This is a genomic window from Enterobacter sp. E20 (assembly GCF_000801755.2).
Classification (GTDB): Bacteria; Pseudomonadota; Gammaproteobacteria; order Enterobacterales; family Enterobacteriaceae; genus Enterobacter; species Enterobacter asburiae_B.
Genome location: NZ_CP012999.1, coordinates 2,505,890 through 2,563,560 on the forward strand (window position 1 = coordinate 2,505,890; position 57,671 = coordinate 2,563,560).

Here is a 57,671-nt window from a genome sequence, read left to right on the forward strand (position 1 = left end):
AGAAAACTGACCCAGCACGTTGATGGTTTCAAAGCTGCCCCAGGTGATGCCGGTGAACGGCACGCCGAGCGAAAGCGTGTCGTAGAGATAGGAAAAGTTGTAGAGAATGATCAGCACCACGATCAGCGGCAGCGACCGAAACAGCCAGATATAGGCCCACGCCAGGCTGCTCAGCAGCCAGGATGAAGAGAGTCTCGCCAGCGCCAGCATGCCGCCAAGCACTACGCTCAGCGCGGTGCCGATCAGGGTCAGCAGCAGGGTCTGCCCGACACCTTCGAGGATCACCGGGTCAAAGAACCAGCGGGCAAACACCGCCCACTCCCAGCGCGGGTTAAAGGCCACGGACTGAATCACGACCGCCAGGACAAACAGCGCCACCGCGGCGCCGACGGCCCGCAGCGGATAACGCGCCGGGACCACCTTAATGGTTTCAACGTTGCTCATCGTCGTTCCTCATGCGGTTTTACTGAACGCTTCGCGTACCAGCGTTTTGGTGAAGCGCAGCCGACCGTCAAACGGCGGCTGGCTGTACTCTTCCGGATCGCGGTTCAGATCGAACTGCGCCTGATAGCCCTGGCTGAGATAGAGCCGTACCGCTTCCGGCTGGCGAAAACCGGTTGTCAGGTAAATTTGGCTGTATCCTGCCAGCACCGCCCTGCGCTCAAGCTCCTGCACCACGCGCCCGGCAAGCCCCTGCTGACGCAGGGTTTTGTCCGTCCAGATGCGTTTGATTTCCGCGGTGCGTTCGTCGAAAGGTTTGTACGCGCCGGTGGCGATAATCTTCCCGTCGCGCTCAAGTACAATAAACAGCCCCTGCGGCGCTAAATACCACTCGGTGAGCTCAACTTCCGCGTCTTTGGAGAAGTAGTCCCCGTAGCGGGCGGCATATTCACCGAACAGCCCCTCGATGATGGGCTGAAGCTCGGCGTCTTCCGGTGAAACATCACGAAATCGTTCGCTCATCACGCCTCCTTAATCGCCCAGGCCAGCCGGGTTCACTTCTGACTGAGGAATACGCTCAACACCTTCCCCCCAGCGGTTCAGCACTTTGTCGTAGTCGCCGTTTTTGATCACGCCGTTCAGCGCGGTTTGCACCGGCTCAACCAGCCCGCTGCCTTTCTTCAGCGTGACCGCGATGTGCGCCGCCTTCGGCCAGCCGCCGTCGACGCTACCCACCAGTTTGGTTTTCCCGTTCAGCGCCGCTTTCCAGGCGCCAATCACGTTCGGGCCAAAGTAGGCATCCGCGCGCCCGGACTGCAGGGCCAGCGTTTGTGCCGCATCGTCTTTGGTGTAGATCGGGGTAAAGGGCTTCAGCCCCTTCTTCAGGTTTTCGGCATTCCAGGCCAGCAGAATGGCCTCCTGGTTGGTGCCGGAGCCGACGATAATCCGCAGCCCGGCGATGTCTTCCGCCTTCTGCAGCGACTTGATCGGGCTGGTTGATTTCACGTAGAACCCGAGGGAATCTTTGCGGTAGGTGGCGAAATCAAACTTCTCTTTACGCTCTTTGGTGACGGTGATGTTGCTGATGGCCGCGTCATATTTTCCGGAAGCCACGCCCAGCGGCCAGTCTTCCCAGGAGGTTGGCACCACGTTCAGCTCCAGCCCGAGGCTGTCTGCGACCAGACGGGCGACGTCAACCTCGCTTCCCAGCAGCGTTTTGTTGTCGTCGGAAAACACCGTCAGCGGCGGTTGATTGAGGCCCGCCACCGCCACGGTAAATTTCCCCGGCACGGCGAAGCGATAATCTTTCGGCAGCTGTGCCACCGCCTCGCTGTTTTTGACGGTATTAACCGGCGTTTTATTGGCCTCGATGCTGACGCCGGTGCCGTTAATATTCACATTCTCTGCCCAGACGGCAGGGGTAAAGGCCAGCGCGAGCGCCAGAATAAGCGTTGTTTTCTGCATAGCGGGGTTCTCTTTTATTGTTGTGTGTATTGGTTTTTAGGTTCGTCTAAGCCGAGGCTTTCGCGCAGCGTGGTGCCCGGGTAGTCGGTACGGAACAGGCCGCGCGCCTGTAAAACGGGCACCACCTGGTCAACAAAGCGCGGGAAGGTGTCCGGCGTGCCGCCCTGAATGATGAAGCCGTCTGCGGCATAGCCTTCAAACCAGGCCTGCAGGCCGTCGGCCACCTCTTCCGGCGTACCGGAAAAGCGCGGGCGCGGCGAGGCGGCTTCCAGCGCGACCTGACGCAGGGTTAAGCTGCGCTCGCGGGCGTTACGCTTAATTTCATCAGTGGTGCTGCGGAAGCTGTTTTTGCCTAAGTCGCCGATATCCGGGAACGGCTCGTCGAGCGGGTACTGGCTGAAATCGTGATGTTCGAAATAGCGTCCGAGGTAGTTGAGGGCATCGTTAATCGACACCAGCGCCGCCGTGGTTTGATACTGGTTTTCCACGTCATCGGCGTCTTTACCCACAATCACGCTGACGCCCTGGAAAATATGTAATTCTGACGCGCGGCGTCCGTTACTTTCCAGCTGCTGCTTCACGTCGCGATAAAAGGCTTTTGCCTCATCGAGGGTCTCGTGATGGGTAAAAATGGCGTCGGCATGTTTCGCCGCCAGCTTTTTCCCGTCGTCCGACGCGCCCGCCTGAAAGACAATCGGCCGCCCCTGCGGCGTTCGACCAATATTCAGCGGCCCGGCGACCTGGAAGAAATCACCGTGGTGGTCCAGGGTATGCAATTTGGCCGGGTCAAAAAACTGACCGCTCTCTTTGTTGCGCACAAAGGCATCACCTTCCCAGGAATCCCATAGCCCTTTCACCACGTCGAGATATTCATCCGCAATGCGATAGCGCAGCGCGTGCTCGGGATGTTTTTCACGGGAAAAGTTCTTCGCTGACCCTTCCAGCGGCGAAGTCACCACGTTCCAGCCCGCGCGCCCGTTGCTGAGGTGGTCGAGGCTGGCGAACTGGCGTGCCGTGGTGAAGGGCTCGCTGTAGGAGGTGGATAAGGTTCCCACCAGCCCCAGGCGCGAGGTGATGCTGGCGAGAGCGGATAACACCGTCAGCGGTTCAAAGCGGTTTAAAAAATGCGGGATCGATTTCTCGTTGATATAGAGACCGTCGGCAACGAATAAAAAATCGAGTTTGCCCTCCTCCGCCTTTAACGCCGTCGCTTTGACGAAATCAAAATTGATGCTGGCATCGGCGACGGCCTCAGGGTGACGCCAGGCGGACATATTTCCCGATGCACCATGCAAAATGGTCCCGAGCCGCAGTTGACGATGTGCAGACATATTCACCTCTTCAGAATTAAACGTGTTGCAGGGCTTTTTCCGCAAGCTGTGCAAAATAGCGGGCAGCGGGCTCAATTAATGCCTCATCCGGGTTGAATGCCGGATGGTGTAAACCGTACGGGCTGTTGCTGCCGATGCTGACAAACGCCCCCGGGATCTGCTGCAGATAGACCGCGAAATCTTCCCCGCCCATATGCAGCTCGGCGTGCCGGGTTTCGTAGCCTGCTTCTCTGGCGACCGAGGTGGCGAAATCGGCCCAGCGCTCGTCGTTCACCAGCGCGGTGGGCCCGGCATACCAGGTGATATCAATCTGCGCGCTAAAGGCGCTGGCAAACCCGGCGGCGATTTCGCCCACGCGGGCTTTCACGTTCTGCTGCACTTCCGTGCGGTGGGTGCGCAGCGTGCCTTCCAGCTCGACGCTTTCCGGCAGCACGTTCCAGGTGTTACCGCCTGCAATGCGCGTCACGCTCAGCACCACCGAATCCAGCGTATTGACGTTGCGGCTGGCGACGCTTTGCAGCGCCGTCACCAGCTGGCTCGCCAGCACGATGGCGTCATTGCCTTCGTGCGGACGTGCGGCGTGCGCGCCCTTACCGGTAATGCGGATCACGAAGCGATCGACGTTGGCATAAAACGGCCCGCCGCGGGTAGCGAACTCACCGACCGGCAGGCCGGGCTCGTTATGCATGCCGAAGATGGCGCTGACGTCGCGCAGGGCACCGGCCCGCACCATGCTCTTCGCACCGCCAAAGTTCTCTTCGGCAGGCTGAAACAGGATCCGCACCCGGCCGTTAAGCGAGGCTTCCCGCTCTTTCAGCTTTAACGCGGCGCCGAGGATCACGCTGGTGTGGATATCGTGTCCGCAGGCATGCATTACGCCTGCACGCTGGGAGCTAAACGGCACGCCGCTGCGCTCTTCAATCGGCAGGGCGTCGATATCCGCGCGCAGCGCAATCAGTTTGTTGCCCGAGCCGATTTCCGCCACCAGCCCGGTCGACAGGTCGTAAGGCTGCGGGGTGATCCCGGCATTCGTCAGCCACTGGCGCAGGCGCGTTGTGGTTTCCACTTCCTGGCCGGAGAGCTCCGGGTTCTGGTGCAGCTCGCGACGCCAGGCAATCAGCTGTTCGCCAAAGCTCATACGGTGACCTCCTTGTTAAGACGCGCCTCGGCAAGCAGGCGCAGCGACGCGACGCGCGTTGCCCCCTCCGCGACCGGCGTGTCGATGATAAATTCGTCAATGCCCCACTTTTCATGCAGGGCGTTAAGCTGTTCCAGCACCGACTCAGCCGTACCCGCCAGCAGCGACTGCGCCCGACGTGCAATGCGCACCGGCTCGCTGCCCGCCTGGCGCGCAAAGGCGTAGGCCTGCTCTTCGCTGGCCACGGTGACACGCTGGCCGTTTGCCAGCTCAACGCCCCACACTTCGACCTTCTGCGCCAGGGCTTCCGCTTCGGCCTGCGTCGGCGCAACAATCGCCTGTACCGCCACAATCACGTCCCGAGCGCTGTGCTTACGCCAGGTCGAGACCACCTCGCGCAGCAGCTCCGGATCGCCGTTCAGATGCGCGGCAAAGACAAAGTGCCAGCCGAGCCCGGCGGCCAGCAGCGCGCTATCGGTACTCGCGCCCAGCAGGAAACCCTCGGCAGGCAGCGGCGGCAGCGGCGTGGCGCGAACGGCCTCTTCATGAGACTGATGCTCAGGACGGATCCAGCGATCGAGCTGGGCCAGCTGTTCGGCGAAGCTGCCCTTTTCCTGTTGATTCAGCCCCTGCTGCAGCGCGCGGGTTGAGAGCGGCAGCCCGCCGGGGGCTTTTCCGACGCCGAGATCCACGCGGCCGGGCGCCAGCGCGGCCAGCACGTTGAAATTCTCGGCGACTTTATAAGGGCTGTAGTGCTGAAGCATCACGCCGCCGGATCCGACGCGGATGCGCGTGGTTTGCCCGAGGATCCAGGCAATCAGCAGCTCCGGCGAGGGGCTGGCAAGGTGGGGAGTGTTGTGGTGTTCGGCAATCCAGAAGCGGTGATAGCCCAGATTTTCTGCCTGCTGCGCCAGCGCCAGCGTACGCGCCAGCGCATCGGCAGCCGTTTCGTTTTCAGCGATGGGGCTTTTATCCAGAATGCTGATTCGCCATGACATGTTGCGTTCTCGTTTGACTTAACATGTCGACATTATTAAAGGCGCATTTCACCACTGAGAAACAATTAATTTACATTTAGTTTGCCGGAAATCAGATATATAAAACCATGCTAAGAATAAGACTTTAAGTCGGCAATCAGCGTTTTCCCCTGCCCGCGCCGGGTAATGCGGACGAAGCGAATATGCCCATACTGCGGGTTTTGCAGATCGGCTTCATAACGCGTGCGGTTGTTACGCCAGGTTTTCATCGTCCAGATGAGAATGGACTCTCTGCTGAAGAACGCGCGCCGGAAACTCTCTTTGTTCCCGGTGCCGGGCCAGAGCTCGCGCTTATGCCAGGCGCGTTTGACTGCCCTGGTGACCGCCTGCCAGAGGGTGCGGGCAAAGCCATAATCCACCCACACCACAACGTCGACATTACGCCATTTCACCGGCCGCGTGCGGTTATAGTTGCCGTCAAGCACCCAGTCTGGCGAAGCCTGTAGCGCCTGCTCCAGCTTTTCCTGAAACACATCGTCCGGCGTTCCCTGCCAGTCAGGTCGCCAGTAGAGTCTGTCCATCTCGATATAGGGAATAGCCAGTTCGGTCGCAATCTGCTTTGCCAGCGTGCTTTTTCCGCTCCCGCTGGTCCCGATGACGTTAATTTTCACCTCAGCCTCACTGTAATAACGAAAACTGACCAAATGATAGCGTTTTCATCCTGTTAACGAAACGCTATTTCAGCATGACAATTTTTCCTGAGAGACGATCTCCCTCTTTCAGTTTGGGTTATGTCGTTTATTTGCAGCGACTCCAGAATACGCCCCTGAAAATATTTTCATTTTTATTACATTCGCGAACATTAACAGATTAAAAATAATGAACAACGGGTATTTCAGGCAGTCAGAATTTCAGACAGAATATGCAGCAGTCCGTTATATAAAAATAATCACATTAATCTTGCCGGAGCATTTTCCGGGCATTTTTTATTCTTGCACATCATCATGGAGTTACTCATGAGGCGTAACAGTCCCGTTACACAAAACGAGTATTTACTTAACGATGGTTCGACGTTAATGTCGACCACCGATACCAAAAGCCATATTACCTATGCTAATTCCGCTTTTATTGAAGCCAGCGGATATAAAGAAGAACATCTTCTGGGTGAGCCGCATAACCTCATCCGCCATCCCGACATGCCTGCCGAAGCGTTTGGCGACATGTGGTATACCCTGCAGCAGGGTGAGACCTGGACGGGGCTGGTGAAGAACCGTCGTCATAATGGCGACCACTACTGGGTGCGGGCAAACGTAACGCCTGTCTGGCAGGGTGGATCCCTGACGGGGTATATTTCCGTGCGAAATATACCCGCGCGGGAAGAGATTGCGGCCAGTGAAAAACTGTATGCAAAAGTGCGTAATAACGAATTAAAACATTACCGCTTTTATAAAGGGTTACTGGTTCGGCGCGGTTTATTTTCGTTTATGTCGCTCTTTAAATGTCTCAGCACCAGTAAACGTATCCATCTGGGTATTGCGACGACGGCGTTACTCTCCTGCCTCGCGGTGTATTTATTCCCTGATAAACTTGTGCAGTCGGGAAGTCTGGCGCTGCTGTTTATTGCCCTGACCTATTATCTTCATGCGCAGATCGCCCGTCCGGTAAAATCTATTGTGCAACAGATGCAGCGCGTGGTTTCAGGACGTAAAACGGACTATTACCATTTTGACAGGATCGACGACATCGGGCTGATGATGCGCCTGGTGAATCAATCCGGTTTGAATCTGAATTCGCTGGTTGACGATGTCGGGGCGCAAATCAGCGGGATTGGCACCATCAGCCAGCAGGTCGCGAAAGAAGGTGCGGCGCTGCAGACGCGTTCAGAAGAGACCGCAGACTTCCTGCAGCAAACCGCGTCCGCGGTGGAAGAGATCGCCAGCGCGGTGGAGCAGACGGCAGAAACAGCGAAAGAAGCCACGGAGATGGCGGATCGCACCCGCGACAGCGCCCACCGCGGTGAAGCGATGATGAAAGAGACCATCGGTATGATGCAATCCGTGTCGCAGGATAACAGCCAGATCGTCGATATTATCAGCGTTATCGATCGTATCGCCTTCCAGACCAACATTCTTGCGCTGAATGCTGCCGTGGAAGCGGCGCGTGCAGGTGAAGCCGGGCGCGGTTTTGCCGTGGTGGCGGCCGAGGTGCGCAACCTTGCGCAGCACTCCGCGACGGCGGCGAAAGAGATCAAAGCGCTGATTGAGAAAAACGTCGCCAGCGTCAACGCTGGCGTGGAGAAAGTAGAACAAACCGAAACGCAGCTTACGGTCATGATCGACAACGTGCTGCGGGTCTCCTCCCTGATTAAGGAGATCGGCCACGCCACGCAGGAGCAAACCCAGGCGCTGACACTCATCAACGCCTCCATCTCCCGTATCGGCGCAATGACCCACAACAATACGGGGATGGTGGATAACGTCACTCACGCGGCGAATCACCTGACGCAGCGCACCACGCGCCTGCAGCAGGCGATTGCCGTTTTTGGCGGTTAGCCGCTGGGGTTTTGAAGCCTGAGGCCATTTTTGTGCGTTATCGCAGAGCCGTCGTCAGCCTGTTACCGCTTTCAGGTTACAGGCGGATGCTCTGCAACAGTTAAAATCTTTACCACCTGGTAATAATTAAGAGATTCTGATGATTAAATAATCAACCCGCCAAATGTTTTGTCTAAAAACTCATCACGATTCAGCGTGTTGTGATCGCCGTCTGCTCTGACCACACGATTTCCTTCGACGCGCATCACTTTCGGCACGGTTATATTTTGCGTCGCTTATGAATTGCAGGTAGGATGCCTCGCCATGTTTCGCCTTATCCATACGCAGAATGACTGGGAAGGCGACATGTGTTTGCGCAGAAGCAATCGTTTGTATTGCGCTCTGCCAGGCAGGACTATCACGATAACGGTTCAGACAGGCAAACAGGTAACTCAATGAAAACAAGCAATAAAAGCGCAGCCGATCATCATGCTGCTAAACGTCGCTGGTTGAACTCCCACGAAGAGGGCTACCACAAAGCGATGGGCAACCGTCAGGTTCAAATGATCGCCATCGGCGGCGCTATCGGAACGGGTCTGTTTTTAGGTGCGGGTGCGCGTCTGCAAATGGCTGGCCCTGCTCTCGCCCTGGTCTATCTGGTGTGCGGGATCTTCTCTTTCTTTATTCTTCGTGCGCTGGGCGAACTGGTGCTGCATCGCCCTTCCAGCGGAAGCTTCGTCTCTTACGCCCGTGAATTCCTCGGTGAAAAAGCGGCCTACGTTGCGGGCTGGATGTACTTCGTCAACTGGGCGATGACCGGTATTGTCGATATCACCGCCGTTGCGCTGTATATGCACTACTGGGGCGCGTTTGGCGATGTGCCGCAGTGGGTCTTTGCGCTTGGCGCGCTGGCGATTGTCGGCACCATGAACATGATCGGCGTGAAGTGGTTCGCGGAGATGGAGTTCTGGTTTGCGCTGGTAAAAGTGCTGGCCATCGTGGTGTTCCTGGTCGTGGGTACCGTCTTCCTCGGCAGCGGCAAGCCGCTGGACGGCAATGCCACCGGCTTCCATCTGATAACCGATAACGGCGGATTCTTCCCACACGGTCTGCTGCCTGCGCTGGTTCTGGTTCAGGGCGTGGTGTTCGCCTTCGCCTCTATCGAACTGGTGGGCACCGCAGCAGGTGAATGTAAAGATCCGCAGACCATGGTGCCAAAAGCCATTAACAGCGTGATCTGGCGTATCGGTCTGTTCTACGTCGGTTCCGTGGTGCTGCTGGTTCTGCTGCTCCCGTGGACTGCCTATCAGGCAGGTCAGAGTCCGTTTGTGACCTTCTTCTCTAAGCTCGGCGTGCCTTACGTTGGCAGCATCATGAACATCGTGGTCCTGACGGCGGCGCTCTCCAGCCTGAACTCCGGTCTTTACTCTACCGGTCGTATCCTGCGCTCCATGTCGATGGGCGGTTCTGCGCCGAAGTTCATGTCAAAGATGAGCAAGCAGCAGGTTCCCTATGCGGGGATTCTGGCAACGCTGGTGGTTTACGTTTTTGGCGTGTTCCTGAACTATCTGGTGCCGTCCCGCGTATTTGAGATCGTTCTGAACGTGGCTGCACTGGGGATTATCGCCTCCTGGGCCTTCATCGTAGTCTGCCAGATGCGTCTGAGCAAAGCGATCAAAGAAGGCAAAGCGGCTGATGTGAGCTTCAAGATGCCGGGCGCACCGGTGACCTCCTGGCTCACCCTGCTGTTCCTGTTCAGCGTGCTGGTGTTAATGGCGTTTGACTACCCGAACGGTACCTACACCATCGCGACGATTCCTCTGCTGGCCGTGCTGCTGATTGCCGGCTGGTTCGGCGTGCGTAAGCGCGTTCACGAGATCCACAGCACCGCGCCGGTTCATCACGATGATGAAAAACACGACGCACCGCTGGTGGAAGAAACCTCGCGTTAAGCGTCCGTAAGCATCAAAAAGGGAAGGCAAATGCCTTCCCTTTTTTATTTACAGCGCGATACGAATGACGTCGTCAGGCTGGGTGGCTTCCTGCTGGCGAGTCGATTTTTGTTTCACCGTCACGTACAGGGTTTTGCCATCCGCAGAGAGCGCCAGGCTGTTCGGGTAGACCGGCGTGTCGAAGGTTTTTGTGACCTTATACGTTTTCGCGTCGATCACGCTCACCTTGCCGGCTTCACGGTGCGTCACATAGGCTTCATTGCGGGCCGGGTTAAACAGGACCGCCAGGGACTCCGGCGCGGCGATTTTCTCAATCACGCTGCCGTCTTTCAGGTTCACCACCAGCACTTCCGGCTGTTTTGAATCGGTCAGGAACGCGCGCTGGCCGGCGGTATCGAGGCTGAGGTTCAGGTAGAAGTGCTCTTTACCGTCATCCTGCACCTTTTTGCGGCTCAGGATTTTATTGGTGGCCGTATCTATGGTTACCAGCTCGCCGTCCGCATTCGTGGTATAGAGGCGTTTCGCCTGCGCATCCAGCGCCAGACCGGTGCTGTACGTACCGGTATTGGCAATGGTCTCTTTCAGCTTCAGCGTGGCGCCATCCACCACCCAAATCACGCTCTCTTTGCCGACGCCGGTGATGTAAATCGTGTTGCTCGCGTCATCCGCCACCAGCTGGCGCGGCTGCAACGGTTTCACGGTTTCGCTGCGCTGGCGATTATCAAGCACCAGACGCCCTTTCACGTCGCCCGTTTTCGCATCGATGGCCGTCACCGCGCCGTTGATGGTGTTGCCAAACCACAGGGTTTGCGTCGCGCCGTCGAGCGTGGCGCCAAAGGGTTTGAGATCGCTATGAATCGCCTGCGTCACGTCCAGGGTGACCGGGTCAAGGCGATAGATAACTCCGCCCTTATCGGTTTTGCGGCTTTGCGAGGTCGCCACCCACAGCGCATTCTCCTGCTGGCTGACCGCCATTTCATACGCCCCTTTGCCCACCGCTTTACGCAGCACCTCTTCGGCGGCATGCACCTGGAACGTCCCGGCAAGCAGTAAAGTGGCAGACAGCAGTGACAGGCTCAGACGCGGCGAGCACAGATGACGTAAAGACATAACAATTCCTTTTCTGAAAAGAGGGGTTTGGGCTGACATCACTTCCGGCAGGCAACGTCATGGCATTGCCTTTTGATAATGAGAATAGTAATCATTAATGAACTGAATGTGGAGTTTTTCTTTCGCGCTTCGCCTTTCATTAACGCAATGTACGGTTATAGTTTTCAAAACATTTACAAAACCTTTAACATGTATGGACATGTTCCATTTGGTTCGTTTATACACCACAACCGGTTTTATTCATGAAAATCATTTCTGCCCGTAAGGCTTCTCTCCCGCTGCTGCTGGTTCCCGTTATTTTCGCGCCGCTAACCGCAATGAGCGCGGAGGAACAGACCATGATCGTCAGCGCCACGCCGCAAACCGTATCGGAACTGGATACCCCGGCCGCGGTCAGCGTCGTCAATGGCGATGACATGCGCCACGCCGCGCCGCGCATCAACCTGTCTGAATCTCTTGGCAGCGTCCCGGGACTGCAAATTCAGAACCGCCAGAACTATGCCCAGGATCTCCAGCTTTCAATGCGTGGGTTTGGTGCCCGCTCAACGTTTGGCGTGCGCGGTATCCGTATGTATGTCGACGGTATCCCTGCCACCATGCCGGACGGACAGGGCCAGACCTCTAACATCGATCTCTCCAGCGTGGAGAGCGTTGAAGTGCTGCGCGGCCCCTTCTCTGCCCTTTACGGCAACGCCTCCGGCGGCGTGATTAACATCAACACCCAGACCGGGCAGCAGCCGCCGACCATTGAAGCCAGCAGCTATTACGGCAGCTACGGTACCTGGCGCTACGGCATGAAAGCCACCGGCGCGATGGGTGACGGCACCCACGCGGGCGATGTGGATTACACCGTTTCCACCACCCGCTTCACCACCAAAGGCTACCGCGACCACAGCGGCGCGCGCAAAAACCTCGCTAACGCCAAACTGGGCGTGCGCATTGATGACGTCAGTAAGCTGACGCTGATTTTCAACAGCGTGGACATGAAGGCCAACGATCCGGGCGGGCTGAGCTATCAGGAGTGGCAGAACAATCCGCGTCAGTCTCCGCGCGGCGATCAGTACAACACCCGCAAGACCATCAAGCAGACCCAGGCCGGTCTGCGCTACGATCGTCAGCTCAGCACCCAGGACGATCTCAGCGTGATGATGTACGCCGGCGAGCGTGAAATGACGCAGTACCAGTCGATTCCGTATCAGCCGCAGCTGAAAGCCTCCCACTCCGGCGGTGTGATCGATATGCAGCGACACTATCAGGGCGTGGATACCCGCTGGACGCACCGCGGCGAGCTGCTGGTGCCGGTGACGTTTACTACCGGCCTGAACTACGAAAACCTGAGCGAAGATCGTCGCGGATACGAGAACTTCGTGATGAACAACGGCGTGCCGGATTACGGCGTGAAGGGTGACAAGCGTCGAAACGAACGTAACCTGATGTGGAACGTTGACCCTTACCTGCAAACCAGCTGGCAGCTGACGCAGAAACTGTCGGTGGATGCGGGGGTGCGCTACAGCTCGGTCTGGTTTGATTCCAACGACCATTACGTTACGCCGGGCAACGGCGATGACAGCGGTGACGCGAGCTATCACAAGTGGCTTCCGGCCGGTTCCGTGAAGTATGCGGTGACGGACGCATGGAACCTCTACGCTGCCGCAGGGCGGGGATTCGAAACGCCAACCATCAACGAGCTCTCCTATCGCGCCGATAACCAGGGCGGCCTGAACATCGGCCTGCAGCCGTCCACCAACAACACGTATGAAGTGGGCAGCAAAACCCGCATCGGCAATGGCCTGCTGACCGCGGCGCTGTTCCGCACCGATACGGATGATGAGATCGTGGTGGATGCCAGCTCTGGCGGGCGTACCAGCTATAAAAATGCCGGAAAAACCCGTCGTCAGGGGGTGGAAGTCTCCCTCGACCAGCAGTTTGCCGAGAACTGGAAGCTGAAGATGGCGTGGACTTACCTTGATGCCACCTACCGGACTAACGTCTGCAGCGACGCAGACTGTAACGGTAACCGGATGCCGGGCATTGCCCGCAACATGGGTTACGCCTCGTTTGGCTGGCAGCCGGATGAAGGCTGGTACGCGGGTTCAGACGTGCGCTACATGAGCGATATCATGGCCGATGACGAGAATACGGCGAAAGCGCCATCGTATACGGTGGTCGGGCTGAACACCGGGTACAAATTCAACTACGGCAGCTGGGGCATGGACGTCTTTGGCCGCGTCGATAACCTGTTCGATAAAGAGTACGCGGGCTCGGTTATTGTCAACGAGTCTAACGGTCGTTATTACGAGCCTGCACCAGGCCGTAACTACGGGGTCGGGCTGTCGGTCTCTTATCGCTTCGAGTAAGCGATAAGAAAAGTTTATTTAATTAATGAAATAACGCTCCTGATGGCAATAAACCATCAGGAGTTATTCACCAGATAAATAATTAGGGGCGAAATATAGTCGCTCTGCTAAATAATCTCTTAGTTAAAATATTGTCGCTGTAAAAGCAAATTCGCTTCATCAATCACCTTATCAATCGCCTTCTGACAGGCAACAACATCTCTTCGCTCCAGGGCGGAAAGCAGTTCGTCATAGTGATATGTCGAGGCTTTGATGTCGTTAAGCTCCTGATGCAGATAGTTCATACAGGGCCCGATGCGTACCCACAGCTGCTCAATTAAGGCATTAAGCGTTGGCATTTCTGCATACTGATAAAGCGTAAACCGGAAGACGCGATTCGCATGCAACGCCTGCTGGACGTTCCCGTTGCGCATGGCCTCATGAAAGGCATCCGACAATTTGCGCAACGCCTCCAGTTTGCTATCAGACATATTCTGACAGGCCGCGGCGACCGCCATCGGCTCAAGCTGCTTGCGGATAGCGTTAATCTCGTTATAGCGCTCCAGCGTGACCTCCGGAACCAGAAATGCCTGCGCCGGCGTGGCGTGTAACGCCCCTGATGACACCAGCCGCAAAAGCGCCTCGCGAACAGGGGTAATACTGGTTCCTAATTTATCGGCAATCTCTTTCGTAATCAGTCGTGCCCCAGGTTTGAGTGAGCCTGTAATTAACGCTCCTTTCAAACTGTGTTCAACTTGCATGGTAAGACTGACCCTTTGGGCTTTTTCTAAGTGGTCCAAATCAAGCATGTTCAATTCCTGTAGCTAAAACTTAATGCTATTTTTAAACGCCAGTTTTAATAAAACGACGCTGGTCCGATATATCCTGTATCGTCATGCCTGGTGGTGGGAAGTACGTAAAAACATCAAAAAAGCAAAGTTTGTTTTTTTTATTGGTTCCGGGCCCATCCGGGATGCGGGCGCGAAATGCCATGTCCATTAATTAAAGACAATATATCGTATCTTCACAAATAAATATGGCGGGAAACCCCGCCATAATGCTGTTTATTTATTGTCACCCGCGACGCGAATCACGACTTTGCCGAAGTTACGCCCTTCGAGCAGGCCAATCAGCGCCTCGGGCGCGTTCTCCAGTCCGTCCGTTATCTGTTCGCGATAGTGAATTTTGCCCTCCTGCACCCAGCGCCCCATCGCTTCCTGGAACTCCTTAATGCGGTGACCGTAATCCTGGCCGATGATAAAGCCCTGCATACGAATGCGTTTCTTCAGGATGGTCGCCATCAGGAGCGGCAGGCGATCCGGCCCCTCGGGCAGGCCCGTCGCATTGTAGCCGCTCACCAGGCCGCACACCGGCACGCGCGCGGAGGTATTCAGTAACGGCAGCACGGCGTCAAATACTTTCCCGCCGACGTTTTCATAATAGACGTCAATCCCGTTCGGGCAGGCGCGTTTCAGCTGTTCGGCAAAGTCGGCCGCGTGATGATCCAGACACAGGTCAAACCCGAGGACCTCAACGGCATGGCGGCATTTTTCAGCCCCACCGGCGACCCCGACCACCCGGCAACCTTTGATTTTACCGATCTGCCCGACGGTCGCGCCAACCGGGCCTGTCGCCGCGGCGACCACCAGCGTTTCGCCCGCTTTTGGCTGCCCGATATCCAGCAATCCCATATAGGCGGTAAAGCCCGGCATGCCCAGAATACCCAGTGACCAGGAAGGATGTGACGGATTTTCGCCCAGCTTCACCAGGCCGCTGCCGTCCGAGAGTTCATATTCCTGCCAGCCGCTGTAGCCCAGCACCCACTCACCCGGTTTGAAATCGGGATGATTCGACTGCTCAACGCGGCTAACCGTTCCCCCCACCATCACCGCGCCAATCTCAACCGGAGGGGAATAGGATGGCGCATCGCTCATGCGCCCCCGCATGTACGGGTCCAGCGACAGCCAGACGGTACGCAGCAAAAGCCGCCCTTCAGCCGGGGCGGGAACCGGCTGCGTTTCGAGACGAAAATTTTCCGCGACCGGCGCACCCTGAGGACGGGAGGCCAGTACCCAGCGGCGATTTTGCGAAACAGGTTGATTCATCGGGATCTCCTTCTGGTACAAATGTCATTACAGCCTGGCTCAGGATCCGCGTTATCGCATTAGCATTACGAGGCAGACTGGTTAAGCCGTACAACCAGATAGATGCAGGTTTCATTCGTTTCGTTGATGAACCGGCAGTCATTTGGCGGCCCCAGCTCGAGACAGTCTCCGGCGTGCATTTCGTGGCGCGTATCGCCCTCCTGAAACACGAGCTCGCCGGACTGGAGCCAGATAAGCTGGCGTGCCAGCGCGTAAGATGATGCAGGCATCGGAACATCGCTGCCCGCGGGCAGTTCAACCTGAACAAGGTCGATGGGCAGATCGGTGCGGGGAGAAACATGGCGGCGGAGGTAGTGTGTCTGCGGATCTCGCCAGACGGGCTGGTTGGCAAGGCGCAGCAGCTTGCCCTCCTGCATTTCGGCCCGGGCAATAAGCGTTGACATGCTGATACCAAACGCGCCGGACAGGCGAGCAAGCAAGGTGGCCGTCGGGCTGCTGTCTCCGCGTTCAATCTTGTGGATCATCGCGCGCGAGACCCCGGCCCGGTCAGCAAGCTCGCTCAGGGACCATCCGCGAGACTCGCGTTCAAGGCGAATTCTTGCGCTAATCCGTTGATTCATCGTGTCTGTTATGGTGTTCATGACGTCATACTATAGTGTATGAACGGCATTTCAATGGGCTTTTGATAACAAAAAAATATGGCTTATGCCGTAGCGATCGGGCGATACGATTGTGTAATATCGTAGGAATAATGTAATACTATAGTAAACAACACACAGAGGGTTAATCATGATCGTTCGTCATGCCTGCAAGGAAGACTGCGCTGCGATAGGCGAAATCTACAACCACGCGGTGCTGCATACTGCCGCGATCTGGAACGATAAAACCGTCGATACCGATAACCGAATCGCGTGGTTTGAGGCGCGCACGCTCGCGGGTTACCCGGTTCTGGTGAGTGAAGAAAACGGCGTTATCACCGGTTACGCCTCTTTCGGCGACTGGCGCGCCTTCGACGGTTTCCGTCATACGGTTGAGCATTCGGTCTACGTCCATCCGGGCCATCAGGGAAAAGGCATTGGCCGCACGCTGATGATCGCGCTGATAAACGAGGCCCGCGCCATAGGCAAACACGTGATGGTGGCCGGTATTGAAGCGCAAAACCATGCCTCGATTCACCTCCACGAAACGCTTGGTTTTGTCACCACGGGGCAGATGCCGCAGGTGGGAACCAAGTTTGGCCGCTGGCTGGACTTAACCTTTATGCAGCTGCAGCTGGACGAGCGCAGCGATCCGGACGCTATCCCATGAATCAATCCCTGACCCTGGCGTTTCTGGTGGCGGCGGGAATAGGTCTGGTGGTGCAAAATACCTTAATGGTGCGCATCACCCAGTCCTCCTCCACCATTCTTATCGCGATGCTGCTGAACTCCCTGGTCGGCATTGTGCTGTTTGTCAGCATTCTGCTGCTGAAACAGGGCGTCTCCGGATTCAGCGAGCTGGCCGCAACGGTGCGCTGGTGGACGCTTATTCCGGGGCTGCTGGGGTCGTTTTTCGTGTTTGCCAGCATTAGCGGGTATCAGAACGTTGGCGCGGCGACGACTATCGCCGTGCTGGTGGCAAGCCAGCTGATTGGCGGGCTGGTAATGGACGTGCTGAGGAGCCACGGCATTCCGCTGCGCGCCCTGATTGGCCCGGTATGCGGCGCGGTGATGCTGGTCGTCGGGGCCTGGCTGGTGGCGCGACGCCAGTTTTGATCGTTACAGTATGGTGCCGCCTTTGGTCAGCTGTTCCTCACGCGCGTCCAACTCCTCTTTATGCTGCTTACCGTGGTGCGAAATCGCGGTACGCAGACGCTGCTGCTGGGTGTAGCGTTCTTCACGACTGAGCTCTGCGTCATCGCTTAATTCGATCAGCAGTTCATTCATATGGGTGATGACGCTCTCTTCAATAGCGGCATCCACACGGGCGGTAACTTCGCTTAAATGTGACATTGTCACTCCTTGTAATGTGCCCGGTGGCGCTACGCTTACCGGGCCTACGGGTGCCAAATGTAGGCCCGGTAAGGCGTAGCCGCCACCCGGCAATAAAACGCTTAGTTCAGCTTCGCCTTAGAGAAATCGCTGCCCATCAGGCTCACGCTGTATCCGGTCACGTTGCTGCGGGTCGCATAGAACGTTTTCCCGTTTGCCAGTGCGATCCACGGCGCCTGCTGGTAGAAGATCACCTGCGCCTGGCCGTAGAGTTTCGCGCGCTCGGCCGGGCTGCTGGTCAGCTTCGCTTTTTGCACCAGATCATCATAACCCTTATCGCACCAGCGCGCGGCGTTTGATCCGGTTTTAATGCTGTTGCAGCCCAGCAGCACGTCGGCAAAGTTGTCCGGGTCGCCGTTATCGGACATCCAGCCAAACAGCGCGGAGTCATGTTCGCCTTTACGCATTCCGGAGAGATATTCCCCCCACTCGTAAGAGACAATTTTGGCCTTCACGCCGACTTTCGCCCAGTCGCTCTGGATCATCTCGGCGATACGGCGCGAGTTCGGGTTGTACGGACGCTGAACCGGCATTGACCACAGCGTGACTTCCGCCCCCTTCTCCAGCCCCGCCTGCTTCAGCAGCGCTTTCGCTTTTTCAGGATCGTAGCTGTAGTCCTTCAGGTCTTTATTAAAGCCCAGCATATTTGGCGGGATCGGCGATTTTGCCACCGTACCGGAACCCATAAAGACCGCATTGACGATAGCCTTCTTGTCGGTCGCGTAGTTAAGCGCCTGGCGCACCAGCACGTTATCAAACGGTTTTTTCTCGGTGTTAAACGCCAGATAGCCGACGTTTAGCGCATCGACCGAGTGCAGCGTCAGGTCTTTGTTGTTCTTGATGGCGTCAAACTGAACCGGGGACGGTGCAGGAATAATCTGGCACTCGTTGGTCTGCAGCTTCGCCAGACGGGTTTCCACGTTCGGCGTGATGGAGAAGATGAGATGCTTCGTCGGCACCTCGCCTTCCCAGTAGTTCGGGTTAGCGACGTAGCGAATCAGCGAATCTACCTTGTACTGCTGCAGGACATAAGGCCCGGTGCCAATCGGCCAGGTGTCCACGTTTTCAGGCGTGCCTTTTTTCAGCATCGCGTCGGCGTATTCGGCGGAAAGAATCGAGGCGAAATCCATCCCCCAGTCGGCCAGAAACGCGGCGTTAGGCTCGCTGAGGGTGAACTGAACGTGATAGTCGTCGACCTTTTTCACGTCCTGAATCAGCTTATCGAGCCCGACGTCGTTAAAGTATTCGTAGTTGCCCTGCGACACGTTGTGATACGGGTGTTTAGGGTCTTTCTGACGCAGAACCGAGAAAATAACGTCATCGGCGTTAAAGTCGCGCGTCGGTTTGAAGTATTTATTGCTGTTGAACTTCACCCCTTTGCGCAGGGCAAAGGTATAGGTCTTGCCGTCCGGCGAAATCGTCCAGGACTCCGCCAGCGACGGGACCGGGGTGTTTTTCACCGGGTCAAAATTGATCAGGCGGTTGTACAGTACCTGAGAGCTGGCCACAAAAGACGGGCCAGAGCTGGCGATTTGCGGGTTGAAGGACTCGGGTGACGCTTCAGAACAGTAAATAAGGGTGTCGTTGTTTGCCGCCCATGCGGCACCGGCTGGTAACAGCGCGCTCAGCGCAAGGGCGAGCAGTGTTTTCCCTGTAGACATGGTTATAACCCTGACAGTTTTATTATATAAGACAGTAATAACAGCACAGGCGATATGACCTGGCAAATAACGAAACACTATCAGGTTATTCTAAAGCCGCGTTTTTTGCTGTTTTAACAGCCAGCGCCCGAAAAGGTGATTTGCCTTAAGGGCCATTATTCGTCAAGCACAACCGTCACTTTCTATGCCGCAAGAAATCGCTCCTTTTAGCGTCTCTTCCCCCGTTTGGTTGCTTCCTCGTTTCGTTAAAGTAACGGTGTGAAGAAGTATATGGGATCAAATCGTGGCAAAAACTCTTTTACGCAGCGGTAACCTGGATGACTTTCAGGCCGTGGGCGGCGGCGGACAAGCCGTTTTTGAATCAGCGTTACAAATCCGGGAAGCGCTCCGGTTGCGCAAACAACAGGCCATCGTCGACTGTCTGGCTATTCCGCAGGTCAACGACAGCGGTGACCGCGTGGACTGGTATTCCCCCGTTGAAGGGAGCGTAACCAGCTGGAAAGCGGCCGATGAAGATGACCGTTATCGCGCCCTGCGCTACCTGGAAAACACGCTAGCCAGCGTTGAGTCGTTAAGCAAGAAATGCCTCCAGTCCCCCAAAACCGCGCAGCAGCTTTTTGGGTCTCTGCTGTCAAAGGCGTTTCAGTTCCCGGGTGAAAACTTCCTCTTCCTGGTGGACGGAAAGCCGGTCATCAGCTTCTGGGGGTTTGTAAACCTGAACGAAAATGCGCGCGACGATGTCCTCGACTGCCTGCGTGAATCGCTGGTCCCTGAGCCCGCCCCCGTTGTGATTGAAGATCCTGAACCCGAGCCTGAGCCAGAACCGGTGGTGGCCTTTGAACACGCCGACGAGCCGCTGATCGCCCCTTCCACGGTGGTGCGCATCACGCCGGAAGATCTGTATGAGCCTGAGCCGGCCCCGGCCGTTGCGCAACCCGTTCAGGAACCGGCTGTGCCGATCGTCGCGAAAAAGCGCCGCGTTCCCCTGTGGACGCTGCCGGTTGCCGCAGTAATCGTTGCCGCCATTGCCGCACCGTTGCTGTGGCCAAAACAGCCGCCTTCCGCTGAACCCGCCCCGGCGCCTGCACCTCAGCCCGTCGAGATTGCGCCTAAGCCGATCAAAGCGGTTGAGCCGCTGGCCATGAAATTACCGCTGCATCAGGCAGAGGTCCTGGCAAGCAAAGAAAAAGAGCCTGCTCTGGCGCCTGCGCCACAGCCTGCCCCGGTGGTGATTGTCGCCATCCCGAAAGATGCCATGGTGATGGAAGCGAATCAGGTGAAAGCGGGATCGACGCGTTTCCTGAACGGCACCTGGCGTGCGGTTCTGGACGTGAAAGATCCGGTTACCGGCAAGCCGCCGTCAATGCGCTATCAGATCCAGAACAATAAGGGCTTCGCCCGGGTTGTCCATGGCGACAACGTAGTCTGCCGCGCGGAAGTGTTCTCCGGCCTGCACAGCAACGGCGAGCTGATGATTAAAAGTCGCGGTACTGCCCGCTGCACCGACGGCTCCCGCTACCCGATGCCGGAGGTTGCCTGTAAAGCAGGCGCCAGCGATATCGCAGAATGTCGCGCCCGTTATGATGCCAATACCGTCGTTCCCCTGACGTTCAAGAAAGCAGGTGCCTGATCCTATGCTGGTTAATCTTTGCGACTATAAACAAAGCGTCACGCTTATTGCCAACAGCGGCGTGCAGTTCCTTGATTTCGGTCTGACGCCGCAGGACACCGCCAGCAACGGGCGCTTCGTACGTAAAACCGCGAACGGCCCGCTTCTGCGGCTCGATTTCGACCTGGTTAACGGGCGCTATACCGTGCCGGGAACGAACGGCGGGCAGCCTGAAGTGGTTAAGCCGGAAACCACCATCCCGCTGCATCAGTCCCTGGCGGTGCTGGACGGCGTCTGGCTTCCGGTTCCGTTCCTGCGCTTCAACCCGCCGCGAACCTTTGTTGAGGGGCCGGATAACTGGGCCCGCGTTCAGGTGCGCAGGCTGGATACACCCGATACGGCAGGCAATACGCACCGCGTCACGCTCGCCCTTGACAGCCAGATTGCAGAACACGCCACGTCCGCCCTGTCCCCGGTTGAAAACGATATTCTGAACGGGACCCGATTCGCGCTGGCCTGGCGAGACAACGAAGTTGAAAGTTTCCTCGACCAGACCTGGATTGACGGCTGGCTGCGCGAGGCCTTTACCCAGTATGCCGACGGCGTTGAAAACCGCTCAGAACGCGATCTCCAGCAGGCGATGCGCGGGTTTGAATATCAGGCCCACTGGCTTAACCTGCTGACCATGCTCGGTGAACAGCTCACCGTGCCGGAAGTGAAATTTGTTACCCATACGCTCAGCACGCCTGCCATCCCGGTCGACCTGATCCTCGACGTGGGCAATACCCACACCTGCGGCGTCATTATTGAAGACCACGGCGATGCGAACGATGGACTGCGCCAGACCGCCGAGCTGCAGGTACGCTCATTAAGCGAGCCGCAGTTCCTGAATGCGCCGCTGTTCACCAGCCGTCTTGAGTTTTCGGAAGCGCGTTTTGGCAAGCAGCACTTCTCGGTTGAGAGCGGTCGCGAAGATGCCTTTGTCTGGCCGTCGATTGTTCGCGTGGGCGATGAAGCCCGCAAGCTGGCGATGCAGCGTCTTGGGACCGAAGGCAACAGCGGCATCTCCAGCCCGCGTCGCTACCTGTGGGATGAAACGCCGGTCGTGCAGGACTGGCGCTTTAGCCAGATGAACAGCAAAACCCAGCGTGAGCCGCTTGCCACCGCGTTTCCGCTGATGAACCTGATGAACGATGACGGCGAACCGCTCTTCACGCTGCCGCAGGACGAGCGGCTGCCGGTCTTCTCGCCGCAGTACAGCCGCAGCACGCTGATGACGCACATGCTGTGCGAGCTGCTGGCGCAGGCGCTGGGGCAGATCAACAGCGTCGCCACGCGCCTGCGTCTGGGCTTCCCGGCATCGCCGCGCCAGCTGCGCACCCTGATCCTGACCCTGCCCTCGGCCATGCCAAAGCAGGAGCGCGAGATTTTCCGTCGCCGTATGTTTGAAGCCATCGCCATCGTCTGGAAAGCGATGGGCTGGCACCCGCAGGATGAGGATTTTGTCACCCGCAAACAGCAGGATAAAAGCGTGGTGCCGGTTCCTGAAATCCAGATGGAGTGGGATGAAGCAAGCTGCGGTCAGCTGGTCTGGCTGTATAACGAAGCGATCTCCCGCTTTGGCGGTCAGACCGAAGCCTTCTTCGCCTCCCTGGCCCGCCCGGACCGTGAGCCTGAGCCGGGTAGCCAGCCGGGCCGCGCGCTGCGCGTCGCGTCCATCGACATCGGCGGCGGCACAACGGATATGGCGATTACCCATTATCAGCTGGATGACGGTTCCGGCAATAACGTCAAAATCACCCCGCAGCTGCTGTTCCGTGAAGGCTTTAAGGTCGCGGGCGACGATACGCTTCTGGACGTGATTCAGCGCTACGTGTTGCCTGCCCTGCAAACGCAGCTGCAGAAATCCGGTATCTCGGACGCTTCGCTGCTGATGGCGTCGCTGTTCGGTGACTCCGGGCGCATAGACACCCAGGCCGTACTCCGCCAGCAAACGGCGCTTCAGCTTTTTATGCCGATTGGCCACGCTATTCTTGCCGCGTGGGAATCGAGCGACGTTGACGATCCGCTGGCCGGTCTGCATGCCACCTTTGGCGATCTCCTGCCGCAGAAACCGACCCGCAACGTCATGAATTATCTGCAGCAGGCGATCGATCATGCCCTGCCTGCGGGTTCAGACGCGTTTGACCTGTTCGCCGTGCCGCTGCACGTGAACTTCCGCGAAATGCAGGATGCGATGCTGGCCGGGCAGTTTACGCTGGCCTCGCCGCTCCACGCGGTGTGCGAGGCGATATCCCATTACAGCTGCGATATTCTGCTGATCACCGGACGCCCCGGCTGCCTGCCTGGCGTTCAGGCGCTGATTCGTCATCTGCAGCCGGTGCCGGTCAACCGTATCGTCTGGCTGGATAAATACCAGGTGCACGAGTGGTATCCGTTCAGCCAGCAGGGGCGCATTGGCAACCCGAAATCAACGGCCGCGGTGGGGGCCATGCTCTGCAGCCTGGCGCTCGACCTGCGTCTGCCGCGCTTCAACTTTAAAGCCGCGGACATTGGCGCGTATTCAACCGTGCGGTATCTCGGCGTGCTGGATAACACCGTTAATACCCTGCGCGAGGAAAACGTCTGGTATCAGGATATCGATCTTGATAAACCCGGCGCGAAGCTCGACGCGCGTCTGCACTTCCCGCTGCGCGGTAACGTTACCCTCGGCTTCCGCCAGCTGGCGAACGCGCGCTGGCCCGCCACGCCGCTCTACACGCTCAGCATCAACTCGGCTGAACTGGCGAAAGCCATTGCCGGTGACGGCGTGCTGAACGTGCGGCTGAAGCTCTGCGGCGGCAGCAAGCAGGAAGGTCCTGAGGCCTTCGAGCTGAGCGATGCCTGGCTGCAGGACGGCACGCCGGTTGCCCCTGACGCATTAACCTTCAAACTGAATACTTTGGCCGATCGCCGACACAGCGGTAGCCACTACTGGATCGACAGCGGGAGCGTATACCTGAAATGACAGCGACGACGACCACCACTCAAGCCTTAATCGGGTGGATTAATGAGACGCGCCTGAACGCCCCTGTGCTGGATAACGATGCTGACGCCCTGCTTGCTCGCATCAACGCGGCGCAGGCGCGGGAGCAGGCCATTGAACGCGCCATGACGCGCCAGAGCAGCATTGGGCTTTACGGTCATTCGCAGAGCGCGAAAGCCCATCTGCTGTTATCCCTGTGCGGCAGCGGTAATGGACGCCTGAACGTGACGCCGGGCCAGCGCACCTTTGACTATTTTTCGCATATCAATCCGGGACATGCCCTGACCAACATGGCCGTCCGCTTCACCCGGGAAAGCCCGGAGGTGGCGGATGAGGCGTTCCCGCTGCGTCTAAGCCTGGTCACCGAGGCCGAGCTGGTACAGCTCTTTATTGCCCGCACGACGCTGCATCCGCAGATGCGCGCGGTAGACAAGGCGGTCATTGAGACACGTCTGGAGAAATGGCGCGGGCTGCGCCAGCCGCAGGGCGTGCCCGGCATCACGGCTCAGGAAGTGGGTGCGATAGCCCGCTTCTGGCAAAGCACCGTACCCGCCGCTAAACAACAAATTGATGATGCCCTGTGGCATGAGTTCGCCCGGCTGGTGCCTTCTCTCGATCTCAGCACGCGGGCCAGCGTCTGGTCGCTGCTGTGGGGCGAGCAGCAGGAGTTGACCCAGCAGTGGTTAAAACTGGCGCATGTGCTGCACCAGACCAGCCATGCCGGCGAGCTTGCTGCCCCGCTTAGCCTGCTGGTGGACAGCTTTGGCCTGCCGGGTGAAGGGTTCCTGACGCACGACGGCACGTTAGATCTTCAGGACGCGCAGGAGACGCTGCTTCATCCGCTGAATAGCGGTGAAATGCTTAACGCCATCAGCATCCCCGTCGACGTGCTGGCCTTCCTGACCCGCGAGCTGGTGCTGCCGGTTGAGAACGGCGCGCTGGATAACGTCGATATTATTGATATTCCTGTTTTTGAAGATAACCGTGCCGACCCGCTACGCCAGGCGAAGTCCCAGTGGCTGCTCGAGCATTACCGTCAACAGCTTCAGCCGGATGTGCTGGTGATTTGTAATGCGACGGCGCAGCACGAACAGACGGCCAAAAAAGCAAAAGTGCTGATGAACTGGGTCAAGGAGACGCAGCCTGCTGAAGAATCTGCCCTGCCGGGGCTGGTATGGGCGATTACGCCACACGACGCCCGCTTTACCACCCGACAGAATCTCGATGAAGCCGTACAGCATCTGCTCGGAAAGCCGGGTTTACGCTGGGGCACGCTGCAGGCGCTGGACAGCCACAGCATGCAGCGCGTCATCGAATGGCTGTCTCAGGCCACGCTGCCCGCCCAGCGACAGAAGCGTCTCGGCACGCTGAAAGGCTTGCTGCGACAGGAGCTCTCATCGCTGATGCAAAGCTATCTGGCGCCGCTGGTTGAAGAGCCGGGGAAAAGACGCGCTCAGGCCGAAAGCATGGTGCGCACGCTGCAAAGCAGCGCCGCCCGCCACGGCGAACTGCTTGAAGGCCTGCTGCCGCCGCTGAAAGCCTTTGAAACGCTGCTCGCCGTTCAGCAGCCGCGCGAGGAGCAGGTGAACGGGCTGTTTACGGACACTATTGACCTGTTTGCCGAGAACGCGCAGGAAAGCACCGGCCTGTTCCAGACAAAAGACAAAGCGCGCCTGGCGCACAGAGTCTGGATAAATCATCTGCGTCAGTGGAGCCGCAATGAGGCCACGGCCGCGCGCCTCGGGCTGGAGCCTGCGGTATTACAGCAAATCGCGGATGTGCTGGTGGTCACCAGCTACCGGCTTAATCTGCCTCAACAGCTTCAGCGCATTGTTGAAGCGGATAAAAGCAGCGCGGCACAGCTGCATGCCGTGATGGGCAATTTCATTGGCTGGCTGGGTTATGACCAGACGCCCGTGTCTACACGTCCGGCAAGCCGCATCCGCAGGGGGCAGGCAATCTTCGTCACGCCGGTGGTCAGCAGCGCGGAGCCTCGATTGACGCGCCTGGGGGAACAGCCTGTGCATGCGGCTACCGCATACGTTTACGACTGGCTGGTCGCCCTCTATAGCCGCGCGATAGAGAACATTGATTACCAGCATCAGCATGATGTTCAGCCTGACGCTCGTCAGGCACTACGGGCTTTGATAAAGTAGCCGCCTTTGTTGCCGGGTGGCGCTGCGCTTACCCGGCCTACATTTCGCAACGATGATAAATTGCACAATAATCAAATCGTCATACACCCGGCTAACGTCTGTGCCAGGGCAGACGGATTTTCCCACGACATCGAATGCCCCGCCGCAGGGATGATTTTTACCTCAACGCCCTTTTGCTTCAGATTGTCCACATCGTCATCCGGCAGAGACAGCTCGCCGAAAATCAACGTTACCGGGCAAGGAAGTGACAGGAACTGCGCTTCCCATTCGGGCTCAACGCCCGCCACCAGGCTCGATGCGCCCCGCCAGACGGCATATGGCGCATTGCTCTGCAGACACCCTGCCCACGCCGTTTTTTCCGCGCTGAGCATGGCGTCATAGCCCTGCGTCAGAAACTGCTGCTCGGTTTGCGCTGCAATAGACCGGCTGAACATCCCCCCACCCGAATGAAAATTGGGCTCTGACACCATCAGCCCCTTCACGCGCGACGCCAGCAGCCCCGCCGTTTCGATAGCAATGCTGCCGCCCATGCTGTGGCCGTATAACCAGAAGGCATCCAGCTTAAGGTGGTCAATCAGCTCCGCCACAACGTGGGACTGGTCGGTGGTTTTATAGCTGTAGTGCTCAGGCTTGTCGCTGTAGCCGCTGCCGGGCAAGTCGATGAGGATCGCTCTGCGCGAGCCAAACAGCGGGTCATGAACGACACGGGGATATTCATAGGAAGAGGCGCAGCCCAGCCCGTGAATGAACACCACGGGATCGCCGGTGCCGGGCAGGTCATGCCAGCGCACGGTACAACCGGCCTGCTGCGAGTAAAAACTGTTCATAAGCACTCCTTTTACGATGCACTGTGTATTTATACAGTTAGCGTATCGGGAATGCCATATTCATCTTTTAAAAATGGAAGCGTGCTTCAGAAAAGCGAGACCAGCAGCGCAACGGGAAAGCTCATTGGCCAGGTTGACCCCACCAGAAAAGCGCTGAGCAGGCGGATACGTTTGCGGTCTTTAGAGAGGAACCAGGTAATTAATGCGCAGATGGAAGCCATGATTGCGTAAAAAACCAACATCTTTTGATACAACGTCATTCTGTATACCAGAGCCGAAAAAATAACCGCACGCAATATGCGTCATATGTTGATACAGATCAAGTTTTTTCGTTACAGAATAACCACTTAAAAATTACGGATAATAACAATTGAGTATCTTGCGTAACACTCCCGGCGGGCGCGGGAAACGCCTGGCCGCGCATGCGACCAGGCGCGACGGACTTAGTGTTTGATCATGACATGCCGCACGACCGTATAATCCTCAAGCCCGTAGACCGACATATCTTTGCCGTAGCCGGATAATTTCATGCCGCCGTGCGGCATTTCGCTCACCAGCATAAAATGGGTATTCACCCAGGTGCAGCCGTACTGCAGCCGCGCGCTCAGGCGATGGGCGCGGCCCACGTCTTTGGTCCAGACCGATGACGCCAGGCCATACTGCGAATCGTTCGCCCAGGCCAGCACCTGCGCCTCGTCGTCAAATTCGGTGACGCTCACCACTGGGCCAAACACCTCCCGCTGAACGATGGCGTCGTCCTGTTTTGCCCCCGCCAGCAGGGTTGGCTGGAAGTAGTAGCCTGCCCCCTCTTTTTTGCTCCCGCCGGTGACAACGCGGATATGACCGAGTGCTTTCGCCTCATCGACGGCCTGACAGACGCGTGAAAGATGGGCGGCCGAGCTGAGCGGCCCCAGTTCGGTCGAGGCATCCTCCGGCGCACCCATTTTAAGGCTGGCTACCGCTGCGCCCAGCTTTTCCACCAGCGCGGCATAGATGCCCTTCTGGGCATAAATACGGCAGGCCGCCGTACAGTCCTGTCCGGCATTGTAGAAACCAAACGTCCGCACCCCTTCGACAACCGCATCCAGGTCGGCATCATCAAAGACGATAACCGGCGCTTTACCGCCCAGCTCCATGTGGGTGCGTTTAATGGAGGACGCGGTATGGCCGAGGATATGTTCCCCGGTAGCAATCGAACCGGTCAGCGAGACCATACGAACTTTTTCATGTCCGGTAAGCGGATCGCCGACCGTTTTACCCCGGCCAAACAGCACGTTCAGAACGCCTGCCGGGAAGATATCTTTTGCCAGCTCTCCCAGCTTCAGCGCGGTCAGGGGCGTGATCTCCGAGGGCTTAATCACCACGCAGTTCCCAGCCGCCAGCGCGGGTGCCAGCTTCCAGGCCGCCATCATCAGCGGATAGTTCCAGGGGGCAATAGAGGCAACCACGCCCACCGGATCGCGACGGATCATCGACGTGTGGCCGTCAAGGTACTCCCCGGCGGCCAGCCCGTTCAGACAGCGGGCGGCCCCGGCGAAGAAACGGAAAACGTCGACCACCGCCGGAATTTCATCACCCAGAGCACAGTGCAGCGGCTTGCCGCAGTTGAGGGATTCGAGCCGGGCAAAGTCCTCCCCATGCGCTTCAATCGCATCCGCCAGCTTCAGCAGGCACTCGGCACGGGTTTTCGGCGTGGTTTGCCCCCACTCACCAAAAGCACGGTCGGCCGCCTGAACCGCCGCGTCGACCTGAGCCGCTGACGCCTCGGCAATCTCCAGCAGGAGTTCTCCAGTGGCCGGGTTATAGACCGGCTGTTTTTCTCCCTCTCCGGTTACCAGTTTTCCCTCTATCAGCAGTTGTGTTTGCATAGCATTTTCCTGTTGAATTCACTGTTATTTCCCGCTGCCGGCAATGTTCTCGCCGTCGCGGGTTAGCCACCAGGCTCCCAGAATGGGGATAGTTGTCACCAGCATCACCAGCAGTGCTACAACGTTGGTGACCGGCACGTCGCGCGGACGACCGAGCTGATTGAGCAACCACAGCGGTAACGTGCGCTCGTGTCCCGCCGTAAACGTTGTGACGATTATCTCGTCAAACGACAGGGCAAACGCCAGCATTCCCCCGGCCAGCAGCGCGGAACCCAGATTGGGCAGCACCACATAGCGGAAGGTTTGCCATCCGTCGGCCCCGAGATCCATCGACGCTTCCACCAGGCTCCAGGAGGTGCGTCTGAACCGGGCAATCACGTTGTTAAACACCACCACCACGCAAAAGGTGGCGTGTCCCACCACGATGGTGAAAAAACCCGGCTCAAGGTCAATCGTTTTGAATGCCGTCAGCAGCGCCAGACCGGTGATGATCCCCGGTAACGCAATCGGCAACAGCAGCAACAGCGAGATCGCATTCTTGCCAAAAAACTCGCTTCGCCACAGCGCCGCTGCAGCAAGCGTGCCAAGCACAAGGGCAATTGCGGTGGAGAGCGCGGCAATCTGAAGTGACAACGTCACGGATTCAATAATATCGCCGCGCCCCGCCGCCACGCTGAACCACTTCAGCGTCAGCCCCTGCGGCGGAAAGCTGAAGGCCGCGTCTTCGGTATTAAAGGCATAGGTCGCGATAATCAGCAGCGGGAAGTGCAGGAAGATGACGCCTCCCCAGGCTGCCACTTTCAGGAACAGCGGTGCGCGTTCAGAGTGCATCGAATGCTCCCAGACGTTTCACGAACGCCAGATAGAGTGAAATCAGCACGATGGGCACCAGCGTGAACGCGGCGGCCATGGGCATATTGCCAATGGCACCCTGCTGTGAGTAGACCATGTTACCGATGAAGTAACCCGGCGGCCCCACCAGCTGTGGAACGATGAAATCCCCCAGCGTCAGGGAAAAGGTGAATATTGAGCCTGCCGCAATTCCCGGGATCGCCAGCGGCAGAACGACGTAGCGAAAGGTCTGGCGAGGACGCGCGCCGAGGTCGGCTGAGGCCTGCAGTAGCGAGGCAGGCAGGCGTTCCAGCGCCGCCTGGACGGGCAGGATCATAAACGGCAGCCAGATATAGACGAAGACCAGAAACCGTCCCAGCCCGGAGGTGGACAAGGTGTTGCCGCCAATCGCCGGGAGCGTAAGGAGTGAGGTCAGGATCGGCTCCAGCCCCATATGGTTGAGAAACCACTGCGCCACCCCGTCCTTCGCCAGCAGCAGCGTCCAGGCGTAGGCTTTGACGATGTAGCTCGCCCACATTGGCAGCATCACAGCAATATAGAAAAATGCTTTCCACTTGCCGCGGGTGTATCGCGCCATGTACCAGGCCATCGGGAATGCCAGGATGGCGCTGGCTATCGTCACCGCAATCGCCATGGTTAACGTGCGCAGTATGATGTCGTAGTTTGCCGGGTTGAAAAGCGCCTGAATGTTCGCCAGGGTCAGATCCGGCGTGACGGCCATGGTGAAATCGTCAAAGGTGTAAAAACCTTGCCACAGCAGGGTCAGAAGCGATCCTAAATAGACGATGCCAAACCACATGAGCGGCGCGAGCAGAAGCAGGAACAGGCCGAGCGACGGTTTACGCCAGAACAGCGCCGTCATGCGGCTTAAGCGCCCATGCGAGGCGGGAGGATGCGCAACGCTCATAGACATTTCACCTCTCCTCGTGCAGGCGAATCATCGCCTCGCGTGACCACGACGCCATCACCGCCTGCCCCGGCGCAATGCCGCTCAGCGGTGAGGTTTCACTGAGATTGGCCTGGCTCACCAGCAGCCTGGCGCCATCTGCGAGCTTCAGCTCCAGACGCGTGGCCGCTCCCTGATACTGAACGGCCTGCACGATGCCCTCAACCTGAATCTCTCCGCCCTCATTTAGGCGTATATGTTCCGGACGCAGGGAATAGCTGCCTTCCATGCCGCAAATTTTCTGCGCAAGGCCCGCATCAAAGACGTTGGACGTGCCGACAAAACCGGCGACAAACGGCGTGCGCGGACGCATGTAGAGATCGCGCGGGGTATCCACCTGCTCGATGCGCCCGTTATTGAACACCGCCACCCGGTCTGACATGGAAAGGGCCTCGCCCTGATCGTGGGTGACAAAAATAAAGGTGATGCCGAGTTCCTGCTGAAGCTTCTTCAGCTCGAACTGCATCTGTTCACGCAGTTTGAGATCGAGCGCACCTAAGGGCTCATCCAGCAGCAGGACGCGCGGCTCATTAACCAGCGCCCGGGCGATGGCGACACGCTGTCGCTGGCCGCCGGAAAGTTGCGAGGGTTTGCGGGCAACGGCAAAGCTCAGGCCCACTTTTTCCAGGGCATCACGGGCCTGCGCATGGCGTTTTTTCTTGTCGATGCCTTTGACCATCAGCCCGTAGGCAACATTGTCGAGAATCGACATATGCGGGAACAGCGCGTAGTCCTGAAAGACGGTGTTCACATCCCGCTCCCAGGGAGGCAGTTCGCTCGCCTCTTTGCCGAAGATAGAAATCGTGCCGCCTGACAGCTGTTCAAAACCCGCTATCAGACGCAGGCAGGTGGTTTTGCCGGAGCCCGAAGGCCCCAGCATGGAGAAAAATTCTCCATCACGAATAGCAATGGTGACCCCATCCACCGCCCGTACGTCGCCGTACAGACGGGAAATATTGTTAAACTCTACCGCGTACGTCATGTTCTGCTCCCGGGCAATTAACGACCGCCCATGATGGCGATGTAATCCTGCGTCCAGCGGCTGTAAGGGACAAATTTGCCGCCTTCTGCGATGGGGGTTTTCCAGAACATGATTTTGTCGAACTCGTTATAACCGTTTGTTTCGCAGCCTTTCTCACCCAGCAGCGTGCTGGCCTTACACCCTTCTGCAACCACGGGCAGGGAGCCAAACCAGGCCGCCAGATCGCCCTGCACTTTCGGCGTCAGCGACCAGTTCATCCACTTGTAGGCGCACATCGGGTGTTTTGCCTGGGCGTGCAGCATGGTGGTGTCCGCCCAGCCGGTCACCCCCTCTTTCGGGAAGACGGTAGCAACGGGCTGGTTCTCAGCCTTCAGCGCATTCGCCTGATATGGCCAGGCGCTGGAGGCCACGACGCCTTCATTTTTGAAGTCGCTCATCTGGACGGTGGTGTCATGCCAGTAGCGGTGGATCAGCGCGTGCTGGTCGCGAAGCACCTTGAGCACGGCGGCATACTGTTTTTCGGTGAGCTGATACGGGTCCTGGATACCCAGCTGCGGCTGCGTGGCTTTGACGAATAGCGCGGCATCGGCGATATAAATCGGCCCGTCGTACGCCTGCACGCGTCCCTGATTGGTTTTACCGTCCGGCAGATCCTGTTTGGTAAAGACCACGCTCCAGCTGTCCGGCGGCGTCGGGAAGGTTTTGGTGTTGTACATCAGCAGGTTTGGCCCCCACTGATACGGCGTGCCGTAAACTTTCCCGCCGACGTTAAACCATTCCCCTTTTACAATCCGCGCGTCGAGCGTTTTCCAGTTGGGGATGAGGTCCGGGTTAATGGGCTGAACGCGTTTACCCATGATCAGGCGCAGGGAGGCGTCACCCGAGGCGGTGACCAGGTCATATCCCCCTTTCGCCATCAGGCTGACCATTTCATCCGACGTGGCCGCCGTCTTGACGTTGACCGCACACCCGGTCTCTTTTTCAAACTGGGTGACCCAGTCATAATTTTTATCCGTCTGTCCGCGTTCGATGTATCCCGGCCAGGCGATAATATCCAGCCGACCTTCCCCGTCGCCGATGGCCTTTGGTGGTTCTGCGGCTTGCGCTGTCATGATAGTCATGCCGAGCGCGCACAGGCTGCTGCGGGCAAAATGTTTGCTCATAAGAGTTACTCCTGTCGCAATGAAATTTAGCGGCAGCCGTGCCGTAAAAATATCTCCCTTATTAAACGTAGACCGCGCAAATGCGCCGCACCGTACGGCTTCAGGAAATTTCATCAAGGTGTGACCGAGGGCGCATTCCCCGTTAACTGGATTATAGACAAGGAGTTAGCCGCGAGAGACGGTATGCAGATTTCCTATGACAGGGCACCGCGAAATATTCGCAGCGCCGTCATCAGGATAAGAATTGATTATTTAAATAACGGAGAAAAGTTTATTCCAGCATCGTGCTAATTAATTTTCCTAACTGAATGACCGCCTGCTCTTCTCGCTCTCCCCAGGCCCAGGAGGTATTAAACCGGAAGAACGGTGTCCACGCGTCGGAGGTGGAAAACATCTTTCCGGGCGCAATGCTGATGTGGTGCGTTAAGGCTTTTTCGCTGAGCAGACCCGCATCCAGCTGCGCCGGAAGCTCCAGCCATAAAAAGTAGCCGCTGTCGTTATGGTGAATTTTGACGCCGGCAGGCATATGGCGCAAAAGAGACTGCCAGGCCTGCTGTTTTCGCTCGGCGAGGGTACGCCGCAGGCGGCGCAGATGGGCGTCGTAGCGTTTCGTCGCCAGGTAATCCACCAGCGCCAGCTGCACGGGTGAGCTGGTTGAGAGCGTGCTCATCAGCTGCAGCTGCTGAATGCGTCTCGCGTGTTTTCCTGCCGCAACCCAGCCGATGCGAAAACCGGCCACCAGACATTTTGAAAAAGACGAGCAGTGCAGCGTCATGTCCTGGCGATCCCATGCTTTCGCCGGGAGCGGCTTTTCGCGGCCAAAATAGAGTTCGCTGTAGACATCGTCTTCAATCAGGGTGACGTTGTGCTGCGTTAACAGCGCGACAAGCTGCGCTTTTTTCTCCGCGCTCAGCGTGAAGCCAAGCGGGTTCTGACTGTTGGTCATGATCCAGCAGGCTTTAACCGGGTACTCCTTCAGCGCCTGTTCAAGGGCATTCAGATCAATCCCCTCGCGGACATCCGTCGCAATCGACAACGCTTTGAGCTTCAGGCGTTCCAGCGCCTGCAGCGCGCCGTAGAAACACGGGTTTTCGACTATCACCCAGTCGCCCGGCTCGGTTACAGCCTGCAGGCTGAGATTGAGCGCTTCAAGCGCGCCTGCGGTGATCACAATCTCTTCCGGGGAGATGTTCATTCCCTGCTGCGCGTAGCGACGGGCAATGGCGTGGCGGAGATCGACGTTACCCGGCGGCAGGTTCTCAATCACGCTCATCGCCGTCGCGGTTTTGCTGACGTTCGCCAGCGAGCGGTTGAGCTGCTGCAGCGGAAAAAGTCGTGGGTCGGGAAACGCGGAGGCAAAAGGAACAACGGACGGGTCGCGGCTGGCCTGTAAGACGTCGAAGATGTAGGTGTTGATATCCACCACTTCATCACGCATCACCTGGGCAGGTGGAGCAGGCTGATGTGCGGTCGGGCGCGAGGCAACGTAATAGCCCGACTGCGGTCTGGCGACAATGCGCCCCTGACTTTCCAGCATCTGATACGCGTGGCCAACGGTCATAAAACTCATGCCGCTGCTCGCCACCTGCTCTCGCAGCGAAGGCAGCTTATCGCCCGGCAGCCATACGCCAAGCTCAATCTGCGAGATAATTTGTTGCGCCAGACGCTGGTATTTTTTCATCAAATTCTCCTTGTGACCGACAGTGTATATCAGCAGGAGAAAAAGAGAAGATTTAGCTAACTGTTATGGTTCGTGAAACGAATTACTTACGGTACTCGGTAACGTGGCTTTGCGCCTGACGCGCGGCGGCCAGGTGATCGAGCGTGATCATCGACGATTTGCAAAAGATGCATTTCGCGCCGAGTGGGTTTTTCTCAGACATATCAAAGACTGAGGTACGGTACTGCGAGCCATGACAGCATGGGCAGCGGAAATGAATATAAGAAGTCATAGGATTCTCCTGACACGTAAAACGTAAATTACTAATGGGCCGATTGGGCAATAATGGTTTTAAACAAAACGAATCGGAAAGTAGATAAAGACCCAAGAGAGGCTGCGGAGAGGCACAACGTGATGAGAACTGCTTTATAAAACTACGTCAGATATTTATTTGGACTCAAAACCAGAGGACCATTAACGCACGGCGCAGACGACAAGGCAAGCAGTTTTATGCGTAAAATTCATAAAAAGACGGTTTTTATTCCTCAGGCGAGGTATATCAGATGCCTAAAGCATGAGCTTTAAGCCAACTGTTATGGTTAAAAATCACTTTTCTGCGTCTGATAGTCCGAACGTTGCCCCTATACCATAACAGCACACCGTTTGACATTGAGGCTGTGCATGTTTGGTTTAGATGCTTTTCACCTTGCACGGATACAGTTTGCCTTTACCGTATCCTTTCACATTATTTTCCCGGCGATCACCATTGGTCTGGCAAGCTATCTTGCCGTACTCGAAGGGCTGTGGCTGAAAACCAAAAATCCGGTCTGGCGCTCGCTGTACCATTTCTGGTCGAAGATTTTTGCCGTCAACTTTGGCATGGGCGTGGTCTCCGGGCTGGTGATGGCCTACCAGTTCGGCACTAACTGGAGTGGATTTTCACAGTTTGCGGGCAGCATTACCGGCCCGCTGCTGACCTATGAAGTGCTGACCGCCTTCTTCCTCGAAGCCGGGTTCCTCGGCGTGATGCTGTTTGGCTGGAACAAGGTCGGGCCGGGTCTGCACTTCTTCGCCACCTGTATGGTGGCGCTGGGCACCATTATCTCCACCTTCTGGATCCTCTCATCGAACAGCTGGATGCAGACCCCGCAGGGCTATGAGATCGTCAACGGTCAGGTCGTGCCGGTGGACTGGTTCGCCGTGGTGTTTAACCCCTCCTTCCCTTACCGCCTGCTGCATATGTCGATAGCCGCATTCCTGAGCAGCGCCCTGTTTGTGGGCGCATCCGCGGCATGGCATCTGCTGCGCGGGAATAATACCCCTGCAATCCGGGCGATGTTTTCGATGGCGCTGTGGATGACGCTGATTGTCGCCCCCATCCAGGCCATGGTTGGCGATATGCACGGTCTGAACACCTTGAAGCACCAGCCCGCCAAGATTGCCGCCATTGAAGGCCACTGGGAAAATCCGCCGGGTGAGCCTACCCCGCTGCTGCTGTTTGGCTGGCCGGATATGGAGCAGGAGCGCACCCGCTTTGGGCTGGAGATCCCGGCGCTGGGGAGTCTTATCCTGACGCACAGCCTGGATAAACAGGTTCCGGCTCTCAAAGAGTTCCCGAAGGAAGACCGTCCGAATTCCACCATCGTGTTCTGGTCATTCCGCATTATGGCGGGCCTGGGCATGCTGATGCTGCTGCTCGGGGTGATGGCTCTCTGGCTGCGCTACAAAAAACGCGTGTATTCGTCGCGCCCCTTCCTGTGGTTTGCGCTGCTGATGGGGCCAACCGGGCTGATTGCCATCCTGGCCGGGTGGATCACCACCGAAGTGGGCCGCCAGCCGTGGGTGGTCTACGGACTCCAGCGAACGAAGGATGCGGTTTCTGCCCACGGTGACCTGCATATGAGCGTAAGCCTGCTGGCCTTCTTCGTCGTCTATACCTCGGTATTCGGCGTGGGGTACAGCTATATGGTACGCCTCATCCGAAAAGGCCCGCAGCCGCATGAAACTTTCGCCACCGAGTCCGACGGACGTCCGGCGCGACCGCTTTCTGCCGTCACAACTGAACATAAGGAGCAGCCATAATGGGTATCGATCTTTCCATTATCTGGTTTGTGATCATCGTCTTCGCCACGCTGATGTATATCGTGATGGACGGTTTTGATCTGGGGATTGGCATTCTGTTCCCGGCCACGCAGAACGCCGACGATCGCGACGTGATGGTCAACAGCGTCGCGCCGGTCTGGGACGGAAACGAAACCTGGCTGGTGCTTGGCGGTGCCGCCCTGTTCGGCGCATTCCCGCTGGCCTATGCGGTGATCGTTGATGCCCTGACCATTCCGCTGACGTTAATGCTGATCGGACTTATTTTCCGCGGGGTGGCATTTGAGTTTCGCTTTAAAGCCACGCCGGCCCACCGCCCCTTCTGGGATAAGGCGTTTATTGGCGGTTCAATTCTGGCAACGTTCACCCAGGGCGTGACGGTAGGCGCCGTCATTAACGGCTTTACCGTCACCGGCCGGGCCTATACCGGCGGCTCCTTTGACTGGTTTACCGCGTTTAACCTGTTTTGCGGCGCGGGGCTGGTGGTGGCCTATGCGCTGTTAGGCTCTACCTGGCTGGTGATGAAAAGCGAAAACGCGCTGCAGCAGCGTATGCGTGAGGTGTCGAAAACGCTGTTAATCGTCCTTCTGGCGTTTATTGCGGCGATCAGCCTCTGGACGCCGCTGGCGCAACCGGCCATCGCTGCGCGCTGGTTCACGCTACCGAATCTGTTTTATCTGCTGCCGGTCCCTGCTCTGGTGGTGATTTTTAGCCTGTACCAGTGGCGCTGCCTGAATAATCCCGCCAGCCATAGCCGTCCGTTTATTCTGACGCTGGGGCTGATATTCCTCGGCTTTAGCGGGCTTGGGATCAGCATCTGGCCGCATATTATTCCACCGTCGATCACCCTGTGGCAGGCCGCCGCCCCGACGCAAAGCCAGGGCTTTATGCTGGTGGGCGCGCTGTTGATCATTCCCGTTATTCTGGTCTACACCTTCTGGAGCTACTACGTGTTTCGCGGCAAAGTTCAGCATGGGGAGGGTTATCACTGATGCAACAACCGGTCTGGAAAAGATTACTGTGGCTGGCCATTATCTGGGGCGGCAGCGTACTGGCGCTGGCTGCTGTCAGTATGCTCTTCCGTATGCTGATGACGGCGGCAGGGTTTAAATCGCATTAACGTCATTCCGGGCAACCGCTGCGTTGCCCGGTACTTCCCCCCGCACTTTCAGATAAACCCCATTAACGCACGGCAGAGTATCGTTACACTGGAAAAAGATTCACGGTATTTATAGTTTGAGAAGAAAAATGAAAAAGCTCATTGCGTTAAGCGTTATTAGTCTTGTCCTTTCCGGCTGCGTTAATCCGGGCAAAGCCTCCGTACAGCCGGAGCAACTTAAAAACCATCGCTTTGTGCTGGAAAACGTCAACGGTAAGGCCGTGAAGACCGCGACAACGCAACCTGAGATCGGTTTTAGCGCGCTGCCAGATATCAGCCTGGTGAATAACATCAGCGTTTCTGGTCAGATGTGTAACCGCTTCAACGGACAGGGGAAATTGTCCGAAGGCGAGCTGAAGGTTAAAACGCTGGCCATGACGCGCAAGCTCTGTACTGAGCCGCACCTGAATGAGCTGGATCAGACCATCGGCGACATGCTGCGCAAAGGGGCGCAGGTCGACCTGACTGAGGACCAGTTAACGCTGGCAACAGCCGATAAAACGCTGATGTTTAAGCGTGTAGAATAATCAGTAGTTACCGCAGCTTCCAACGGCAAGCGACTGTTCGCTACAGCGTTTGCCGTTTGGCAAGGCGCACATCCCAATAGCAGAACCATCAAGCTGGCGGGCGACAGACAGCGAACCGCCAATCATCGCGCAGTTGGCCTGACCTGAACTGGACATTGCCGCTTTCATTCCCGGCGCCACGTGGGCTGCCGTTGCCTGCTGGACTGGTTCACTGCTACATGCCGACAACAATAACGCGGCACACCCTACCCAAAATGCTGAGCGCATGCTTTCTCCCCCATGAATAATGCGAAACCTATGCATAATAGGCATCACATCCCTTGTCGTCGAGAGTGGAAGTGCGTATTTATGCGCTCCGGAAACAATTCCTCGCAATTTTTTCGCCAAAAGTTTGATCTACTCATTGATGGCAGGAATATCAAGGACACAAAAGCGAAAATCGTAAAATCCCTCGTTTGCTAGAATACACAGATAATATTCAGGGTTTGTTGCCGTAATACAGACCCCTATTTTTTTGCGCAATGTAAGGGTGTTGTCCTATGCAAACTATTGACGGTAATGGTGCAGTTGCCTCAGTGGCGTTTCGCACCAGTGAAGTTATCGCCATCTACCCGATTACGCCAAGTTCTACCATGGCCGAGCAGGCGGATGCCTGGGCGGGTAACGGGTTAAAAAACGTCTGGGGCGATGTCCCGAGAGTGGTTGAAATGCAGTCTGAAGCCGGTGCGATTGCCACGGTACACGGTGCGCTTCAGACCGGCGCGCTTTCCACGTCGTTTACCTCCTCACAGGGATTGCTGTTAATGATCCCTACGCTTTACAAACTCGCCGGTCAGCTGACGCCCTTCGTTCTGCACGTTGCCGCGCGCACCGTTGCTACCCACGCGCTCTCTATCTTTGGTGACCACTCCGACGTGATGGCCGTGCGCCAGACCGGCTGTGCGATGCTATGTGCCAGCAGAGTTCAGGAAGCGCAGGACTTTGCCTTAATTTCGCATATCGCCACGCTTAAAAGCCGCGTGCCGTTTATTCACTTCTTTGATGGTTTCCGCACCTCTCACGAAATCAACAAAATCGTCCCGCTGGCTGACGAGACAATCCTGAATCTGCTGCCGCAGGCGGAAATCGACGCGCATCGCGCCCGGGCACTTAATCCTGAACACCCGGTTATTCGCGGGACATCGGCGAACCCGGATACCTATTTCCAGTCCCGCGAGGCCACTAATCCCTGGTACAACGCGGTTTACGACCATGTTGAACAGGCAATGGATGACTTTGCCGCCGCAACCGGCCGGCAGTACAAACCGTTTGAGTACTACGGCCATCCGCAGGCGGAACGGGTAATTGTGCTGATGGGGTCAGCCATTGGGACCTGTGAAGAGGTAGTAGACGAGCTGCTGACGCGTGGTGAAAAAGTTGGCGTGCTTAAGGTGCGTCTCTACCGTCCGTTCTCGGCCAAACATCTGCTTTCGGCTCTGCCTGAAAGCGCCCGCGCTGTGGCGGTGCTCGACCGTACCAAAGAGCCGGGCGCGCAGGCGGAACCCCTCTATCTGGACGTAATGACCGCCCTGGCAGAAGCCTTTAATCAGGGCGAACGTGAAACGCTGCCGCGCGTGATTGGGGGTCGCTATGGCTTGTCCTCCAAAGAGTTTGGGCCGGACTGCGTGCTGGCGGTATTCAACGAGTTAGGCGAAGCGAAACCCAAACCGCGCTTTACCGTCGGCATTTATGATGATGTGACGAATCTTTCCCTGTCGTTGCCGGAAAACACCCTGCCCTCGACCGCCAAACTTGAGGCGCTGTTCTACGGTCTGGGCAGCGACGGCAGCGTCTCCGCGACCAAAAACAACATCAAAATCATCGGCAACTCCACGCCGTGGTACGCCCAGGGGTACTTCGTCTACGACTCCAAAAAAGCAGGCGGCCTGACCGTTTCCCACCTGCGCGTGAGCGAGCAGCCCATCCGCTCCGCGTATCTTATCTCTCAGGCCGATTTTGTTGGCTGCCACCAGCTGCAGTTTATCGATAAATACCCGATGGCCGAGCGCCTGAAGCCCGGCGGCATTTTCCTCCTCAATACGCCGTACAGCGCGGACGAAGTCTGGGCGCGGCTGCCGCAGGAAGTTCAGGCGGTGCTGAACCAGAAAAAAGCCCGTTTCTACGTGGTCAACGCTGCAAAAATTGCCCGCGAATGTGGCCTGGCTGCGCGTATTAATACCGTTATGCAGATGGCCTTCTTCCATCTGACCAATATTCTGCCGGGCGACAGCGCGCTGGTGGAGCTGCAGGGTGCGATTGCTAAAAGCTACAGCAGCAAGGGCCAGGAGCTGGTCGAGCGAAACTGGCAGGCGCTGGCGCTGGCACGCGAATCGCTGTTTGAGGTACCGCTTCAGCCGGTGAATGCCGCAAGCCCGAACCGCCCTCCGGTGGTGTCCGATGCGGCGCCCGATTTCGTTAAGACCGTGACGGCGGCGATGCTGGCCGGCCTGGGCGATGCCCTGCCCGTCTCCGCGCTACCGCCGGATGGCACCTGGCCGATGGGCACCACGCGCTGGGAAAAACGTAACATTGCCGAAGCGATCCCCATCTGGAAAGAAGAGCTGTGTACCCAGTGCAACCACTGCGTTGCGGCCTGCCCGCACTCTGCCATTCGTGCCAAAGTGGTTTCACCGGAAGAGATGGAAGCCGCGCCTGCCAGCCTGCATTCGCTGGATGTGAAATCTCGCGATATGCGCGGACAGAAATACGTTCTGCAGGTCGCGCCGGAAGATTGCACCGGCTGTAACCTGTGCGTCGAGGTCTGTCCGGCGAAAGACAGGCAGGATCCGGAGATCAAAGCCATCAATATGATGTCGCGTCTGGAGCACGTTGAAGAGGAGAAGGTCAACTATGACTTCTTCCTGAATCTGCCGGAAATCGATCGCAGCAAACTGGAACGTATTGATATTCGTACCTCACAGCTGATTACGCCGCTGTTTGAGTACTCTGGCGCCTGCTCCGGCTGTGGTGAAACGCCGTATATCAAGCTGCTTACCCAGCTGTACGGTGATCGGATGCTGATTGCCAACGCTACCGGCTGTTCATCCATCTACGGGGGCAATTTGCCTTCTACGCCGTATACCACCGACGCGAATGGGCGCGGTCCGGCGTGGGCAAACTCGCTATTCGAGGACAACGCCGAATTCGGCCTGGGCTTCCGCCTGACCGTCGACCAGCACCGCGCGCGCGTGATGCGCCTGCTGGAGCAGTTTGCCGGGCAGATCCCCGCTGAGCTCAATGACGCGCTTCATGCGGACGCGACGCCAGAAGAACGTCGTGAGCAGGTTGCTGAGCTGCGCCGCGCGCTGCAGGGCGTTGCGGGGGCTGAACAGCTGCTGACCGACGCTGACGCCCTGGTCGAAAAATCAATCTGGCTGATTGGCGGTGACGGCTGGGCTTACGATATTGGCTTTGGCGGGCTGGATCACGTGCTGAGCCTGACCGAAAACGTCAACATCCTGGTTCTGGATACGCAGTGTTATTCCAATACCGGCGGCCAGGCGTCGAAAGCGACGCCGTTAGGCGCGGTAACGAAATTCGGCGAACACGGTAAACGCAAGGCGCGCAAAGATCTCGGCGTGAGCATGATGATGTACGGTCACGTTTACGTCGCGCAAATCTCCCTGGGTGCCCAGCTTAACCAGACGGTGAAAGCGATTCAGGAAGCGGAAGCGTATCCTGGCCCGTCGCTGATCGTTGCCTACAGCCCTTGCGAAGAGCATGGCTACGATCTGGCCCTCAGCCATGACCAGATGCGCCAGCTGACCGCGACCGGCTTCTGGCCGCTGTACCGGTTCGACCCGCGTCGTGCAGACGAGGGTAAATTACCGCTGGCGCTGGATTCGCGTCCGCCGTCAGATGCCCTGGCCGAGACGTTAATGCAGGAACAGCGCTTCCGTCGCCTTAACGCCCAGCAGCCGGAAGTGGCCGAGCAGCTCTGGAAAGATGCCGCTGCCGACCTGCAAAAACGCTATGACTTCCTGGCGCAGATGGCGGGTAAAGCCGAAAAACCGACCAGCGACTAGTTCCCCTGCCCGGCTTGCCCGGGCATTTTTTTGCCATAAAAAAAGCCCGGCGTATTCACACCGGGCGAATCCAGATAATCATTGAATATCTATTTAGTTTCCTTAATAGCATTCACGTTAATTATGGATGAATCATCTTACAGGCATATAACGCCGGGCAGATTACCTTAATTAACGCCTGATTAATAATTTCAATTTAATATAGTTACTTTTAAATCATTCATCAAACCAATGATCATTTCCGCCGATTTATTCGGTTTAGATTTTACTTAGTTCGTAACAATTATATTTTATTACTCTTACACGGGAGTGATTTAGCATGAGACAACTTTCTCATTCTGAAAGTTCAACAGGTAATTAAATAAAAACAACTGCAAAGGAATATCACAATGCAAAGAAAAGTACTGGCTCTGATGATTCCGGTTCTGTTAATAGCTGGTTCTGCTCAAGCAGCAGAAATTTATAATAAAGACGGTAACAAATTAGATCTGTACGGAAAAGTAGATGGTCTGCACTACTTTTCCGATAACAAAGGTGCTGACGGCGATCAAACCTATATGCGTCTGGGCTTCAAGGGTGAAACGCAGATCAATAACACGATGACCGGCTATGCACAGTGGGAATACAACATTCAGGCCAATAACACGGAAGGGTCTGATAATCAGTCCTGGACGCGTCTGGCCTTCGCCGGTGTAAAAGTGGGTGACTACGGCTCATTCGATTACGGTCGTAACTACGGTGTCCTGTACGACGTGGAAGGCTGGACCGATATGCTGCCTGAGTTCGGTGGCGACTCCTACACCAAAGCCGACAACTTCATGACCGGCCGCGCAAACGGCGTGGCAACCTACCGTAACACCGACTTCTACGGTCTGGTGCAGGGCCTGAACTTTGCGCTGCAGTATCAGGGCAAAAATGAAGACGCCAGCAACAACCAGGAAGGTACCAATAACGGTCGCGACACGCGTCACGAGAACGGTGATGGCTTTGGTATCTCCACAACCTATGACTTTGGCATGGGGATTACTGCAGGGGCCGCGTATACCTCTTCTGACCGCACCAACGAGCAGGTCATGAATACCACTGCGGGTGGAGACAAAGCGGATGCCTGGACGGCGGGCCTGAAATATGATGCCAATAACATCTATCTGGCGGCAATGTATTCTGAAACCCGCAATATGACCCCATATGGTGATAATACCGACGCCGTGGCGAACAAAACCCAGAACTTCGAAGTGACCGCGCAGTACCAGTTCGACTTCGGCCTGCGTCCGTCCCTTTCCTACCTGCAGTCGAAAGGTAAGGATCTGGGCAACGGCCAGGGCGACCAGGATCTGGTTAAATACGCTGACGTAGGGGTCACCTATTACTTCAACAAAAACATGTCCACCTACGTTGATTACAAAATCAACCTGCTGGATGAAGATGACAGCTTCTACAAAGACAACGGCATCAGCACCGATGATGTTGTAGCGTTAGGTCTGGTTTACCAGTTCTGATTGTCAGAGCCCGCATAATCATGCGGGCTCGCCTGTTTTTTGAAGTTCGTCACATAAGACAGTTTAAGAAAGGGGTTGGTTGAGGGAAAGTTGAAAGTAAGCTGGTTAAACTGCAGTGATAGCCCTTTCGTCACTAAGGATAACAGCGTTGTTTGGTCGTGTATCCCTTGCCTTACTTACCCTTTTAGCATTGCTGTGGATGGCGTTAATTTTTGATTTTGGTGATATCGTCGGGCATCTCGGCGCGCTATTAAACCATCTGGATGGCAGTTAACTATTGTCCCTGGAAATAAAAAGCCACCAGCGGTGCCGGTGGCGGGTAAACGCGTAAGTCGCGTTATTTTTTCACAGGTTGAGGCTTTTTATCACCTGATTCAGGGGCCTCACGCGGATCGTCTTTTTCAACACAGAGCATAGTTTCTCCTGTTTCAGTTACCCACTGCCTACTATAGCCGGAGGAGTAAAAGAGTGGCCAGGCGGCAATCATGCCCGCTCTTCACCTTTCCTGCGAAAAGAGAGATAACCAAATACCCCACTTTCCCCATCCATGGGATGGTTAACGCCGTCCATCACCTTCACCTCTGGAAAATCAAAAGGTGATACGTTTTCAAAACAGGCGACATTAACGCCATATTCGTTTGGGTTAGAACGCCGCTGATGGAACGTGTAGATCCCGCATACCGAGCAGAAGAAATGCCGTGCCGTTCCCGTGTTAAAGCGGTACTCGGTGAGCTTATCTTCACCTTTGGTTACCTTAATGCCTGACAGCGGCGCAGAGACGACGACCGCGCCCCGCATGCGACAAAAGGAACAGCTGCAGCGCCGCGCGGTATTCAGACCATCAGTGAGCTCAACGGTGAACGCCACCGCGCCGCAATGGCACTTCGCGTTTCGTCTTTCAGCCATCGGCTATACCCCTTTTCTCACCAGCTCGGCAGCCTTAACGAAAACCTCATCTTCTACGCCATCGCCTTTTTGCCTGCCGAGCCTGACCAGTTCATCGACAATGCTGTTGCGATGGATCGGTTTCTGCGCTGAAACCAGCCCAATAACGGCGGCCCCAATCGCCAGCCCCACTAATCCGGTTTGTTCATCTTTGTTCATCATGCTTACGCTCCTGGTCCAACCAACAAGCTTAGCAGGAATACGGTAAAACGGAATGACGGACAAGTTCAGACAGGTATGACTTCTAAAATCGACAGATAGGAACCGGTATCTATTATTTTGTTCAGCTTCAAATTGGTCTGTTCAAACAAGACCTGATACTCAGGCTCTGTTCTTGCCCGCCCGCCATCAAAGCTTGTTAACAGAAGAAGGTCAATTTCAAATCGTCCCTGCTGATTATTTTCTTTTTTAATAAGCGGTTCAAAAATTAATAATCGGGAGTTATCTTTCATTGCATTTCTGCAGCACTGAAGTATCTGAATCGCCTTCTCATCAGGCCAGTCCATCAAAATATATTTAAGTAAAAAAATGTCCGCTGCAGGACAGGCTTCAAAAAAGCTGCCCTCTACGGTCTTCCATCGGCGATTATCATTCAATAGTGAAAGTCTGTTCCGCTCAAGCACGTCTTTTTGATCAAACAAGATCCCTGTCAAGGTCGGATTTCGACGTAAAATTGCCAGCAATAAATTACCCAGCCCACCGGCGATATCGGCAACGACAGCGTTTTCAGGGAATGAATAGCTACCAGTAATAGTTTCATTTTCTACGGATGACATAGAGGCCATACCAGCATGAAAAATGTTGCTTCCCGTCACCGTGTCATCATGCTGCCAGTAATCGTAAAAAGGCTTGCCAAACAATGAATTAAAAACAGGTTTGCCTTGCAATATTTCATCCATTCTAGCCGCTGGCTGCCAGAATGTTTGGTCTGTTAACATAAGAACTGCCGCCCGTAAGGAAAATTCATGATCGGAACGCAGGAATTGAGCTGAATGGCTAAGACCGTATTCCGTTTCGGATAATTCGTTGAACACCCCACGCGAAGACAATAAGCGCATGATTCGATGAAGATAGTCGCCATCGACATTAAGCTCCTTCGCCAGCTGCTTAACGGATTTCTTTCCTTCAACCAGAAGATCTGCAACGCCTAATACCGCGACAGCCCGAAGTGCTGCCTGCCAGACAAAACCCATGCTTTGCTCTAACAAACACATTCCTTCTTTACGGCTTAGCAAATCCAGACTATTACGTTGTGACATTTTCTGCTCCTTACCAGTAAAGATGCGCTGAACAACTTAAATTCGCTAGCAAGCGTAAGTCTGGTAGTGAGCTTTATCCATAATTTCAGAAAGGATTATTTATGCGGTTTCGTACCGTTTAGCATACAATCTCTTTAAATATGTAAAAAAACAGGGCCACTTACTCTTTATTTTGATTAGTAACATAGTGACACTATTATTGTGTAAACAATTGCTTTGATGAGAAAAATGCCTGCCATGAGAAATGACATTTCATATTTAAAATCTCGGCGTCAGTCCAAACTTTGGCGTTTTGATGTTTGCAGCCCAAATCTTGATATCGTTTTGCAGGAGGATCGTGAAATCGGATTTTAAATGCGTCACCATGCTATTGACGCTGTCCGCATCAACCACTGAAAAATGTTCAATTCTGTTTTGTCCTACCTGAACGCAATAATATTTGGCGGGCAGTACTTTACCATTCACATTTAGCGGCAGGTTTTTCTCACCGCAACGGCCTTCAGTAATATAGGACACCAGTAAATTAGCGGATTTTCTTCCTGGCTGGGAGACACTCACCATGACCGGGAAACCTTCCGAGGTCTGTGTCATATCATAAAGAACCGCATTTTTTATATACCAGGTATTATATTCCCGCTCCTGAAAAGCAGACCAGGAAGGCGCAGAAAAGAGCACCAGCACTGCCAGAATAAGAGATTCTATTTTCTTGGGATGTTGTCGTCCGTGTTGTTGCACGTATTATTCAGATTGTGCAAAAAACAGCAACCACTTAAGAATAGTCCTACTACTATTGGCAGTGACGGAGGAGTAAATTAAAGATATGCCTTACCGTCAGCAGTCCCTGCCAACGCTCATAAAAGAGAATAAGAAGAAAAATGATAAACGGCCGCCATCATGGCGATGCTGACGACGACGCTGATGAAAAAGTAGCTTTTGAAGGGCTGCTTTTGGGTTTTATGGCGAAAGAGTTGTTGGCCGACAATGGCGCCAGGCCAGCCACCTGTCACGCCAAATACCAGCAATGTCGCTTCCGGAACCCTGCGCATCCCCTTCCGCGCCGCCATTTTATCGGCGCCATACATGACCAACGTCATCACGTTGATCGTCAGAAACCATATGACCAGAGGATGGGTAGCAAGAAGGCTGCCGATCGCAGCGATAAGCAGGAGTAAATAACAAAAGCGATTAAGGGTCATAGCACGAGCCACGGAGTGTTTAGCAGTGTTGGATGACGCATTATACGCTAACTGACGAAAATCTCAGAGTGAGACGGCTATTCTAAATGCAAACTGCCCCCCGGGCCTTTACTGGTTAACATTTAAACTGCGGTAATAAGTAAGCATTATTTCATTATGCTATGGCCGCTAGCATTTTTTTCTTAAAAAATTAACCTGAAACAACTTACGTCGAAAACACAGCGTAAGAGCATTGTTTTAACAAAACAATAATCATTACCCCCATCAATCTAAAGAGGGTGCGACAATATTGATTAAAGTCAAATTAAACGTTAGCCAGCTAATATTTAAAGCCATCCATTCATTTAAGAACACCCAAAACAATGTTGAAAACAATTAATTTGACCATCCGGTCAATGCATAACAAAATATTACCGTGGTTAAAGCAATAACGGTCTGCATTTTTGGGGGATGATGTCCCCCCTTTTTATTTTCTCAGAAACAACCGAATAAAGATTATTCCACCCTGACCTTAACTTTTGGCTTCGACAAGAGAACTTTGACCAGTTCCTTGAAAGGAAGAGGTTTGTAAAAGAAATACCCCTGTAAAAACCGGATATGATTGCGTGTGAGGTAATCGAGCTGCTCTTCAGTTTCAACGCCTTCCGCCACGATGCTAATTGAGAGTTTTTTGGCCAACTCCAGTACCGAATCAAGGATTAGGGTTGAGTCCTCATTCGCGTTAACCCTGGCAACAAAGCTCTGGTCGATTTTAATGTAGTCAATGTGCAGATCCTGCAGATAGGACAGGCCGGAATAACCCGTACCAAAGTCATCCAGCGCAATGGCAAATCCGTTATTATGTAGCTCATTCAATGTATTAACGAGATGTTCATCAATGTCGAGCGGTTCACGCTCCGTCACCTCAACGACGAGGTTGAGATCCTGTTGAGTGAAGCTGCGCTTGTAGTGGAGACACTCTTCAACAAAGGTGGGCGCAACGATATGAGAAGCGCTGAAGTTAATCCCTACGTGAAACCCTTCCGGCAGCAATGTCGCAATAGCATTCATGTGTATTGCAACCTGCCTCATTAAGCTCTGAGTCAAAGGAATAATTAAACCGGATTTCTCCGCAAGAGGAATGAAGGATGCGGGAGAAATAAACCCTGATTGTGGATGTTTCCATCTGGCCAGCACTTCCACACCCCGCAAGGTTCCCTCTTTGCCGCTCACGACGGGTTGGTAATACGGAATAATTTCATTTCTGTAAATGGCGATGCGCAGTGACTCTTCGGGTGAAACATCCTTAGAAATATAGCGTTGAAGAATATAAGCAGAGAGAGACGATATTATCAGCAGGAATAACACCACGCCTCCGGCTCGATTGAATAATCTCTTAAGACTAAAAAGAGGTGGAGAGTTGAATTGTACCGAGAAAGGATAACCAGAGGCTTTTACCGTTAATATCTCTTTCTTCGTATGGTCTGCCGCCGTCACATCACCTGTCAGGCTTAAAAGGGTATTGCCTACTCTCAGGGAATATTCAACGCCATTTAATGGCATATCCAGCGCATCCCGGATATGGCTATCGCTGATGCTAACGATGATCCGGCTTCCGGCGTGAATTGTCTGGTATAAGAGAACCGGAAGACCGTTGACGGTACTGGCCGAAGGGACGAGGAGCAGTGATGACTCAGGCAGCACTGAGCTGTTGACCAACAATACGCGGTTTCCCGGTAACGAGGAGCACCAGACCGCATCATTTTTCAGAATAACGATCGTTCTCAGGTGAGGCTGTAATGCCGCCTCGGTGCCCAGCCGATATTGCCCTTCAGCATCACACTCATTCTCGGCAAGTTGCTTTGCCATCTCAGTCGCATGACGAGCTTCTTTAAGAATAACATTCATGTTCCGCACGACGTAGTGCGCCTCTGCCAGGCTATCGGCCCGTGCAGAATACCAAACCTGTAAATTGATGATAAAAACGCCGAGCAAAAACATTGTCGTGGCTGCAGCTACGGGGATAGATGCATGGCGCATTTAGGGTTCTCGATTTAAGTGAAGTAGCCGCTTCAACGATGCTGAAGTGATTGAATTGTCATTGTCTTAAGCATGGTCGATAACGTAATAAATGCCAGGCGTCAGAAAAGCTCTCGTAAACCAGATTCAGGGGAAACAAAAGGCCGCCGAACGGCAGCCCTGGTGGATAAGTGTCTATTAATATCGCTTTATTGTATTGATCGGGGTTCTTTCTGACCAGTCTGGCCGCTCGCCGGCCATGATGGCACGCTGTTGTGTTGGCGTCACAGACTGGGTTATTTCAGGCATTGACTTGTATTCGGGTTGTTTAGGTGGACTGAGAACCAGATCGGAGCTACAGCCTGACAGCAGGAAAATGGCCAGTAGAGATGAACTAAGCTTGAACACGTTAAACCCTTCCAATGGGATAATATTTAAAGAAAAAGCGTGGTGCTGGTTGCATCCAGGTGACTCGTTACTGATATTCAAAGCCACGCGCCTGGCTGCAGACAGCAGATTCACCACACAGATAACCGCGTAAGGATATATTTACCAGGGCAATACGCGCAACGCTTTGTTTTCCTTCCCACCCGAACTAAAAATGCAAGGAAAGGCGACTCTGCTTCTACAGTCGAGGGGGTTTATGCTAAAACCGCTATTCCGATTCTTTTGGTTAAGAGTTAAGAAGGGATTTGAATGGTTCAGGTTGAAGAATTAAAAATGAAGTACCCAGGCGCAGTGGCCTGGCAAATGGGTGACGGCCCGGAACTGGCGAGCGTGCTTGCGGACCTGATTAAAAAAGGAATCAAAACGGCCACCTGCGGATCTTTTGCCTCGTACGCGCAGGATGTGTCTGCTCCGCGGATGGGGAGCTACAACATAATTCTTGATGGCCAGAATGTCCCGGTCTGTGTGATCCGGCTGGTTTCAATGCGGCTGGTGCGTTTTTGCGATGTAAATGAAGAATTCGCTCGCAAAGAGGGTGAAGGCGATTTAAGCCTTGAATACTGGCAGAAAGAGCATCAGCGATTTTTCTTCCGCGAAGGCCATTTTTCTGAAGATATGGAACTGATCGCGGAAGAATTTGAATTGGTTGAGGTGCTGTAAGCTGAAATAAAAGTGATACTTATCCCAGCGAGCCTGCACCCTTCTGATGCCCTCCCAGGTTTGTCAGGCTTTTTAAAGCTACCCTTGTCGATATAACGCATCACCCCGGCATCACTAGCCATTACCCTTAAGCCTGCATGATGTGAATCATTATAGGGCTCCAGATTTAACGCAGCTGTAAAACGTGCTGGTATTCGCCGCCGGAATCCGTACCATACGCGGCATACAATGTTTGCCCCTGCTGGCTCCGAAGGTAGTACTAAATGCAAGAGAATCAAGAGATTAACAAAAAAGAGCAATACAACCTGAATAAACTGCAAAAGCGACTGCGCCGTAACGTGGGCGAAGCCATTGCAGACTTCAACATGATTGAAGAAGGTGACCGCATCATGGTCTGCCTGTCAGGGGGTAAAGACAGCTATACCATGCTGGAGATCCTGCGTAATCTTCAGCAAAGCGCACCGGTGAAATTTTCCCTGGTGGCGGTCAACCTTGACCAGAAACAGCCGGGCTTCCCGGAGCACATTCTGCCGGAATACCTCGAGAAGCTGGGCGTTGAGTACAAAATCGTCGAAGAAAATACCTACGGCATTGTGAAAGAGAAAATCCCGGAAGGGAAAACCACCTGCTCACTCTGCTCTCGTCTGCGCCGCGGCATTCTGTATCGTACCGCGACGGAGCTGGGCGCGACCAAAATTGCGCTGGGCCATCACCGCGACGATATCCTTCAAACGCTGTTCCTCAATATGTTCTACGGCGGCAAGATGAAAGGCATGCCGCCTAAGCTGATGAGCGATGACGGCAAGCACATTGTGATCCGCCCTCTCGCCTACTGCCGCGAAAAAGACATTGAGCGTTTTTCTCAGGCTAAAGGTTTCCCGATCATTCCATGTAACCTGTGCGGCTCTCAGCCGAACCTGCAGCGTCAGGTAATTGGCGACATGCTGCGCGACTGGGATAAGCGTTATCCAGGGCGTATCGAAACCATGTTCAGCGCGATGCAGAACGTCGTCCCTTCCCATCTCGCGGACGTGGAGCTGTTCGACTTTAAAGGCATAAACCACGAGTCAGAAGTTGTGAACGGCGGAGACCTGGCGTTTGATCGGGAAGATATTCCCATGCAGCCAGCGGGCTGGCAGCCGGAAGAAGATGACAATCAGTTTGAAGAGCTGCGTCTCAACGTGCTTGAAGTGAAGTAAGCGATTAGCGTCTCAGAAACACCTTCTGAGACGCTTCATTCTTTATTTCAGCAGACGTACGCGACAGGTTTTACCCTTAATTTTCCCGTTTTGCAGCTGCTTCCATGCCTTATGGGCAACCGCCTGGCGAACCGCTACGTAGACATGCGCTGGATGGACCGCAATCTTGCCGATATCCGCCCCGTCCAGACCCACATCCCCGGTCAGCGCCCCTAATACGTCACCTGGACGCATCTTGGCTTTTTTACCGCCATCAATGCACAGCGTCGCCATTTCAGCCTCCAGCGGCACAATGCTGGCGCTGGCCGGTGCATTCATCCAGTTCAGCTTAATCTGCAGCATCTCAGAGAGAATATTGGCGCGCTGCGCCTCTTCCGGTGCGCAGAAGCTGATCGCCAGACCGCTGTTTCCCGCGCGCGCGGTACGGCCAATACGGTGCACGTGCACTTCAGGATCCCACGCCAGCTCAAAGTTCACCACCAGTTCAAGGGATTTAATATCCAGACCGCGCGCAGCGACGTCGGTTGCAACAAGAACGCGGGCGCTGCCGTTAGCGAAGCGGACCAGCGTCTGATCGCGATCGCGCTGTTCCAGATCGCCATGCAGCGACAATGCGCTCTGGCCGGCGGCATTCAGGGCATCACAGACCGACTGACAGTCTTTTTTGGTATTACAGAACACCACGCAGGACGCAGGCTGATGCTGGCTCAGCAATTTCTGCAGGAGCGAAATTTTCCCCTGCTGCGAAGTTTCAAAGAACTGCTGCTCGATAGCGGGCAGCGCATCTACGCTGTCGATCTCAATGGTGAGCGGATTTTTCTGCACGCGCCCGCTGATGGCGGCGATGGCATCCGGCCAGGTCGCGGAGAACAGCAGCGTCTGACGATCGGCCGGGGCGAAACGGATCACCTCGTCAATCGCATCGCTGAAGCCCATATCCAGCATCCTGTCTGCCTCATCCATCACCAGCGTTTGTAACGCATCCAGCGAGACGGTGCCTTTTTGCAGGTGATCCAGCAGGCGGCCGGGCGTTGCGACAATAATGTGCGGCGCATGCTGAAGTGAATCACGCTGCGCGCCGAACGGCTGTCCGCCGCAGAGGGTTAAAATCTTGGTGTTTGGCAGGAAACGCGCCAGGCGACGCAGTTCCCCCGCGACCTGGTCTGCCAGTTCGCGGGTCGGGCACAGCACCAGAGACTGGGTCTGAAAAAGTGCCGCATCGATGTGCTGCAACAGGCCAAGGCCAAATGCCGCCGTTTTCCCGCTGCCCGTTTTCGCCTGCACGCGCACGTCACGGCCCTCGAGGATGGCGGGCAACGCGGCCGCCTGAACAGGCGTCATCGTGAGGTAACCCAACTCGTTGAGGTTATCGAGTTGGGCGGCGGGCAGAACATTCAGGGTAGAAAAAGCGGTCACAGTAGTCTCTCGTGGTCATCTTTGCGGTCAGATGGCGCGTATCCTCGCAGATCTCGCGATTCGATGCGACAATTTAATCGGTTCTTGATCTGGCGGCGGGTCGGGCATCGGCTGCGGACGCGGGATGGGATCGGGCATTGGCACCGGATCGGTGGGGACGGGATCGGATTGACGCGATTGTTGCAGTAGCAGAGCGTTCAGGATGCTCATCATTCCCTCCAGAATTTGCTGTCGTCCCTTTTAGGGTAGACGCTGAGAATCAGGAGGCAAAAAAAAGCCGACTATGAAGTCGGCGTCGTACGAATCAATTGTGCTATGCAGTAATTCAAAAAAGGAAGTAAGACAATATGGAGCGCAACGCCCATCGCTTGACGTTGCATTCACCTGCGGGAGTAATATTGCACCTTACGGGGTAGATGTTTATTGACTTCGCTCAATTAAAAGAGCGTTTTGATCCCGTTAAAAGCTGAAAAAAGCGTAAATTTACAGCCATTTACTACGATGCAACCACCATGCAACACCACCAATCAAAACAACTAACATCACGCAAAACGCGGTAAAGCCGTAGCGATAAGCGCCACCCGGAATTCCCCCAAGGTTCACGCCAAACAGCCCGGTAAGAAACGTGCTGGGTAAAAACACCATCGCCATCAGGGACATCGTATAGGTTCTTCTCGCCAGAGACTCCTGCATCACCTGCGCGATTTCGTCCGCCATCACCGCCGTTCTGGCAATACAGGAATCAATCTCGTCCAGCCCGCGCCCCAGCCTGTCGGCAATATCCTGCATTCTGCGTCGCTGATCGTCATTCATCCAGGCGAGCCTTTCGCTGGCAAGACGCGCATACACGTCGCGCTGCGGCGTCATGTAGCGGCGCATCACAATCAACTGCTTACGCAATAAGGCCAGAAAACCCCGCGGCGGGATTTGCTGATCGAGCAGGTTATCTTCCAGGTCGATGATTTTGTCGTGCAGCTCTTCAATAAATTCACTCGCATGATCGGTAAGGGCGTCGCAGACGTCCACCAGCCAGCTGCCGCAGTCGACCGGCCCGGTGCCCTCTTTCAGATCGTTGACAATGTCATCCAGCGCCAGAACTTTTCGCTGGCGGGTCGACACAATGAGCCCATCGTCCATGTAGACACGCATCGCAACCAGCTGATCCGGGCGTTCATCCGTGCTGCCGTTAATGCAGCGCAGGGTGATCAGCGTCCCGTCACCCATTCGACTCACGCGGGGCCGCAGGCTTTCACCCGCCAGCGCATCGCGCACGTTATTGGGCAAGAGCGGCGTCGAGGCCAGCCAGTCAGCGCTGTCCGGGTGGGTGTAGTTCAGATGTAGCCAGCAGGGATGCGCACTATCGATCACATCATTATCTTCCAGCGGTCGCGCACCGCCGCGACCATCCAGCACCCACGCAAAAACTGCGTCTGGAACGTTTAGTTCAGATCCTTTAATGCTTTCCACAGCGCCTCCACCTTTTTAGCTCTTCGGTGTCAGTCTAGCTTTCATCAGGGGTTAAGCAACAACTATGTATTCCATCGCGCTGAAATCGCTCAGGAATTGTACATACCAGGCGGAGGCTTGAAAAAAGCCTGGCATGCCAGGCTTTGAGGTGCTGTCAGAGAGAGTGCTCTGGCCGCTGCAGGAAGGATGGCGAGCCGCCAGATGATGAGGACAAGGATGACTGATCGAGCCTGAAATTACGCGTTCGGGTCTGCAGCTCAATCACCTGATTACGCAGTACATCAGACGAACCGTTGAGTTCCTCTGCCATTGCCACGTTACTTTGCGTAACCCGCTCCAGCTCCGATAGCGCCAGGGTAATCTGAGAAATGCCTTTCTCCTGCTCTGAGGTTGACGCGGAAATGTCGTCCATTAAGCGGCTGACATTCCCCGAGCCCGTCACGATTTCATGCATGTTTTTCTCTGCCTGTGACACAACGCTGGCTCCCTGCGTGACGTTACTGCTGGTGACTTCAATCAGCGTTTTGATATTCTTCGCGGCCTCCGCGCTGCGGTGTGCCAGGTTTCTTACCTCTTCCGCGACGACAGAAAAACCCTTGCCATGATCGCCCGCCCTTGCCGCCTCCACGGCCGCGTTGAGCGCCAGGATATTCGTCTGGAACGCAATGCCGTCAATGAGCGAAATAATCTCCGTCATCTGCTGCGCGCATTCGGTAATGGACTGCATATTGCTGGCGACCTGCCCCATGAGCTCGCCGCCCTTGCGCGCCTGTAACGTCGCCACATTTGCCTGCTCGCTCGCCAGGCGGGTGTTATCGGCATTGTTTTTGGTGCTCGCGGCCATTTGCTCCATGCTGGCTGCGGTTTGCACCAAAGACGCTGACTGCTGCTCGGTTTTCACCGATAGCTGAGCGCTGCGTGCCGAAAGTTGGTCCGATAAGGTCATGGCGGTTTGCGATGACGCCCTGATCTCACGCACCAGCGTCGCAATATTGCCGGAAAGGCTATTAATGCCGGGGATGAGCCGGCCCGCGCAGTTATTGCCAAATTCTGGGATAGAGACGCCAAGGTTACCTGCGGTCACCTCCTCAATACTTCTCTTCACCGTATTGATCGGCGTCACAAGATACTTCGTCATATAGACCCAGAGCAAAAATAGCGCAACGAAATTGATGACATTAAGCGAAATAAAGAGAGACGTATTGCTGGAAAATAGAACAACGACACCTGCACTTACCAAAAAAAGAGAGAAAAGGAACCCGATAATAAAGGTCCTTACACTAATATTTTTTAGCATGATAATACCCACGTTTTATATTTTGGTCGGCACTTAGACTTATAGCATTGGCCCGGAAGTTTTTCATCGCAAACAACGCTTGTTTTTTGTTTCGCCGTTAGCATCCTGAGATTTACGTTAAGTCAGATAAAAAAAGCGTATTAGTGAAAATGTTTTGCTCAGCATGCTGTGATACTGGTCTCCAGCCATGTTAAGCGATAGTATCGCCCGCGGAGAGACGATACGATCGCCTTCATATTTAAGGAGCTTTGCTACTGTTATTCGTTCTTGTTTAGCAATGCTTAATATATTAACGAGAGAATATATTTTATATTCTTAATAAGTTTTAGAGTATTAATATGACTGGTCATTTTTCACGATAAATAACTAATATGGTTTGAATGCGCATGTTCGTTGCCCGATAAAGATGTATCCGGCAGGCGAAATCGGTAACCCTCTCAGGCGTGGGATTGCATAATGCTCAATATATCGTGGGACCCTGTGTTAATCGCTATCTCTTATCTGGTGGCGTTTATCGCCTCCTTTGTGGCGCTGGACAGCGCCGGAAAGATCCCCCTCTCTAGCCGAAAGGCTGCCCTGTTCTGGCGGATTGCCGGTGGGGTCACGCTGGGCATTGGCATTTGGTCGATGCACTTTATCGGCATGCTGTCGATGCAAATGCCCATGATGATGAGCTACGACCTCTGGTTAACCCTTGCGTCACTGGGCGTCGCGGTGGTTGCATCGGCCACGGCACTTAATATTGCCGTCGCGGGCAAAAAACTTTCTCCCTTTCGACTGATCTTTGCCACGACAATCCTGAGCGCTGGCGTGGTGTCGATGCACTACATCGGTATGGCGGCCCTGATGCTGGATGGCAGCATCATCTGGGATCGCCGCCTCGTGGGGTTGTCCGTGGTTATTGCGGTTGTTGCCTCCGGCACGGCGCTGTGGCTGGCTTTCCGCCTGCGGGATAAACACAAAGGCGTCTTTATCAATCGCATTCTCGCGGCCTTCATCATGGGTGCCGCCATTTGTGCGATGCACTATACCGGCATGAGTGCCGCGCGGTTTCAGGAAATGGCGCATACCCGCCCGGGCGGGATTGGCGAGCTGGGGTTATCCATCTGGGTGTCGGTCACCACGCTCTGCCTGCTCGGCGTGATGTTAATCATTTCACTGATCGATTCCCACCGGCGCACCAGCCGGCTGACGGATAATCTGCATCAGCTCAACCGCCAGCTTGAGCTACAGGCGCGGTTTGACGCGCTCACCGGGCTCGCAAACCGCCACCAGATGGATCTCCGCATGCAGGATTGTCTGCGCAGCGCGCTGCTGAGCAAGAAGCCATTTGCGGTTATTTTCCTGAACGTCGATCACTTCAAACGCGTTAACGATACGTGGGGTCACAGCGTCGGTGATGAGCTATTGATCGCTGTCGCGCAGCGCATCACGGCCCGGCTCACGCGCGAGATGACCCTGGCAAGGCTGGGAGGCGACGCCTTTATCCTGCTGGTGCCGGAATGTGACGACGACAGTCTCAACGCGCTGGTCACCGCGCTGCTTGAAGATGTGCGACGCCCTCTGTCCGTCTGCGGACATACGTTAAGCACGACGATCAGCGCGGGCGTCAGCCTCTATCCTCAGGACGGCGAAACGCTGCACGAGCTGAAGCTCAAGGCGGATGCAGCATTACATCGCGTCAAGGAAGATGGCCGCAACGGCTGGGCGATTTACCGGACCGAGATGTCAACGGCGATCCCGGCGAAACCCGGTTTCCTGCAGGAGCTTTCTCAGGCGCTTGAGCGCGATCAGTTTGAACTGTGGTACCAGCCAACCTGGCATGCGGGAGAGAAAACCATTCACGGTTTTGAAGCCCTTCTGCGCTGGCGGCATCCTGAGCAAGGGGTTGTGCTGCCTAATCTGTTTATCCCTTCCCTGGAACAAACGGGCTTAATTATTCCGGTAGGTAACTGGGCCATTGAAGCGGCATGCCGACAGCTTCATTTCTGGACTGAGCAAGGCTTCAGCCAGTGGACGCTGTCTCTCAACCTATCCCCCATCCAGTTTGAACAGCCGGATATTTTCCAGATCGTCTCGTCGATGCTGGAAAAATATAGCTTGTCTCCGTCCCGGCTGATCCTTGAGGTAACGGAAAGCACCGCGCTTAAAAATCTCGACCGCAGCATTGAGTTGCTCAATGCGTTTAATCACGCGGGGATCGTTGTCTCGATTGATGATTTTGGGACGGGCTATTCCAACCTTTTGATGCTGAGCGTGCTGCCAGCAAAAGAG

The 57,671-nt window shown here is 55.4% G+C and carries 50 protein-coding genes and 2 pseudogenes (2 of these 52 running past the window's edge); 19 read left to right on the forward strand and 33 right to left on the reverse strand.

The genetic code is table 11. The features are described from left to right. From NI40_RS11810 to NI40_RS11840, 6 genes and pseudogenes are all read right to left on the reverse strand, one after another. On the reverse strand, positions 1-444 hold the start of the coding sequence (locus NI40_RS11810) for an amino acid ABC transporter permease (RefSeq protein WP_039262857.1). 483 nt of this gene lie to the left of the window's left edge; 444 of the gene's 927 nt are visible here — the first part of the coding sequence; its start codon is at positions 442-444; the stop codon falls past the left edge of the window. A 9-nt stretch (positions 445-453) separates the two neighbouring features. Beyond that, positions 454-963, reverse strand: a complete 510-nt coding sequence (locus NI40_RS11815; RefSeq protein ID WP_032656866.1) for a GNAT family N-acetyltransferase — start codon at positions 961-963, stop codon at positions 454-456. Between the two features lie 9 nt (positions 964-972). After that, a pseudogene (locus tag NI40_RS24295) lies at positions 973-3,236 on the reverse strand (NtaA/DmoA family FMN-dependent monooxygenase). Between the two features lie 16 nt (positions 3,237-3,252). After that, a complete protein-coding gene (locus tag NI40_RS11830) occupies positions 3,253-4,374 on the reverse strand; it encodes a M20 peptidase aminoacylase family protein (protein WP_039262859.1) in 1,122 nt (373 codons plus the stop codon). After that, complete coding sequence (locus tag NI40_RS11835) at positions 4,371-5,372, reverse strand: LLM class flavin-dependent oxidoreductase (protein WP_039262860.1); 1,002 nt, start codon at positions 5,370-5,372, stop codon at positions 4,371-4,373. The genes NI40_RS11830 and NI40_RS11835 overlap by 4 nt, the downstream gene beginning before the upstream one ends. Positions 5,373-5,482: 110 nt before the next feature. After that, a complete protein-coding gene (locus tag NI40_RS11840; RefSeq protein WP_039262987.1) occupies positions 5,483-6,022 on the reverse strand; it encodes an AAA family ATPase in 540 nt (179 codons plus the stop codon). A gap of 345 nt (positions 6,023-6,367) precedes the next feature. On the opposite strand from NI40_RS11840, the gene NI40_RS11845 reads away from it, so the two are divergent. Together NI40_RS11845 and ansP are read left to right on the forward strand one after the other, a co-directional pair. Further along, the gene (locus NI40_RS11845; RefSeq protein ID WP_039262861.1) at positions 6,368-7,903 is read left to right on the forward strand and encodes a methyl-accepting chemotaxis protein; all 1,536 of its coding nucleotides are present in this window, start codon (positions 6,368-6,370) and stop codon (positions 7,901-7,903) included. A gap of 434 nt (positions 7,904-8,337) precedes the next feature. Further along, positions 8,338-9,834, forward strand: coding sequence for an L-asparagine permease (gene ansP / locus NI40_RS11850; protein ID WP_039262862.1), 1,497 nt, complete (start codon positions 8,338-8,340; stop codon positions 9,832-9,834). A gap of 48 nt (positions 9,835-9,882) precedes the next feature. Here the strand turns inward: ansP and yncE are convergent, their stop codons facing one another. Continuing rightward, complete coding sequence (yncE, locus tag NI40_RS11855; RefSeq protein WP_039262863.1) at positions 9,883-10,944, reverse strand: 7-bladed beta-propeller protein YncE; 1,062 nt, start codon at positions 10,942-10,944, stop codon at positions 9,883-9,885. 242 nt (positions 10,945-11,186) lie between these two features. On the opposite strand from yncE, the gene pqqU reads away from it, so the two are divergent. Next, positions 11,187-13,301: a TonB-dependent receptor PqqU gene (gene pqqU / locus NI40_RS11860; RefSeq protein WP_039262864.1), complete on the forward strand. Its 2,115-nt coding sequence runs from the start codon at positions 11,187-11,189 to the stop codon at positions 13,299-13,301. 119 nt (positions 13,302-13,420) lie between these two features. Here pqqU and NI40_RS11865 read toward each other — a convergent pair whose 3' ends face one another. The 3 genes from NI40_RS11865 to NI40_RS11875 form a co-directional block, all read right to left on the reverse strand. Further along, complete coding sequence (locus NI40_RS11865; RefSeq protein ID WP_023311981.1) at positions 13,421-14,089, reverse strand: GntR family transcriptional regulator; 669 nt, start codon at positions 14,087-14,089, stop codon at positions 13,421-13,423. A 255-nt stretch (positions 14,090-14,344) separates the two neighbouring features. Beyond that, positions 14,345-15,385, reverse strand: coding sequence for an NADP-dependent oxidoreductase (locus tag NI40_RS11870; RefSeq protein WP_039262866.1), 1,041 nt, complete (start codon positions 15,383-15,385; stop codon positions 14,345-14,347). A 65-nt stretch (positions 15,386-15,450) separates the two neighbouring features. Beyond that, a complete protein-coding gene (locus NI40_RS11875; RefSeq protein ID WP_023311983.1) occupies positions 15,451-16,026 on the reverse strand; it encodes a helix-turn-helix domain-containing protein in 576 nt (191 codons plus the stop codon). A 148-nt stretch (positions 16,027-16,174) separates the two neighbouring features. Here NI40_RS11875 and NI40_RS11880 point away from each other — a divergent pair, with 148 nt between their 5' ends. Both NI40_RS11880 and NI40_RS11885 read left to right on the forward strand, forming a co-directional pair. Next, the gene (locus NI40_RS11880) at positions 16,175-16,693 is read left to right on the forward strand and encodes a GNAT family N-acetyltransferase (RefSeq protein WP_039262867.1); all 519 of its coding nucleotides are present in this window, start codon (positions 16,175-16,177) and stop codon (positions 16,691-16,693) included. Next, positions 16,690-17,139 carry a DMT family transporter gene (locus tag NI40_RS11885; RefSeq protein WP_039262868.1) on the forward strand — a complete coding sequence of 150 codons (450 nt, stop codon included), beginning with the start codon at positions 16,690-16,692 and terminating at the stop codon, positions 17,137-17,139. The genes NI40_RS11880 and NI40_RS11885 overlap by 4 nt, the downstream gene beginning before the upstream one ends. Before the next feature lie 3 nt (positions 17,140-17,142). Here the strand turns inward: NI40_RS11885 and NI40_RS11890 are convergent, their stop codons facing one another. Both NI40_RS11890 and NI40_RS11895 read right to left on the reverse strand, forming a co-directional pair. Continuing rightward, positions 17,143-17,376: a YdcY family protein gene (locus NI40_RS11890; RefSeq protein WP_039262870.1), complete on the reverse strand. Its 234-nt coding sequence runs from the start codon at positions 17,374-17,376 to the stop codon at positions 17,143-17,145. A gap of 101 nt (positions 17,377-17,477) precedes the next feature. After that, the gene (locus tag NI40_RS11895; protein ID WP_039262871.1) at positions 17,478-19,076 is read right to left on the reverse strand and encodes an ABC transporter substrate-binding protein; all 1,599 of its coding nucleotides are present in this window, start codon (positions 19,074-19,076) and stop codon (positions 17,478-17,480) included. Positions 19,077-19,359: 283 nt separating this feature from the next. Between NI40_RS11895 and NI40_RS11900 the strand changes: the two genes are divergently transcribed. Genes NI40_RS11900 through NI40_RS11910 form a run of 3 tightly spaced genes read left to right on the forward strand, consistent with a single transcriptional unit; the run spans position 19,360 to position 25,866 of the window. Next, positions 19,360-20,706: an SrfA family protein gene (locus NI40_RS11900; RefSeq protein WP_039262873.1), complete on the forward strand. Its 1,347-nt coding sequence runs from the start codon at positions 19,360-19,362 to the stop codon at positions 20,704-20,706. Between the two features lie 4 nt (positions 20,707-20,710). Next, positions 20,711-23,692, forward strand: coding sequence for a virulence factor SrfB (locus NI40_RS11905; protein WP_039262875.1), 2,982 nt, complete (start codon positions 20,711-20,713; stop codon positions 23,690-23,692). Beyond that, on the forward strand, positions 23,689-25,866 hold the full coding sequence (locus NI40_RS11910; protein WP_039262876.1) for a virulence factor SrfC family protein: 2,178 nt from the start codon (positions 23,689-23,691) through the stop codon (positions 25,864-25,866). The genes NI40_RS11905 and NI40_RS11910 overlap by 4 nt, the downstream gene beginning before the upstream one ends. Positions 25,867-25,937: 71 nt before the next feature. Here NI40_RS11910 and NI40_RS11915 read toward each other — a convergent pair whose 3' ends face one another. The 9 genes from NI40_RS11915 to ymcF form a co-directional block, all read right to left on the reverse strand. Further along, a complete protein-coding gene (locus NI40_RS11915; protein WP_039262877.1) occupies positions 25,938-26,693 on the reverse strand; it encodes an alpha/beta fold hydrolase in 756 nt (251 codons plus the stop codon). Between the two features lie 86 nt (positions 26,694-26,779). Further along, on the reverse strand, positions 26,780-26,953 hold the full coding sequence (locus NI40_RS22820; RefSeq protein ID WP_013096478.1) for a GhoT/OrtT family toxin: 174 nt from the start codon (positions 26,951-26,953) through the stop codon (positions 26,780-26,782). 183 nt (positions 26,954-27,136) lie between these two features. Next, complete coding sequence (gene patD / locus NI40_RS11920; protein ID WP_039262878.1) at positions 27,137-28,561, reverse strand: aminobutyraldehyde dehydrogenase; 1,425 nt, start codon at positions 28,559-28,561, stop codon at positions 27,137-27,139. Positions 28,562-28,585: 24 nt separating this feature from the next. Further along, on the reverse strand, positions 28,586-29,392 hold the full coding sequence (locus tag NI40_RS11925) for an ABC transporter permease (protein ID WP_029741505.1): 807 nt from the start codon (positions 29,390-29,392) through the stop codon (positions 28,586-28,588). Beyond that, positions 29,382-30,326: an ABC transporter permease gene (locus NI40_RS11930; RefSeq protein ID WP_023311994.1), complete on the reverse strand. Its 945-nt coding sequence runs from the start codon at positions 30,324-30,326 to the stop codon at positions 29,382-29,384. The genes NI40_RS11925 and NI40_RS11930 overlap by 11 nt, the downstream gene beginning before the upstream one ends. Position 30,327: 1 nt before the next feature. Further along, complete coding sequence (locus NI40_RS11935; protein ID WP_039262879.1) at positions 30,328-31,341, reverse strand: ABC transporter ATP-binding protein; 1,014 nt, start codon at positions 31,339-31,341, stop codon at positions 30,328-30,330. 17 nt (positions 31,342-31,358) lie between these two features. Beyond that, on the reverse strand, positions 31,359-32,504 hold the full coding sequence (gene ydcS / locus NI40_RS11940; protein ID WP_039262880.1) for a putative ABC transporter substrate-binding protein YdcS: 1,146 nt from the start codon (positions 32,502-32,504) through the stop codon (positions 31,359-31,361). 271 nt (positions 32,505-32,775) lie between these two features. Continuing rightward, a complete protein-coding gene (locus tag NI40_RS11945; RefSeq protein ID WP_039262881.1) occupies positions 32,776-34,185 on the reverse strand; it encodes an aminotransferase-like domain-containing protein in 1,410 nt (469 codons plus the stop codon). A gap of 82 nt (positions 34,186-34,267) precedes the next feature. Continuing rightward, positions 34,268-34,456, reverse strand: coding sequence for a cold shock small protein YmcF (gene ymcF / locus NI40_RS11950; RefSeq protein WP_023335881.1), 189 nt, complete (start codon positions 34,454-34,456; stop codon positions 34,268-34,270). Between the two features lie 389 nt (positions 34,457-34,845). Here ymcF and NI40_RS11955 point away from each other — a divergent pair, with 389 nt between their 5' ends. From NI40_RS11955 to hslJ, 4 genes are all read left to right on the forward strand, one after another. Then, positions 34,846-36,246 (forward strand): cytochrome ubiquinol oxidase subunit I, encoded by a 1,401-nt coding sequence (locus tag NI40_RS11955; protein WP_039262882.1) that lies wholly within the window; start codon positions 34,846-34,848, stop codon positions 36,244-36,246. Further along, positions 36,246-37,256 carry a cytochrome d ubiquinol oxidase subunit II gene (gene cydB / locus NI40_RS11960; protein WP_039262883.1) on the forward strand — a complete coding sequence of 337 codons (1,011 nt, stop codon included), beginning with the start codon at positions 36,246-36,248 and terminating at the stop codon, positions 37,254-37,256. The genes NI40_RS11955 and cydB overlap by 1 nt, the downstream gene beginning before the upstream one ends. Next, positions 37,256-37,384, forward strand: a complete 129-nt coding sequence (locus tag NI40_RS22825; RefSeq protein ID WP_008501283.1) for a DUF2474 domain-containing protein — start codon at positions 37,256-37,258, stop codon at positions 37,382-37,384. The genes cydB and NI40_RS22825 overlap by 1 nt, the downstream gene beginning before the upstream one ends. A 128-nt stretch (positions 37,385-37,512) precedes the next feature. After that, a complete protein-coding gene (gene hslJ, locus NI40_RS11965; RefSeq protein WP_039262884.1) occupies positions 37,513-37,950 on the forward strand; it encodes a heat shock protein HslJ in 438 nt (145 codons plus the stop codon). Here the strand turns inward: hslJ and NI40_RS11970 are convergent, their stop codons facing one another. Beyond that, entirely contained in the window at positions 37,951-38,217 is a 267-nt protein-coding gene (locus NI40_RS11970; protein WP_023312003.1) for a putative hemolysin, read from the reverse strand. It lies immediately after the preceding gene. A gap of 272 nt (positions 38,218-38,489) precedes the next feature. Between NI40_RS11970 and nifJ the strand changes: the two genes are divergently transcribed. The 3 genes from nifJ to NI40_RS24395 all read left to right on the forward strand — a co-directional run bounded on the left by nifJ (position 38,490) and on the right by NI40_RS24395 (position 43,787). After that, the gene (nifJ, locus tag NI40_RS11975; RefSeq protein WP_039262885.1) at positions 38,490-42,014 is read left to right on the forward strand and encodes a pyruvate:ferredoxin (flavodoxin) oxidoreductase; all 3,525 of its coding nucleotides are present in this window, start codon (positions 38,490-38,492) and stop codon (positions 42,012-42,014) included. Positions 42,015-42,403: 389 nt separating this feature from the next. After that, positions 42,404-43,513 carry a porin OmpC gene (ompC, locus tag NI40_RS11980; RefSeq protein WP_039262886.1) on the forward strand — a complete coding sequence of 370 codons (1,110 nt, stop codon included), beginning with the start codon at positions 42,404-42,406 and terminating at the stop codon, positions 43,511-43,513. 148 nt (positions 43,514-43,661) lie between these two features. Continuing rightward, positions 43,662-43,787, forward strand: a complete 126-nt coding sequence (locus tag NI40_RS24395) for a hypothetical protein (protein WP_255519867.1) — start codon at positions 43,662-43,664, stop codon at positions 43,785-43,787. Between the two features lie 63 nt (positions 43,788-43,850). On the opposite strand, the gene NI40_RS24300 is transcribed toward NI40_RS24395, so the two are convergent. The 7 genes from NI40_RS24300 to NI40_RS12010 form a co-directional block, all read right to left on the reverse strand. Next, a complete protein-coding gene (locus NI40_RS24300; protein WP_223239581.1) occupies positions 43,851-43,928 on the reverse strand; it encodes a hypothetical protein in 78 nt (25 codons plus the stop codon). 68 nt (positions 43,929-43,996) lie between these two features. Further along, positions 43,997-44,419 carry a GFA family protein gene (locus tag NI40_RS11985; RefSeq protein WP_039262887.1) on the reverse strand — a complete coding sequence of 141 codons (423 nt, stop codon included), beginning with the start codon at positions 44,417-44,419 and terminating at the stop codon, positions 43,997-43,999. Between the two features lie 3 nt (positions 44,420-44,422). Then, complete coding sequence (locus NI40_RS11990; protein WP_023616678.1) at positions 44,423-44,620, reverse strand: hypothetical protein; 198 nt, start codon at positions 44,618-44,620, stop codon at positions 44,423-44,425. Positions 44,621-44,685: 65 nt separating this feature from the next. After that, a complete protein-coding gene (locus NI40_RS11995) occupies positions 44,686-45,717 on the reverse strand; it encodes a methyltransferase (protein ID WP_045143078.1) in 1,032 nt (343 codons plus the stop codon). Positions 45,718-45,975: 258 nt separating this feature from the next. After that, complete coding sequence (locus tag NI40_RS12000; RefSeq protein ID WP_080338161.1) at positions 45,976-46,452, reverse strand: hypothetical protein; 477 nt, start codon at positions 46,450-46,452, stop codon at positions 45,976-45,978. 116 nt (positions 46,453-46,568) lie between these two features. After that, positions 46,569-46,913: a DUF1294 domain-containing protein gene (locus NI40_RS12005; RefSeq protein WP_039262888.1), complete on the reverse strand. Its 345-nt coding sequence runs from the start codon at positions 46,911-46,913 to the stop codon at positions 46,569-46,571. 495 nt (positions 46,914-47,408) lie between these two features. After that, positions 47,409-48,932 (reverse strand): EAL domain-containing protein, encoded by a 1,524-nt coding sequence (locus tag NI40_RS12010; RefSeq protein ID WP_039262889.1) that lies wholly within the window; start codon positions 48,930-48,932, stop codon positions 47,409-47,411. 675 nt (positions 48,933-49,607) lie between these two features. On the opposite strand from NI40_RS12010, the gene NI40_RS12015 reads away from it, so the two are divergent. From NI40_RS12015 to ttcA, 3 genes and pseudogenes are all read left to right on the forward strand, one after another. Continuing rightward, positions 49,608-50,018, forward strand: coding sequence for an ASCH domain-containing protein (locus tag NI40_RS12015; protein WP_039262890.1), 411 nt, complete (start codon positions 49,608-49,610; stop codon positions 50,016-50,018). A gap of 156 nt (positions 50,019-50,174) precedes the next feature. Further along, positions 50,175-50,246 (forward strand): annotated as a pseudogene (locus NI40_RS24305) (hypothetical protein); the annotation flags it as partial. 35 nt (positions 50,247-50,281) lie between these two features. Next, positions 50,282-51,217 (forward strand): tRNA 2-thiocytidine(32) synthetase TtcA, encoded by a 936-nt coding sequence (ttcA, locus tag NI40_RS12020; protein WP_023312015.1) that lies wholly within the window; start codon positions 50,282-50,284, stop codon positions 51,215-51,217. 42 nt (positions 51,218-51,259) lie between these two features. On the opposite strand, the gene dbpA is transcribed toward ttcA, so the two are convergent. The 4 genes from dbpA to NI40_RS12035 form a co-directional block, all read right to left on the reverse strand. Next, complete coding sequence (gene dbpA, locus NI40_RS12025; protein WP_039262891.1) at positions 51,260-52,633, reverse strand: ATP-dependent RNA helicase DbpA; 1,374 nt, start codon at positions 52,631-52,633, stop codon at positions 51,260-51,262. Positions 52,634-52,660: 27 nt separating this feature from the next. Then, complete coding sequence (gene ynaL / locus NI40_RS24410) at positions 52,661-52,843, reverse strand: proline-rich small protein YnaL (protein ID WP_071884843.1); 183 nt, start codon at positions 52,841-52,843, stop codon at positions 52,661-52,663. A gap of 273 nt (positions 52,844-53,116) precedes the next feature. Beyond that, positions 53,117-54,100 carry a zinc transporter ZntB gene (gene zntB, locus NI40_RS12030; protein ID WP_023335899.1) on the reverse strand — a complete coding sequence of 328 codons (984 nt, stop codon included), beginning with the start codon at positions 54,098-54,100 and terminating at the stop codon, positions 53,117-53,119. Between the two features lie 154 nt (positions 54,101-54,254). Then, positions 54,255-55,397, reverse strand: coding sequence for a methyl-accepting chemotaxis protein (locus NI40_RS12035; RefSeq protein ID WP_071884844.1), 1,143 nt, complete (start codon positions 55,395-55,397; stop codon positions 54,255-54,257). Between the two features lie 456 nt (positions 55,398-55,853). Between NI40_RS12035 and NI40_RS12040 the strand changes: the two genes are divergently transcribed. Continuing rightward, on the forward strand, positions 55,854-57,671 hold the 5' portion of the coding sequence (locus NI40_RS12040; protein WP_039262893.1) for a putative bifunctional diguanylate cyclase/phosphodiesterase. The gene runs 312 nt beyond the window's last position; only the first 1,818 of its 2,130 coding nucleotides appear in the window; its start codon is at positions 55,854-55,856; the stop codon falls past the right edge of the window.

Bases quoted from the DNA above. Each gene is read 5' to 3' on its own strand.
- ttcA (WP_023312015.1), top strand. From the start codon at position 50,282: ATGCAAGAGAATCAAGAGATTAACAAAAAAGAGCAATACAACCTGAAT.
- pqqU (WP_039262864.1), top strand. From the start codon at position 11,187: ATGAAAATCATTTCTGCCCGTAAGGCTTCTCTCCCGCTGCTGCTGGTT.
- patD (WP_039262878.1), bottom strand. From the start codon at position 28,561: ATGCAAACACAACTGCTGATAGAGGGAAAACTGGTAACCGGAGAGGGA.
- NI40_RS11915 (WP_039262877.1), bottom strand. From the start codon at position 26,693: ATGAACAGTTTTTACTCGCAGCAGGCCGGTTGTACCGTGCGCTGGCAT.
- ompC (WP_039262886.1), top strand. From the start codon at position 42,404: ATGCAAAGAAAAGTACTGGCTCTGATGATTCCGGTTCTGTTAATAGCT.
- NI40_RS12035 (WP_071884844.1), bottom strand. From the start codon at position 55,397: ATGCTAAAAAATATTAGTGTAAGGACCTTTATTATCGGGTTCCTTTTC.
- NI40_RS11880 (WP_039262867.1), top strand. From the start codon at position 16,175: ATGATCGTTCGTCATGCCTGCAAGGAAGACTGCGCTGCGATAGGCGAA.
- NI40_RS11890 (WP_039262870.1), bottom strand. From the start codon at position 17,376: ATGTCACATTTAAGCGAAGTTACCGCCCGTGTGGATGCCGCTATTGAA.
- NI40_RS12005 (WP_039262888.1), bottom strand. From the start codon at position 46,913: ATGACCCTTAATCGCTTTTGTTATTTACTCCTGCTTATCGCTGCGATC.
- ymcF (WP_023335881.1), bottom strand. From the start codon at position 34,456: ATGACTTCTTATATTCATTTCCGCTGCCCATGCTGTCATGGCTCGCAG.
- NI40_RS11955 (WP_039262882.1), top strand. From the start codon at position 34,846: ATGTTTGGTTTAGATGCTTTTCACCTTGCACGGATACAGTTTGCCTTT.
- NI40_RS11830 (WP_039262859.1), bottom strand. From the start codon at position 4,374: ATGAGCTTTGGCGAACAGCTGATTGCCTGGCGTCGCGAGCTGCACCAG.
- NI40_RS11875 (WP_023311983.1), bottom strand. From the start codon at position 16,026: ATGAACACCATAACAGACACGATGAATCAACGGATTAGCGCAAGAATT.
- NI40_RS11905 (WP_039262875.1), top strand. From the start codon at position 20,711: ATGCTGGTTAATCTTTGCGACTATAAACAAAGCGTCACGCTTATTGCC.
- NI40_RS11945 (WP_039262881.1), bottom strand. From the start codon at position 34,185: ATGAAAAAATACCAGCGTCTGGCGCAACAAATTATCTCGCAGATTGAG.
- NI40_RS11835 (WP_039262860.1), bottom strand. From the start codon at position 5,372: ATGTCATGGCGAATCAGCATTCTGGATAAAAGCCCCATCGCTGAAAAC.
- NI40_RS11970 (WP_023312003.1), bottom strand. From the start codon at position 38,217: ATGCGCTCAGCATTTTGGGTAGGGTGTGCCGCGTTATTGTTGTCGGCA.
- NI40_RS11895 (WP_039262871.1), bottom strand. From the start codon at position 19,076: ATGTCTACAGGGAAAACACTGCTCGCCCTTGCGCTGAGCGCGCTGTTA.
- NI40_RS11990 (WP_023616678.1), bottom strand. From the start codon at position 44,620: ATGATGAACAAAGATGAACAAACCGGATTAGTGGGGCTGGCGATTGGG.
- yncE (WP_039262863.1), bottom strand. From the start codon at position 10,944: ATGTCTTTACGTCATCTGTGCTCGCCGCGTCTGAGCCTGTCACTGCTG.
- NI40_RS22820 (WP_013096478.1), bottom strand. From the start codon at position 26,953: ATGACGTTGTATCAAAAGATGTTGGTTTTTTACGCAATCATGGCTTCC.
- NI40_RS11935 (WP_039262879.1), bottom strand. From the start codon at position 31,341: ATGACGTACGCGGTAGAGTTTAACAATATTTCCCGTCTGTACGGCGAC.
- NI40_RS24300 (WP_223239581.1), bottom strand. From the start codon at position 43,928: ATGCTCTGTGTTGAAAAAGACGATCCGCGTGAGGCCCCTGAATCAGGT.
- ydcS (WP_039262880.1), bottom strand. From the start codon at position 32,504: ATGAGCAAACATTTTGCCCGCAGCAGCCTGTGCGCGCTCGGCATGACT.
- NI40_RS11985 (WP_039262887.1), bottom strand. From the start codon at position 44,419: ATGGCTGAAAGACGAAACGCGAAGTGCCATTGCGGCGCGGTGGCGTTC.
- NI40_RS11845 (WP_039262861.1), top strand. From the start codon at position 6,368: ATGAGGCGTAACAGTCCCGTTACACAAAACGAGTATTTACTTAACGAT.
- NI40_RS12010 (WP_039262889.1), bottom strand. From the start codon at position 48,932: ATGCGCCATGCATCTATCCCCGTAGCTGCAGCCACGACAATGTTTTTG.
- hslJ (WP_039262884.1), top strand. From the start codon at position 37,513: ATGAAAAAGCTCATTGCGTTAAGCGTTATTAGTCTTGTCCTTTCCGGC.
- ynaL (WP_071884843.1), bottom strand. From the start codon at position 52,843: ATGAGCATCCTGAACGCTCTGCTACTGCAACAATCGCGTCAATCCGAT.
- NI40_RS11925 (WP_029741505.1), bottom strand. From the start codon at position 29,392: ATGCACTCTGAACGCGCACCGCTGTTCCTGAAAGTGGCAGCCTGGGGA.
- nifJ (WP_039262885.1), top strand. From the start codon at position 38,490: ATGCAAACTATTGACGGTAATGGTGCAGTTGCCTCAGTGGCGTTTCGC.
- NI40_RS11910 (WP_039262876.1), top strand. From the start codon at position 23,689: ATGACAGCGACGACGACCACCACTCAAGCCTTAATCGGGTGGATTAAT.
- NI40_RS11870 (WP_039262866.1), bottom strand. From the start codon at position 15,385: ATGAATCAACCTGTTTCGCAAAATCGCCGCTGGGTACTGGCCTCCCGT.
- NI40_RS11815 (WP_032656866.1), bottom strand. From the start codon at position 963: ATGAGCGAACGATTTCGTGATGTTTCACCGGAAGACGCCGAGCTTCAG.
- NI40_RS22825 (WP_008501283.1), top strand. From the start codon at position 37,256: ATGCAACAACCGGTCTGGAAAAGATTACTGTGGCTGGCCATTATCTGG.
- NI40_RS11930 (WP_023311994.1), bottom strand. From the start codon at position 30,326: ATGTCTATGAGCGTTGCGCATCCTCCCGCCTCGCATGGGCGCTTAAGC.
- NI40_RS11885 (WP_039262868.1), top strand. From the start codon at position 16,690: ATGAATCAATCCCTGACCCTGGCGTTTCTGGTGGCGGCGGGAATAGGT.
- ansP (WP_039262862.1), top strand. From the start codon at position 8,338: ATGAAAACAAGCAATAAAAGCGCAGCCGATCATCATGCTGCTAAACGT.
- NI40_RS11865 (WP_023311981.1), bottom strand. From the start codon at position 14,089: ATGCTTGATTTGGACCACTTAGAAAAAGCCCAAAGGGTCAGTCTTACC.
- cydB (WP_039262883.1), top strand. From the start codon at position 36,246: ATGGGTATCGATCTTTCCATTATCTGGTTTGTGATCATCGTCTTCGCC.
- NI40_RS11995 (WP_045143078.1), bottom strand. From the start codon at position 45,717: ATGTCACAACGTAATAGTCTGGATTTGCTAAGCCGTAAAGAAGGAATG.
- NI40_RS12015 (WP_039262890.1), top strand. From the start codon at position 49,608: ATGGTTCAGGTTGAAGAATTAAAAATGAAGTACCCAGGCGCAGTGGCC.